Origin of the sequence: Actinophytocola sp. (genome assembly GCF_009379765.1) — a bacterium.
In the GTDB taxonomy this organism is placed as follows: domain Bacteria; phylum Actinomycetota; class Actinomycetes; order Mycobacteriales; family Pseudonocardiaceae; genus Actinophytocola.
The window spans coordinates 1-55,670 of the sequence record NZ_WHTD01000024.1 but is presented as its reverse complement, the minus strand read 5'-3'; the positions used below and the strand labels follow the sequence as shown (position 1 = coordinate 55,670).

Here is a 55,670-nt window from a genome sequence, read left to right as displayed (position 1 = left end):
CTCGTCGTCGGTCAGGACGTTCAGCGCGTTCGCCCCCGAAGTGCGCGGTCTTGCCATCTGTGCGGTTCCCCTAGTCGAAACGTGTTCCAGCCTGCCGATCGCTAGCTTACCTAACGGTTCACCCGAATATGCCCTGGACACGTCAATACCGTGTTGGTTCTGGATCACATCGCCGTCGTCACGAAAACTGGAACACGTTCTATACTGACCGTCGTGTCCATCGCGATCACCGAGGTGCAGCTCGCCATCCAGGACTCGGTTCGAGACGTGTCGAAGCGCGCGGGTGTGCTGGCCACGGTCCGCGCGTCGGAGCCAGGAGCGGCCGAGCCGGCCGGCTGGCGGACGCACTGGCCGGACCTCGCCACGCTCGGCCTGTTCGCAATCGCGCTGCCGGAACGGCTCGGCGGGGTCGGCGGCACCCTGGTCGACCAGGCCGCCGCGGTCGAGCAGGCCGCCGAGGACCTCGTGCCCGGCCCGGTCCTGCCGACCGTGCTCGCGGCGCTGCTCGTGGTCGGCTCGCCGGCCGAGCCCCTGGCCCGTCTCCTCGCCGAGGGCGAGGCAACCGCGGGCGTCGCGCTCACCCCGGGCACGCTGACCACCGAACCGGGCGGTGACGGCGGGTACGACGGCGGTGGCGGGATCGTCGTGTCCGGCACGACCGACGTGGTACTGGGCGGGCACGCCGGCGCGTACCTGCTGCTGCCCGCGCGGGCCGACGGTGGCCGCACGGTGTGGTTCGTGCTCGAGCCGTCGGCCTCCGGGGCCACGGTGTCCACCGTCGACCCGCTGGACTTCTCCCGGCCGCTGGGCCGGATCACGCTGGACCGGGCACCGGTGCCGGCCGACCGGGTGCTCACCGAGCTGGGCGCCGCCGCGCCCTCGAACACGGTCACCACGCTGGCCGCGACCCTGTTCGCGGCCGAGGCCGCCGGGGTCGCGCGCTGGTGCCTGCGCACGGCCGTCGACCACGCCAAGGTCCGCGAGCAGTTCGACCGGCCGATCGGCTCGTTCCAGGCTGTCAAGCACCTGTGCGCGGAGATGCTGTGCCGTGCCGAGCAGGCCGGCGCGCTCGCCTGGGACGCCGCGCGGGACCCGCGCTCGCTGTCCGCGCCGGCGGCCGCGGCGATCGCCCTGGACGCGGCGGTCGCCAACGCCAAGGACTGCATCCAGGTGCTCGGCGGGATCGGCTTCACCTGGGAGCACGACGCGCACCTCTACCTGCGCCGGGCGGTCGCCTCCCGGCAGCTCGCCGGGGGTGGCGCGCGGTGGCGGCGGCAAGTCGCCGACCTCGCGCTGGCCGGTGTCCGCCGCGCGCTGACCGTCGACACGGACGACGAGGCGACCCGCGGGGACGCGCGCGCGTTCGCCATGGCGCTGGCCTCCGCACCGGCCGAGGAACGCCGGGTGCGGCTCGCCGAGTCGGGCTACCTGATGCCGCACTGGCCGCGGCCGTACGGGCTGGCGGCGTCGCCGCGGGAGCAGGTGGTGATCGACGAGGAGCTGGACCGGGCCGGGATCGGCAGGCCGGACCTGGTGATCGGCGGCTGGGCGGTGCCGACGATCCTCGAGCACGGCACGCCTGACCAGCAGGAGCGCTTCGTGCCGCCGACCCTGCGCGGTGCGCTCCGGTGGTGCCAGCTGTTCTCCGAGCCCGGTGCCGGCTCGGACCTCGCGGCGTTGCGCACCAAGGCCGTCCGGGTCGATGGCGGCTGGCGGCTCGACGGGCAGAAAGTGTGGACGTCCGATGCGGTCGGCGCGGACTGGGCCATCTGCCTCGCCCGCACCGACCCCGACGCCCCGAAGCACGCCGGCATCACCTACTTCCTGGTCGACATGCGCACCGACGGCATCACCCTGCGGCCGCTGCGGGAGATCACCGGCGAGGCGCGGTTCAACGAGGTGTTCCTGGACGGCGTGTTCGTGCCGGACGACTGCGTGGTCGGCGAGGTCGACGGCGGCTGGCGGCTCGCCCGCACCACGCTCGCCAACGAGCGGGTCGCGATCGGCGCGGGTTCGTCGCTCGGCGAGGGCGTCGAGCGGCTGCTCGCGCTGGCCACGGATCGCGGGCTCGTCGAGGACGACGGCATCCGTGAGCGGCTGGGCGCCCTGGTGGCGCAGGGGCTCTCGGTGTCCCTTGTGGACCATCGGGAGACGTTGCGGCGGCTCGGTGGGCGTGATCCGGGCCCCGGCTCGAGCGTGTGCAAGCTCGTCGGCGTGCGCCAGCGGCAGGATGTCGCCGAGGCCGCCGTCGACCTGCTCGGCCCGGCCGGCGCCGCGGTGGACGCGACCTCCGGGCCGGTGCTGCACGAGTTCCTGCTGACCAGATGTCTGAGCATCGCCGGCGGCACGACCCAGGTGTTGCTGAACCTGGTCGGTGAGCGGATCCTCGGCCTGCCAAGGGAGAAGTGATGGACTTCGCGCTCGACGAGACCCAGCGGGCGATCGGCAGGCTGGCCAGGGACGCACTCGTCCGAGAGTCCGATGTGGACGCCGCATGGAAGGCGCTCGGTCAGGCAGGTCTGCTGTCGCTGGCGATCCCGGAGCGGCTCGACGGCGACGGGCTCGGAGTGTCCGAGGTCGCCGTGCTGCTCGCCGAGGTCGGCCGGGCCGCCGCCGCGTTGCCGGCGTTGAGCACGCTCGCGCTCGGCGTGCTGCCGGTGGTCCGTTGCGGCACGGCCGCGCAGCAGGACGAGCTGCTGGTCGGGGTCGCGACCGGGGACCGGCTGCTCACCGCCGCGCTGCGCGGCTCGGTGTCCTCCGTGTCCTCGGGGGATGGTCTGTCAGGAAAGGTGGTCGGGGTCGGGTATGCGGCGCAGGCGTACCGGATCCTCGTGCCGGCCGGGGATCGGGTGTTCCTTGTGGACCCGGCGTCCGACGGCGTCTCGCTGACCCGAACCGGGACCTCCGGCGGTGCGCCGGAGTTCACCGTCGTCCTGGACGGGGTCGCGGCCGAGGCACTGGGTGGCGCCGGTGCCGCGGTCGAGCTGCACCGGCTCGCGGTGGCCGGCGCGTGCGCGTACGGCGACGGGCTCGTGGCCGGCGCGCTCGACCTGACCGCCGCGCACGTGCGGACCCGCGAGCAGTTCGGCAAGCCGCTTGCGACGTTCCAAGCGGTGGCCCAGCAGATCGCCGACGTCTACATCCGCGCACGCACCCTGCATCTCGCCGCGTCGTCGGCGTGCTGGCGGCTCGGCGCGGGGCTCGACGCGGACGCCGATCTCGACGTCGCCGCGTACTGGCTCGCCGAGGAGTCGCTGCCGGCCCTGCACACCTGCCACCACCTGCACGGCGGGCTCGGCGTCGACGCCAGCTACGCCCTGCACCGGTACTACTCGGCCGTCAAGGACCTGGTCCGGCTCCTCGGCGGCGTCGAGCACCGGCTCGGCCGGCTCGGCGCGCGGATAGCGGGGTAGCGCATGGACATCGAGCTCACCGACGACCAGCTTGCGCTGCGCGACGAGCTGCGGTCCTACTTCGACGGTCTGCTGTCCACATCGGAACGCGAGGCGATGCTCACCGAGCGGCACGGCGAGGTGTACCGCGACGTGGTGGCGCGGATGGGCCGGGACCGCCGGCTCGGCGTCGGGTGGCCGACCGAGTACGGCGGGCACGGGTTCGGTCCGGTGGAGCAGCAGATCTTCGTCAACGAGGCGGCGCGGGCCGACGTGCCGCTGCCGTACGTGACGCTGCAGACCGTCGGGCCCACGCTGCAGGAGTTCGGCACCGACGCGCAGAAGTCGTTCTTCCTGCCCAAGATCCTGGCCGGCGAGATCCACTTCGCGATCGGCTACACCGAGCCGGAGGCCGGCACCGACCTGGCGTCGCTGCGCACGAGCGCGGTCCGCACCGACGAGGGCTACGTGGTCAACGGGCAGAAGATCTTCACGACCGGCGCGCACGACGCCGACTACGTGTGGCTCGCCTGCCGGACCGATCCGGACGCGCCACGGCACAAGGGGATCTCGATCCTCATCGTGGACACCCGCGACCCCGGGTTCTCCTGGACGCCGATCATCACCTGCGACGGCGCGCACCACGTCAACGCGACGTACTACACGGACGTCCGGGTGCCGCTGGACATGCTGGTGGGCAAGGAGAACGCGGGCTGGCGGCTGATCACCACGCAGCTCAACCACGAGCGCGTGATGCTCGGCCCGGCCGGCCGGGTGGCCGCGCTGTACGAGCGGGTCTTCTCGTGGGTGTCTGCCCACGGGCTGCTCGGCGAGCCGGCCGTGCGGCGCGCGCTGGCCCGGTGCTTCGCGTCCCTGCGGGTCAACGAGCTGCTGAACTGGCAGGTCGCGGCGGCCGGGTCGGAGGTGTCGATCGCGGACGCGTCGTCGACCAAGGTGTTCTCATCGGACCGTCTGCAGTGGATCGGCCGTGAGCTCGAGTCGGCGGTCGGGGCGCACGGTGACCCGGCCGACCCGGACACCGCGGCCTTGCTGCGCTGGCTGGACGTGCAGGCGAAACGCAACCTGGTGCTGACGTTCGGCGGCGGGGTCAACGAGATCCAGCGCGAGCTGATCGCCGTGGCCGGCCTGGACCTGCCGAGGGTGCCGCGATGACCTCCGTCGACGACGCCGCTCGCGAGGTGGCCGCGCGCGGGGAGTCCCCCCGGCGGGCCGGGCGGGACCCGGTGAACCTGCCGATGATCCGCAACTGGGTCGAGGCGATCGGTGACACCAACCCCGTCTACACCGACCCGTCCTTCCCGTCCATCCACAATGGACTGGTCGCGCCGCCAGCGATGGCGCAGGTGTGGACGATGTACGGTCTGCACGGCGCACGGTCGGCCGACGATCCGCTGTGGGCGATGGTGTCCGTGCTGGACGAGGCCGGGTACACGTCGGTGGTCGCGACCAACTGCGACCAGACCTACCATCGCTACCTCCGTCCGGATGAGACGGTCGAGGTGACCTCCAGGCTGGAGAGCGTGGTCGGTCCGAAGAGGACCGCGCTGGGTGCGGGCTGGTTCGTCACGACCAGGAGTGTCTGGTACGTCGGCGACGAGCCCGTGGTGGAGATGTTGTTCCGGATCCTGAAGTTCCGCCCCGTTGGAACTTCCTCGGCGCCTCCGCCGGCCCTGATCCGGCCGACGATCAACCGGGACACGCGGTTCTTCTGGGACGGCACCGCCCGGGGCGAGCTGCGGATCCAGCATTGTGGTGGCTGTGGTTCGTTGCGGCATCCGCCGGGGCCGATGTGCCCGTCCTGCGGGGAGACGAAGCCGGAGTTCGTGGTCGCGTCCGGGCGGGGCGAGGTGTACAGCTACGTGGTGCACCACCATCCGCCGGTGCCGGGGCGCTCGCTGCCGTTCGTGGTCGCGTTGGTGGAGCTGGCGGAAGGGGTGCGGATGCTCGCGGAGCTGGTGGACGTGCCGCCGGAGTCGGTGCGGGTCGGGCTGCCGGTGACCGCGGGGTTCGTGCCGGTGGACGACAAGCTGACGATGCCCGTGTGGCGGGCGCGATGATCGCCGTCGGTGACGCCTTGCCGGCGCTGGTGATCGACGTGACGCCGACGTTCGTGGTGTCGACGGCGCTCGCCACCCGTGACTTCCAGGACGTGCACCACGACCGGGACCTGGCGCAGGCGCGCGGGTCGAAGGACATCTTCGTCAACATCCTCACCGATACGGGTCTGGTGCAGCGGTTCGTCACCGACTGGGCCGGGCCGTCGGCGCTCGTGCGGCAGATCTCGGTCCGGCTCGGTGTGCCGTGCTACGCGTACGAGACGCTGACGTTCACCGGCCGTGTCGCGGACCGGGTGGTCGAGTCCGGAGAGACGCGGTGGGTGGTCGAGGTGGTCGGTCGCAACAGCCTGGGCGACCATCTCACCGGGACCGTCCGCCTGGCGATGGCGTCATGACGCTGTCGGGCGCGGCGGCGATCGCCGGCATAGGGGCGACGGAGTTCTCGAAGGACTCGGGCCGCAGCGAGCTCCAACTGGCCGCCGAGGCGTCGCGCGACGCCTTGACCGACGCAGGTCTTGCACCGTCCGATGTGGACGGGATGGTGACGTTCTCCATGGACGCCAACGCGGAGATCGCGGTGGCGCGCGAGCTGGGCGTCCCGTCGCTGTCGTTCTTCAGCCGGGTCCCGCACGGTGGTGGGGCGGCGTGCGCGATCGTGCAGCAGGCGGCGATGGCGGTCGCGACCGGGGTGGCGTCGGTGGTGCTGTGCTACCGGGCGTTCAACGAGCGGTCCGGCAGCCGCTTCGGCCGGGTCCAGGCGGCCGCGGCCGGGCAGCCGACGTCGGCGGGCATCGACAACAGCTGGCACTACCCGATGGGCCTGGGCACGCCGGCGGCGACGGTGGCGATGTTCGCCCGCCGTTACATGCACGAGTACGGCGCGACTTCGGAGGACTTCGGTCGGGTGGCGGTGGCCGACCGCCGGGCCGCGGCGACGAACCCGCGCGCGTGGTTCCACGGCCGGCCCATCACGCTGGCCGACCACCAGGCGTCGCGGTGGATCGTGGAACCGTTGCGCCTGCTGGACTGCTGCCAGGAAAGCGACGGCGGTGTGGCCGTGGTGGTGACCACTGTGGACCGCGCGCGGGACCTTGGGCACCCACCGGCGGTGATCACGGCGGCGGCGCAGGGGAGCGGGCCGGACCAGTTCTCGATGAACAGCTACTACCGCCCCGACCTGACGGGTCTTCCCGAGATGGGTCTGGTGGCGCGGCAGCTCTGGACGCAGGCGGGCATCGGCCCATCCGATGTGTCGGTGGCGGTGCTGTACGACCACTTCACCCCGTTCGTCCTGGTGCAGCTGGAGGAGCTGGGCTTCTGCGGGCGGGGCGAGGCGCGCCATCTCATCGCGGACGGCACCCTGGAGCTGGACGGCCGGCTGCCCCTGAACCCGCACGGCGGCCAGCTGGGCGAGGCCTACATCCACGGCATGAACGGGATAGCCGAAGGAGTCCGCCAGATCCGCGGCACGGCCGCGAACCAGCTCCCGACCGTGGAGAACGTCCTGGTCACAGCCGGCACCGGCGTCCCAACCAGCGCCCTGGTCCTAAGCCACTAACCCACCCCGTGTCGTCCCTCCACGTAGGCGTGTCGTCCTCTCACGTAGGTGAGCACGCATCGTGGCGATAGAGACGGGTGCATCCTGATGCGCTGTTCGCATCATCTGCTGCGGCGCGAACATCGCCACGGGGCGACGCGCCGACGCAGGATGTCGACACGGCGATGTGGGGGGACGACACGGCGACGTGGGAGGTCGACACGGCGACGTGGGGGGACGACACGGCGACGTGGGAGGTCGGCACGGGCGGGGTCAGGTGGGGAGGCCTAGGAGGGTTGCCAGGGTGGTGGGGCGGGTGCCGGCGGCGGTCAGGGTGCCGGGTAGGGGTGGGAGGCCCGTCGGGGACTGCGGGGCGGTTGCCGGGGCGGGGACCTCCACCGGCTTGCCGCCGAACGGGGCGTTCTGGGAGCCGCGGACGCCGATGGGGCTGCCTGGGGGCTCCGCGCAGTAGGCCTGCTGGTTCGGGGGGACGTCCGAGAGGTCGTTGGCCGGGCGTTGGTGGGTGCCCTCGTAGCCGCGGATGCAGGAGAACGGGTCGTTGAAGGTCAGGACCAGGCCCAGGTGCCCCGTGCCGTCCGGGTTCGCGCCGGGCGCCGTCGCGGTCACCATCGGGAAGGCGACCAGCAGCTGCTCCAACGCATCGGTGCGCATGCTCGTGATCTGCGTCGTCGTCAGCAGGTTGGCCACGATCAGCCCCAGGTCCTGTCCGGAGTCGCGCAGGATCGAGTTGACCTGCACCGCCACCGCGGGGACACCCGTGATCAGGCGGCGGATGTCCGGGTCGGACTTCTTCAGCTGACCGGCCAGCAGGCGCAGGTTCTCGGCGTACGACGTGATCTGGGACGACTGCAGCGCCTGCGTCTCCAGGACCACCCGCCCGTTCGACAGCAGCGACGCCGTCTGGGGCAGGTGGGCGGACGCGGCCGACGTCAGGTCGCCGGCGCTGTCCAGCAGCACCCGCAACGCGGGGCCCATGTCCCGGAACGCCTTGTCCAGCTCGTCGACCGTCGTGCGCAGCGAGTCCTGGGGGACGCTCGTCACCAGGTTGTCCAGGTTGGACAGCAACGTCTCCGGGGACGACGGCAGCTCGGTGCGGGACCGGGGCACCACCGAACCGTCCACAAGGAACGGGCCGCCGGCGCCGGAGGGCACCAGGTCGACGTACTGCTCACCGACCGCCGAGCGGTTGGCCACCACCGCCGAGGTGTCGGCCGGGATCCGCGTGTCGGAGTCAATGTCCAGCACCACGTCGATGCCGTCGTCGGACAGGCGCAGCTCGTCCACCCGGCCCACGGTCACGCCGCGGTAGGTCACCTCGGCGTTCGCGAAGATCCCGCCCGAGTCGGCGAACTGCACGGTCACCCGGTACCCGCGCGCCCCGAACAGCCGGTCCATCCCCGCGTAGGTCCCGCCGACGTACCCGATCCCCACCACGGCGATCAGCGCGAACAGGAACAGCCGGATCTTGGTGGCCCGCAACAACATCAGCGACCACCCCCGAGCAGCGACCCAAGCAACCCGGCAAGCCCGCCCGCGGGCGGCGCCGAGGGCGTCGGCAGCACCGGCACCGGCAACGGCGGCAGCGCCTCGGCGGGCGGGGCCGATCCGCCGGAGACACCCGGGATCGGCACGATCGGCGTGCTCGCGTTCCCCAGGTTCTCCAGCAGCACGCTCAGGTCCAGGTCGAACTTCACGTCGACGTTGACGTAGTCACCCTTGACCGCGTTGAGGAAGTAGTCGGTGAACGGGTAGGTCACCAGGAACTGCAACGAGTTCGGCAGGTCAGCGCCCGCGTCGGCGAGGTTGCGCAGGATCGGCTCCAGCAGCCGCAGGTCCGCCACGAGGTCGTCGCGGCTGCTGTTCAGCGTGTCGACGGCCACAGTGGACAGTCGCTCCAGCGCGCCGAGCATCGTCACCAGCGAGTTGCGCTGCTCGTTCACCACCCGCAGGCCGGGACCGAGCTGCTCGAGCGCCAGCGCGATGTCGTCGGTCTGCCGAGCCAGGTTCGTCGACAGCCGGTCCAACGCGTCGATCGCGCGGACGATGTTGCCCTTCTCCTCGTCCAGCACCCCGACCACGGTGTCGATGTTGGACAGCGCGGCGCGGATCTCCGGCTCGTTGCCGGACAGCGCCGCGTTGACCTCGGTCACGATGTTCCGCAGCTGCCCGACCCCACCGCCGTTGAGCAGCAACGACAGCGCACCGAGCACCTCCTCGATCTCCGGGTTGCGGCCCGTCCGGTCCAGCGGGATCACCGCGCCGTCGCGCAGCACGCCCGACGGCTCCCCGGACGACACCGCGCCGGCATGCAGCTCCACGAACTTCTCCCCCAACAGCGAGGACTGCCGCAGCTCCGCGCCAGAGTCGGCCGGCAGCCGCACGCTGCCGTTCACCAGCATCGTGACGACCGCGGTCTTGTTGTCCTTCGCCAGCTCGATCTTCTCGACCCGACCCACCGCGACGTCGTTGACCTTCACCCCGGCCTGCGGCACGAGGTCGAGCACGTCACCGAAGTGCGCCACCACCCGGTACGGATGGTCGCCGAGGTCCGCGCCACCGGGCAGCGGCAGCTGGTACACACCGGAGAACCCGCCGGAGCCGCACCCCGCCACCAGCAGGAACACCACCACGAGCAGAAGCCGCCTCATCCCGTGCCGCCGGTGGCCGGAACGGTGAGGTTCATCAGCAGCGGCGGCAACGGCGGCAGCTCGCCCCGGTTCGCCGCGGCCAGGATCTCCGCCACCGACGGCAGCTTCAGCGTCCCGTCGAGGTACGGCGCGAGCTGCTTGCACAGGTCCGACAAGGTCTTCGGCAGCTGCGTCGGCGTGCCCGCCTCGATCGTGCGGCACAGCATCAGCACCGGCGGGTAGGTCAGCTCGTTGAGGTTGCCGCGAATCGCGAACGACGCGGACGCGGCGTCGTAGGTGGACAGGAAGTTCGACATCGCGAGCGGCGCCACGTCGAGGATCTCCGCCACCGACGCCCGCTGGTCGACCAGCGCCTGGGTGACCCCGGTCAGGTTGTCCACATTGGAGCTGATCTTGTCCTTGTTCCGGCCGATGAACCCGTGCACGTCGGTGAGCGCGGTGCCGAGCGAGGACAGCGCGAGACCGAGCTCGTCGCGGTCCTCTGCCAGGTAGCCGCTCACGTCCGCCAGCTGGTCGTTGAACTGCCGGACCTGCGCGTCGCTGTCGGCCAGCGCCTTGGTGAACCGCTGGAGGTTGTCCACCGTGGCGAACAGGTCGCCGCGGGAGTCGGCCAGCGCCGCGGTCGCGTCGGAGAGCGAGCGGATCGTCTCGCCGAACAGCTCGCCGTTGCCGGACAGGTTCGCCGCCGCGGTGTCCAGCACGTCCGACAGCGCGCCGTCGGCGTTCGCGCCGTTCGGGCCCAGGGCCGTCGCCAGCTCGTTCACGCTCGCGGTCAGGTCGTCCAGCTCGACCGGGGTATCCGTTCGGTCCAGCGGGACCACCGTGCCGGTAGGCATCAACGGTCCGTCCGCGTAGGCCGGGGTGAGCTGCACGTACCGGTCGCTCACCAGCGACGGCGCCACCACCACCGCGCTCGCGTTCGCGGGGATCTCGATGCCGTCGTCGACGGTCATGTCCACCCGAACGCGGTCGCCCCGCGGCTCGACGGCGGTGATCCGGCCGACGCCGATGCCGAGCACCTTCACCTCGGAGCCGGCGTACACGCCGACCGCCTTGGCGAAGTACGCGGTGATCTTGGTGCCCGAGCTGGTCATGCCGGCCCACCACAGCGCACCGCTGACCGCGAGTGCCAGCACGCACCCGATGGCGAGGATCGTGGCGGCGTTGCGGCCCGCCCGGGTGCGGATGGTCACCGGCCACCTCCTTGGTAGGCAAGGGGAGTCGAGCAGCCCTCCGGGTTGATGTCGATGATCCCCACGTCGGTCGGCGGCGGCAGCAGGCCGCAGATGTAGCCCTCGAACCAGCGGCCGTTGCCGATGACGTTGTTGAACATCCGCACGTACGGCGCGAGCGACTGCAGACTCGCGCTCAGGTTGTCCTGGTTTCGCGCCAGGATCGTGGTCACCTGGTCCAGCTCGTCCAGTGCCGGCTCGAGCTGCGCCTGGTTGTCCGCGACCAGCCCCGACAGCTCGTTCGACAGTGCGGTGGTGCCGGTGAGCAGCGTCGACACCGCCTCCCGGCGCGCGCTCAGCTCGTCGAGCAGCAACGTGGCGTCGGCGAACAGCTTCTGCAGCTGGGCGTCCCGGTCGGCGACGGTCTTCGTGACGTCCGCGGTGTTCGACAGCAGCGTCCGCAGCTGTTCGTCGCGTGAGGACAGTGTGCTGGACAGCCGGGTCAGCCCGGTGAGCGCGTCCTTCATGTGCCGCGGGCTGTTGGCGAACGTGTCGGAGATGACCGCGAAGCTCTTCGCTAGCTGGTCGGTGTCGATCTTCTCGACGGTCTCGGACAGCTTGCCGACCGCCGGCACGATGTCGAACGGCGTGCGGGTGCGGGACACCGGGATCGGGTCGTTCGGATGCTGCGGCGAACGCCCGTCGGAGGTCAGCGCGAGGTACTTGTCGCCCAGCAGTGTCTTGATCTCGATGGACACGGTGCTCTCGTCGCCGAGGCTCACATCCCGCACCCGGAAGTCGACCACGACCTTGTTGCGGGCCAGCTCAACGCTCCGCACGTCGCCGACCTTCACCCCGGCGAGCCGCACCTCGTTGCCGGGCCGCAAGCCCGCCGACTCGCTGAACTCCGCGGTGTAGGTGGTGCCGCCGCCGATGATGGGCAGGTCGTCGGCGTTGAACGCCACCAGCAGCGCCAGCACGATCAGCACCAGCGTCACCGCGCCGACGCTCGCCTGGTCCCGCTCGCGTAGTGGTTTCACGGTCCGCACCTCTCGGCCATCGGCGTGCCGGGCACCGGCAGCGCGGGGATGTCGACGGTGATCCCGAGGTCCGACACGCCGATCCGGCCGGACGCGCTGCACAGGTAGTAGTTGAACCAGCCGCCGTAGCTGGACACCCGGTTGATCGTCTGGATCTTGTGCGGCAGCCCGGCCAGGAACTTGTCGACCGTGTCGCCGTGGTCGGCCAGGGTCGCCGACAGGGTGCCGAGCGCCGCGATGTCGTCCTTGAGCGCCGGCCGGGCCGCGCCGAGCAGGCCCGCGGTCGTGTCGGTCAGCTCGCCGAGCGCACCGATCGCGTCGCCGATCGGCTTGCGCTGCTCGGCGAGGCCGCTGGCGAGCAGCTGGAGTTGGTCGATGAGCCCGGACACCTCGGTGGTGCGGTCGTTGACCGTGGTCAGCACGGTGTTCAGGTTGTCGATCACCCGGCCGATCACCTGGTCCTTGCCGGCGATCGTGCTGGTGAGCGACGCGGTGTGGGCGAGGACGCTGTCGATCGTGCCGCCCTCACCCTGCAGCACCTGGATCAGCTCGGCCGCGAGCTTGTTGACCTCACTGGGGTCCAGCGCCTCGAACAGCGGCTTGAACCCGTTGAACAGCACGGTCAGGTTGAGCGCGGGCCGGGTGCGCTCGGGTGGGATCACGTCGTCCGGGCGCAGGATCGCGTTCGGGTCGCCGCCGGCACCGAGGCCGAGCGAGACGTACCGCTGGCCGATCAGGTTGCGGTACTTGATGGTCGCGGTCACCGAGCGGGGGAGCTCCCGGGACGCCTCGACGTCGAAGTGGACCTCGGCGAGCTTGTTGTCGTACACCTCGATCGCGCTCACCTGGCCGATGCGCACGCCGGACATCCGGATGTCGTCGCCGACGTTGAGTCCGGTGGCGTCGGTGAACCGGGCCGCGTACCCGGATGTCGGTCCGACCGTCGTGTTGGCGATCGTCAGGGCGAGCAGCGCGGTGAGCGTGACGGTCACCGCGGTGAACAGCAGCATCTTCGCCAACGGCGCGACGAAATTTCTCATGCCGCCCCCTCGCAGGCTCGGTGCCGCCGCTCGCGGTCGCCCTGTGGCATTGGTTCGCTCGCAAGCTCGCTCCCAACTCCCCCTCGCAGGCTCGGTCGAGCCGCTCGCGGTCGCCCTGTGACACTTGGTTCGCTCGCAAGCTCGCTCACTCGACGGTCACCTCCGCCCCGCGGTAGAGCGGGCCGACGAGCAGCGAGCTCCACGCCGGCACCTGGCTGGGCGGCACCCCGAGCTGGGGCGCCAGCAGCCCGGCGAGCAGGTCACGCTCGGCGCCCGAGTTCGCGACCTGCGGCACGGTCGGCTGGAAGTCATCCGGGCGGTCCGAGTGCGGCGGGGGTGGCTTCGACGAGCCGTCCTCGATCGGGCCCTCCGCGGGGTACTGCGGGAACCGGGCCGGCGGGTGGGCCACCGGGTAGCAGCGCGGGCCGCGCTTGTCCTCGTACCGCGGGGTGTCCACGCCTGGCTCGTACTTGCCGCGGCTGGACGTGATCTCGATGGTGACCCGGGTGACGTCCGGGTGCGCCGAGCCCTTGCCGAACGCCGCGTCCGCCGACGGGATCGCGTCGACGAGCTGCTCGAGCAGGCACGGGTACTCCGGCGCGTACTTCGCCAGCACGTCCAAAGTGGACCGCGAGGTGCTCACCAGGTTGATGAGGTTGTCCTTGTTGACCGTGAGGAAGTTCGTCAGGTCGACCGATGCCGTGGTGAGCGTCCCGAACAGGGCGTCCAGGTTTGCCCGCTGCTCGACCACGGTCCGGGTCGTCGTCGTGAGGTCGCTGAGCGCGTCGAGCAGGTCGGGGCCCGCCTCGGCGTAGGTGTCGGCCACGTCGGCGATCCGCTGGATGTCCGCACGCAGGTCCGGCAGCGACGGCTCCAGCTTCTCGAGGTAGGCGCCGAGCTCGACGAGCGTGTCGCCGAGCTGCTCGCCACGGCCGTCCAGGGCGGTGGACATCGCGTTCAGCGTGCTCGCGAGCTTCGCCGGCTGCACCGCCTGCAGCACCGGCATCAGGTCGTCCAGCACCTGCTCGATCTCGATCGCGGTCGAGCTGCGGTCCTGCCCGATCACCGCGTTCTCGGCGATAGGACCGTCCGGGTGCGGCGGAACCTGAAGCGCCACATAGCGTTCGCCGAACAACGTCTTCGGCAGCAGCCGGGCCGACACGTTGGCCGGGATGCGGTCCACGGTGTCCGGGTCGAGCGCGAGGTCGAGCACGGCGACATCGCCGTCGGGTCGCACCCCCCGAACCTCGCCCACGATCAGCCCGCGCAGCTTGACGTCCGCGCCGACCCGCAGCTGGTTGCCGACGTGGTCGGTCTCCAGTCGCACCGGCACCACGTCGACGAACGTCTTGCGGTAGAAGGCGACCGACAGCAGCACGAACAGCGCCGCGATCACGAGGAACACCAACCCGTAGAGCTGGTATCGCAGCCGGGCGTTCATCCGGCTATCCGCACCGTCGTCGTCGCGCCCCAGATCGCCAGGCTCAGGAAGAAGTCCAGCAACATCTGCAGCACGATCGCGGCCCGCACCGCGCGGCCGACCGCCACGCCGACGCCGGCCGGTCCGCCGGTCGCGGTGTAGCCGTAGTAGCAGTGCACCATGATCACGACCACGCTGAACACGATCACCTTGAGGAACGACCACAACACGTCCTCAGGGGGTAAGAACAGGTGGAAGTAGTGGTCGTAGGTGCCGGCCGACTGGCCGTAGAACCACACGGTGATCTGCCGGGAGGCCACATAGGAGCAGAGCAGGCCCACCAGGTACAGCGGGATCACCGCGGCCACCGCCGCCAGCACCCGGGTGGTCACCAGGTAGGGCAGGCTCGGCACGGCCATCACCTCGAGTGCGTCGATCTCCTCGGAGATCCGCATCGCGCCGAGCTGCGCGGTGAACCCGCAGCCGACCGTGGCCGAGAGCGCGAGCCCGGCCGCGAGCGGCGCCACCTCGCGGGTGTCGAAGTACGCGGCGATGAACCCGGTGAGCGCCGACGTGCCGAGCTGGTTGAGTGCCGAATACCCTTGCAGGCCAACGATCAGCCCGGTGAACACGGTCATCCCGATCATCACGCCGAGGGTGCCGCCGATGACCGCCAGCGCACCGCTGCCGAAGAACACGTCGGACAGGATCCGCAGTGTCTCCTTGGGATAGTGCGCGAGCGTCCGCGGCATCGACGCGACCACCCTGGCGTAGAAGGCGAGCTGCTCGCCGAGCGTGGCGAGACCGTCCGCCGGCTTGGTGGCCACCACCGCCGCCCGCGAGGCGGTGGTGCCGCGCGGGGGGACGTCGGTGGCTGGGGCCGACGGGGTGACGGTCATCGGCCTACATGCCCTTCGGTGGAACGATCTGCAGGTAGATGCCGGTGATCACCACGTTGATGAGGAACAGCAGCAGGAACGTGATCACCACGGTCTGGTTCACCGCGTCGCCGACACCCTTGGGGCCGCGACCGGGGTTGAGCCCGCGGTACGCGGCGACGATGCCGGCGACGAACCCGTAGATCACCGCCTTGATCTCGCTGACCCACAGGTCCGGCAGCTGCGCCAGCGCGTTGAACGAGGCCAGGTACGCGCCGGGCGTGCCGCCCTGCATGACCACGTTGAAGTAGTAGCCGCCCGCCACGCCGACCACGCTGACCAGCCCGTTCAGCAGCACGGCCACCACGATCACGGCGAGCACCCTCGGCACGATCAGGCGCTGGACGGGCGACACGCCGAGCACCTCGAGCGCGTCGATCTCCTCGCGGATCGTGCGCGAGCCGATGTCCGCGCACATCGCCGACCCACCCGCCCCGGCCACCAGCAGCGCCGTGATCAGGGGACTGGCCTGCTGGACGATCGCGAGCGCGCTGGCCGCGCCGGTGAACGACTGCGCGCCGATCTGCTGGGTGAGCGAGCCGAGCTGCAGCGCGATCACCGCGCCGAACGGGATCGACACGAGCGCGGTCGGCAGGATCGTGACGCTCGCGAAGAACCAGCACTGCTGGACGAGCTCACGCCACTGGAACGGCCGGCGCGGCGTGTGGCGCAGCACCTCCCAGCCGAGCGTGGCCATCCGGCCGACCTGGGCGAGCGCACGCACGGGCGCGGGTTGTGGCCCAGCACCAGTGCTCATGGCATCACCCAGGTTTCCTTGCCCTGCATGCACAACGACCCAGACGTCGCGGGGTTACCCGAAACTCGAGAGTGAATGACCGGCGGTCACGCCACCGTCCGCGACGAACTCCGCGCCCGTGCAGTACGAGCTGTCGTCGCTCGCCAGGAACAGGACGAGCTCGGCGATCTCGGGCGGCTGGCCGACCCGGCGCATCGGCACCCGCTTGGCCACGTACGACAGGTCCACCGGCTGCCCGCCCAGCGCGGTCGGCAGCAGCCCGGTCTCGACCACGCCCGGATGCACCGAGTTCACCCGGACGCCCTTGGTGGCCAGCTCCAGCGCGGCCACCTTGGTCATCCCGCGGATCGCGAACTTGCTCGCGGTGTAGGCGGTGAGCAGCGGTGCCGCGGCCAAACCCTCCACCGAGGACACGTTGACGATCGAGCCGGTGCCCGCCTCGATCATGCCGGGCACCACCGTGCGCATGCCGAGGAACGTGCCGACCTGGTTGACCCGGATCACCCGTTCGTAGTCGGCGAGCGTCGTCTCGTGCAGCAGCGCGAAGTGCAGCACGCCCGCGTTGTTCACCAGCACGGTGACCGGACCGTGGACCTCCGCCGCCGCGGCGACCGCGGTCGCCCACTGGTCCTCTTCGGACACGTCGAGGTGCTGGTAGTGCGCGCCGAGCTCGTCGGCCAGCGCCTTGCCCGCCTCGTCGTCGACGTCGCAGAGCACCACCCGGGCACCCTCGGCGACGAACCGCCTGGCCGCCGCGGCGCCCTGTCCGCGGGCCGCCCCGGTGATCAGTGCGACCTTTCCGGCCAACCGTCCCACGTCTCCCCCTACATCAGCTCGTCGGTCAGCGGCATCAACACGGTCTTCAGCTCGGTGTAGGCCTCGAAGGCGCTCTGCCCGCCCTCGCGGCCGAGGCCGGACTGCTTGAACCCGCCGAACGGCAGGTGTGGCTCGACCTGGAAGCCGTTGATCCCGACCGTGCCGGCGCGCAGCTGCCTGGCCAGCCGGAACGCCCGGCGAGCGTCCGTTGTGTACAGTCCGGCACCGAGGCCGTACTCGGTGTCGTTGGCCAGCCGCACGGCCTCGTCCTCGTCGGAGAACGGGACCACCGCCAGTACCGGACCGAAGATCTCCTCGCGGGCGATCTCCATCCCGTTGTCCACGTCGGCGAAGATCGTCGGCCGGACGAAGTTGCCCTCGGCCAGGTCGCCGTCGGCCCGCTCGCCGCCGCACACGAGCCGCGCGCCGGACTCGCGGCCGCGCTCGATGAAGCCGAGCACCCGGTCCAGCTGCCTGGTGTTGATCAGCGGGCTCGACATCGTCGCCGGCTCGAACGGGTCGCCGTAGGTCACCGCGCCGGCCATCATCTCGGCCGCGGTGAGGAACTGGTCGTAGACGTCCCGGTGCACGAGCGCGCGGGTGTGCGCGACACAGGCCTGACCGGACAGTCCCATGGTGACGGTGCCCATCGTGGTCATCGCGGCGAGGCCGACGTCCGGCGCGTCGGGGAACACGAGCGCCGGGCTCTTGCCGCCCAGCTCGAGCGAGACCCGCTTGAGCGTGTCCGCCGAGGCCTTGACGATCCGCTTGCCCACCGCGCGGCTGCCGGTGAAGCTCACCTTGTCGACCAGCGGGTGGGTGATCAGCGCCTCGCCGGTCGGCTCGCCCGGCCCGGTGACCACGTTGACCACACCGTCGGGCAGCCCAGCCTCGCCGAGCAGCTCCACCATCCGCAGCACCGTGAACGCCGCGAACTCCGACGGCTTGAGCACCACCGTGCAGCCGGCCGCGAGCGCGGGCCCGAGCTTCTGCGCGAACAGCAGGAACGGCGCGTTCCACGGCAGGATCGCGGCCACCACACCGATCGGCTCACGGAAGGTCATCGCCAGGTGGTCACCGCCCTGGTACGGCGGCAGTGTCTGGCCGCCGACCTTGTCGACCCAGCCGGCGTGGTGGTCGATCACGTCAGCGGCGGCCTCGACCCCGGTCGCGTAGATGTTGGCGCTGAACGACAGCGGCACGCCGTTGTCCAGCGCCTGCAGGCCACGCAGCTCCGGTGCGTGCTCGCGCAGCAGGTTCGCGAACCGGTGCAGCACCTGGATCCTGGTGGTGGCCCGGGACCGCGGCCAGCCACCCTCGTCGAACGCCCGGCGTGCCGCGCGGACCGCGTCGTCCACATCGGACGCGGCGGCGACCGGGAACTCGCCGATCGCCTCGCTGGTGGCCGGGTGCCGGTGGGTCCAGGTCGCGCCGTCGTTCGCCGGGCGCCACTTGCCGTCGACGAGCAGCTGCCCGTCCTTGAGGCCTACCTCGTCCCGGCGCGGGCGCAGGGTCAGCGTCATTGCTTCCTCCTAGAGCGACATCAGCTCGGTGGCGGCGAAGGTCCGGTCCGGATCGCGGCCGGCGAAGTAGCCGCCGACGACCGTGTCGAGCTCCTCGGGTGTCCAGGTGGGACGGTCGAACCGCTGCTCGACCGATGGGGGAGCGAGCAGCGCGACCATGCCGCCGTAGACGACGAACACCTGGCCGCTGACCTTGTCCGCGGCCGGCGACGCGAGGTAGGCGACCAGCGGCGCGACGTGTTCCGGCGACAGCGGGTCGGCGCCTGCCGGCGCGTCCCCGAACACATGCGCGGTCATCGCCGTGCGGGCGCGCGGGCAGATCGCGTTGGCGCGCACGCCGTAGCGGGCGAGCGCCCGCGCGGTGGAGACGGTGAGCGCGGCGATGCCGGCCTTGGCCGCCGCGTAGTTCGGCTGGCCCTCCGAGCCCAGCAGGAACGCCTCCGACGCGGTGTTCACCACCCGGCCGTAGGTGCTTCCGTCGCCCGCCTTCGCCCGGGCCCGCCAGTACGCGGCGGCGTTGCGGGACAACAGGAAGTGGCCACGCAGGTGCACGCGCAGGACCAGGTCCCACTCGTCGTCGGACATGTTGAACAGCATCCGGTCGCGCAGCACGCCGGCGTTGTTGACCACGACGTGCAGCCCGCCGAACCGCTCGGTGGCGACGGTCAGCAGCGCGGCCGCGGTGGAGGACTCGCCGACGTCGCCCTCGACCAGGACCGCCTTGCCACCCAGTGACTCGATCGCCTCGACCGTGGCTCCGCCGGTGCCGCCAGGGATGTCGTTGACCACCACGTCCGCGCCGGCCCTGGCGAGCGCCAGCGCCTCCGCGCGGCCGAGCCCCGCACCGGCGCCGGTGACGATCGCGACCTTCCCGTCGAGGCTCAGCCCGTCCATGCCGCTCAGCCGAACGTGACGATCTGCCGGATCAGGTTGCCGCCGGCGCGCAACGCCTGCAGCCCGTCGTTGATCTCGTCCAGGGTGATCCGCTTGCTGATCATGCCCTCGAGGTCCAGCCGCCCGGAGCGCCACAGCGACAGCAGCCGCGGGTAGTCCCGGTGCACGTCCGCACCGCCGTAGAACGAGCCGAGCAGCCGCTTGTCGTGCAGGAACAGCTCCTGCGCGGAGAAGGAGACCATCGCGTCGCCACGCCCGGCGCCGACCACGACGACCGTGCCGCCGCGGCGGGCGTTGTCCCACGCCGATCGGATCGTGGCCGGCGCGCCGACCACGTCGAACGTGTAGTCCCAGCCCTGGTTCTCGGTGAGCGTCGCGTTCGTCTCGGCGAGCTGTTCGGGTGTGACGGCGTGGGTGGCGCCGAAGTGCTTGGCCGTCTCGTGCTTGCCCACCACCGGGTCCACCGCGACGATCGTCGCCGCGCCGGCCAGCCGGGCGCCCTGGATCACCGAGATGCCGACCCCGCCGCAGCCGATCACCAGCACCGACGCGCCGGGCGAGACCTTGGCCGTGTTGATCGCCGCGCCGACCCCGGTCATCACGCCGCAGGCGACCAGCGCCGCGATCTCGAACGGCACGTCGTCGGCGACCTTCACCGCGCCGTCGGCCGGTACGACCAGCTCCTCGGCGAACGTGCCGGTGCCGGCGTAGCCGAACACGGGGGTGTCGCCGATGAGGAACCGCGGGTTCATGAACGCGGCGATCGAGTGGATCGCGCACAGGTGCGGGCGGCCGCCCCGGCAGTTGACGCACGTCCCGCACGGCGGCACGAACGTGAGCGCCACGTGGTCGCCCACGGCGAGATGGTCGACCTGCGGGCCGGCCTCGACGACCTCACCCGCGCCCTCGTGGCCGATGATGCCCGGCGCGAGCGCGGGGAGCGTCCCGTCCATCGCGGACAGGTCGCTGTGGCACACGCCGGTGGCCCTCACCCGGACCCGGATCTCGCGTGGCCCGACGTCGGTGGTGCGCACATCGTCGCGCAGCTCCAGCTTGGTGTCCCCGATCTGGTTCAGTACCGCGGCCTTCATCCGGGACCTCCTCGTTTTGCTCGGACTCTAGTACATTCTTAGAACGTGTTCTAGTGGACACCAGTCGGGAGAGCGGATGTATATCGCGTACACGGCGGAGCAGGAGCGGCTGCGGCTCGAGCTCAGGGAGTACTTCGCCGACCTGATGACGGCGGAGCGCAGGGAGGCTCTCGCGGCCGGCGGGGACTACGGCTCGGGCGAGGTCTACAAGGAGACGGTCAGGCAGATGGGTGCTGATGGCCGGCTCGCGCTGGGCTGGCCGAAGGAGCACGGCGGCCAGGCCAGGTCGATGCTCGACCAGCTGATCTTCACCGACGAGGCGGCCGCCGCGGGCGCCCCGGTGCCGTTCCTGACGATCAACACCGTCGGCCCGACGATCATGAAGTTCGGCACCCCGGACCAGAAGGCGTTCTACCTGCCGCGGATCGCCGCCGGGGAGATCCACTTCTCGATCGGCTACTCCGAGCCCGAGGCCGGCACCGACCTCGCCTCGCTGCGTACCCGCGCGGTCCGCGACGGGGACGACTACGTGGTCAACGGCCACAAGATGTGGACGAGCCTCATCTCCTACGCCGACTACGTCTGGCTCGCCTGCCGCACCGACCCGGACGCCGCCAAGCACAAGGGTCTGTCGATCATCATCGTGCCGACGTCCGCGCCCGGCTTCTCGTGGACGCCGGTGCACACGGTCGCCGGGGTCAGCACGAGCGCGACGTACTACGAGGACGTCCGGGTGCCGGCGACGAACGTGGTCGGCGAGCTCAACCGGGGCTGGCCGCTGATCACCAACCAGCTCAACCACGAGCGCGTCGCGCTGACCTCGGCGGCGCCGGTCCGCCAGGCGCTGCGCGAGGTGCGCGAGTGGGCACAGGCGACCAAGCTGCCGGACGGCAGGCGGGTGATCGACCAGGAGTGGGTGCAGGTCCACCTGGCGCGGGTGCACGCGAAGGTCGAGTTCCTGAAGCTGGTCAACTGGAAGATCGCCTGGGGGGTCGACGGCGGCACCGAGCGCGGGCTCAACCCGGCGGACGCGTCGGCCACCAAGGTGTTCGGCACCGAGTTCGCCACCGAGGCCTACCGGCTGCTGATGGAGGTGCTCGGCCCGCAGGCCCACGTGCGGGCCGGGTCGCCGGGCGCGCTGCTGCGCGGCCGGGTCGAGCGGATGCACCGGTCGGCGCTGATCCTCACCTTCGGCGGCGGCACCAACGAGGTACAGCGCGACATCGTGGCGGCCGTCGGACTCGGCCTCCCCGTCTCGAAGAGGTGAGTCGAATGGACCTGTTACCCGACGAGGACGACCGCGACCGCGACCTCGGCCTGCTGAAGGGATGACCGTGGACTTCTCGCACGACGAGGCGGACCTCGAGCTGGCGAAGCTCGCCGCGACCATCCTCGCCGACCACACCGCACCGCGGCGGCTCGCCGAGGTCGAGGCCACCGGCGACCGGTTCGACCGTGCACTGTGGACAGACCTGGCCGGGGCGGGGGTGCTCTCCGCGGCGCTGCCCGGGTCGGTCGGCGGGAGTGGTCTGGGCCTGCTCGCGCAGTGCGGCGTGCTCGTCGAGATCGGCCGGACGGTCGCACCGGTGCCGTACCTGCCCTCGATCGTGGTCGCCGCGGGCGCGGTCGCCGAGTTCGGCACGGACGCCCAGCGCGAGACGTGGGCGGCGCCGGCGGCCGCGGGTGAGCTAGTGCTGACCGCCGCGCTCGTCGAGGAGGTCGGCGACGACCCGGGCGCGCCGGCGACGGTTGCCGAACATGCCACGGAAAACGCCACGGAAAATGCAAGTGCATCTGCACGGTGGTATTTGCACGGAACAAAAGTCGTCGTACATTCGGGTCCCGTCGCTGACTTGTTTCTGGTGCCGGCCGAGACCCCTGACGGACTCACTGTGTTCCTTGTCACTCCGCGGGACTCCGGGGTGACGGTGCGCCGCCAGGAGGTCGTCGACGGTGACGCGGAGGCGGTGCTGGAGCTTGACCACGTCGAGCTCGCCGCGGACCGCGTGCTCGGTACGCCGGGCGTCGGCGCGCATGTCGTCGAGTGGCTCGCGGCGCGGTACACCGTCGGTCTCTGCGCCCTCCAACTGGGCGTTTCCGAGGCGGCACTGCAGATGACGGCCACATATGCAAGTGGCAGAGTGCAATTTGATCGTCCTATTGCGACGTTCCAGGCGGTGGGACAGCGGCTCGCGGACTGCTACATCGACGTCGAGGCGATCCGATTGACGCTGTGGCAAGCAGCGTGGCTACTGTCTGAAAATTTGGCTTCCCACACCGAGATCGCGACGGCGAAGTTCTGGGCGGCGGACGGCGGACACCGGGTCGCGCATGCCGCGGTGCATGTTCACGGCGGTTTGGGTATTGACGTGGACTACCCGCTGCATCGATATTTTGTGGCCGCGAAACGTAATGAGTTCAGCCTGGGCGGCGCCACCTCACAGCTGCGCCGCATCGGTGTCGCCTTGGCCGCGGAGCCCGCGTGATGTACGGAGGTTCGGATGGTCGCGCCAGGGGAGACGCTCCCCACAGTCACTGACTTGTTGCTGGCGCGCGCGAGCGATCCGAACCCCGGCCTGGTGTTCGAGGACAACCGATGGTCCTGGGCGGACCATGTGCAGGAGTGCGCGGACCGTGCCGCGCTGCTGCGGTCGTTGCGCCGTCCGGGTCCGTTCCACGTCGGGGTGCTGCTCGACAACGTGCCCGAGTTCTCGTTCCTTCTCGGTGGCGCGGCGCTGGCCGGTGCGGTGCTCGTCGGGCTGAACACGAGCCGACGCGGCGAGGCGCTGGTGCGCGACATCACGCTCGCCGACTGCCAGGTCGTGCTGACCGACAGCCGGTACGTGGAGCTGTTGCAGGGTTTGGATGTCGGCGCGCGGGTGCTGGACATCGACTCCGCCGCGTGGCACGTCACCGCGTTCCGCCACCAGCACAGCCGGCTCGACCCGGTGCCGGTGACGCCCGACGACCTGCTCATGCTGATCTTCACCTCCGGCACCAGCGGTGAGCCGAAGGCCGTGCGGTGCACGCACGGCAAGATCGCCGAGCCGGGCCGGATGCTCGCCGAGCGGTTCCGGCTCGGGTCCGCGGACACCGCGTACCTGTCGATGCCGATGTTCCACTCGAACGCGATCATGGCCGGTTGGTCGGTGGGCCTCGCCGCAGGGGCGCGGCTGGCGCTGCGCCGCCGGTTCTCCGCGTCCGGCTTCCTCGACGACGTCAGGAAGTTCGAGGTCACCTACGCCAACTACGTCGGCAAGCCGCTCTCCTACGTCCTGAGCACCACCCGGCACGAGGACGACGCGGACAACCCGCTGCGGCTGATGTTCGGCAACGAGGGCGCGGCGCCGGACGTGGCCGCGTTCGCCGAGCGGTTCGGCTGCCAGGTCGTCGACGCGTACGGCTCGACCGAGGGCGGCATCGTCGTGCCGCGCCCGCCGGACATGCCCGCCGGTGCGCTGGGCACGCTCGAGGGTGGGCTCGCGGTGCTCGACCCGGTCACCGGCAGGCCGTGCCCGCCGGCCGAGTTCGACGCGGGCGGCCGGTTCGTGAACGCCGACGAGGCGGTCGGCGAATTGGTCAATACCACTGGTGGCGGCATGTTCGCCGGCTACTACGACGACCCCGACTCGGACGCGGACCGGTTGCGGGACGGCATGTTCTGGAGCGGCGACCTCGTCTACCGCGACGCCGACGACTTCGTGTTCTTCGTCGGCCGCTCGTGCGAGTGGCTGCGGGTCGACGGGGAGAACCTCGGCGCCGGGCCGATCGAGCGGATCCTGCTGCGGCACCCGGACGTGGTCGAGGTCGCGGTGTACGGGGTGCCCGACCAGGAGGTCGGCGACCAGGTGATGGCCGCGCTGGTGCTCCGGGGCGAGGCCGTGTTCGACCCGGAGGGGTTCGCCTTGTTCCTGGCGTCCCAGGCGGACCTCGGGCCGAAGCAGGTCCCGCGCTTCGTCCGGCTGACCCCGCGCCTGCCGCGGACGGCGACGTACAAGGTGCTGAAGCGCACACTCAACGCGCAGCGGTGGCGCACGCCCGAACCGGTGTGGTGGCGGGAGGGTGCGGAGCTGCGGTTCGAGCCACTGACTCCATCCAGCGATCCAATCCGGCTCGACTGGGGAGCCCGGTCCGTGCGACGCTGACCGTATGCCTGACACACCGGAACCCGCCGCGAGCGACACAGAGACCGAGCCTGAGTCACAGGACGACGTGAAAGAGCGATTCCGCGAGGCGCTGGAGCGCAAGCAGGCCCGAACCCGCAGTGGCGAGGAGCACGCCGACGCGAGGTCGAAGGTGCACGACGCCCACGGCCCGGCCGCGGGCAAGCGCACGTTCCGCCGCAAGAGCGGCTGACCGGCACCGGCTCGGTCTCGGCCCAGACGCAGCCGCACCACCTCCAGCTCACGCACGGTGAGCTGGAGGTGGTCGGGGTGCGAAGCCCGAGTGACGCTGAGTGAGGCGTGCGCACCGGAGTGTGTGTGGCTACCGCATCGTCAGCAGCAGGTACGCGGCCAGCGTCGAGCCGTCGGTGATCACGCCCGCACGCAGCATCCGCTCGAGCTCCGCGCGCGGGAACCACTGCTGGCGCATGTCCTGCTCCTCGACCTCACGCCGCGCGGGTCCCGGGGTCAGGCCGGTGGCGAGCCACACGTGGTAGCCCTGGCTGGTGATGCCGTGCGCGGCGTTGAGGTAGCCGAGCCGCTCGAGCCGGCCGGCGGTGAACCCGGTCTCCTCGGCCAGCTCGGCCGCCGCCAGCTCCGCCGGCGTACCCGTCACGCCCTGCGGGAAGGTGCCTGCGGGAACTCCCAGTACCGGGCGCTCAGCGGGTAGCGGTACTGCTCCACGAGGTGGAAGCCGTCGTTCTCGAACGGGATGACGACCGCGAAGTCCGGTTTCTCGATGACCGAGTAGATCCCGCGCGACCCGTCGCCACGCTCGATCTGGTCCTCGCGCAGGGTCAGCCACGGGTTCTCGTACACGACCCGGGACGACAGGGTCTTGATCGCTGGCTCGTCGCTCACCGGACCAGTGTCCCTACCCGAGCTTGTCCAATCCGGACCGGGCCTCGTCGACCTCCGCGAGGAGCCCGGCCATCACCTCGGCGACCGGGCGGATCTCGTTCATCCGCCCCACGATCTGGCCGACCGGCATCGCGACGACATCCGGGTCGCCCGCCTGCATCATCCGCTGGTGCGCCTCGCCGACGAGCAGGTTCTGCAGCGGCATCGGCAGCGGCTCCGGCGCGTCTGGCTCCGCCCACGCATCGGTCCACTTGTTCCGGAGCAGCCGGGCGGGTTTCCCGGTGTAGACGCGGGACCGCACGGTGTCGGTCGACCCGGCCTTGACCAGCGCGCGTTGCAGCGTGTTCGGACCGGTGCCCAGCCGGTACTCGGCGGTGGTGAGCCAGTAGGACCCCATCCACACGCCGGACGCACCCAGGGCGAGCGCCGCGAGCATCTGCCGGCCGCTGCCGATGCCGCCCGCGGCGAGCACGGGGACCCGCGCACCGACGGCGTCCACGACCTCGGGCACGAGCACCATCGACGCGATCTCGCCGGTGTGCCCGCCCGCCTCGTATCCCTGCGCCACAACGATGTCCACGCCGCCGTCGACGTGCCGCACGGCGTGCTCGGCCTTGCCGGCGAGTGCCGCCACCGGCACGTCGCGGGAGTGTGCCCGCTCGATCACGTCCGCAGGCGGCGAGCCCAGCGCGTTGGCGATCAGGCTGATCCGGTGCGACAGCGCGACGTCCACATGGGACCGTGCCACGGAGTGCAGCCAGCCGAGCACGCCCGCGTCGGTGGCCGGGTCGCCGGACAGCGGTGGCACGCCGAGCTTGAGCAGCGTCCGCTCGACGAAGTCCTTGTGCCCGGCGGGGATCAGCGCGGACAGGTCGGTCGGCGTGCCCTCCTTGGGAATGGTCGCCGGCATGACGATGTCCACGCCGTAGGGCTTGCCGTCGGTGTTGTCGTCCATCCAGGACAGTGCGGCTTCGAGCTCGGCCGGGTCGTTGTACCGCACGCAGCCGAGCACGCCCATACCGCCGGCCCGGCTGATCGCGGCGGCCACGTGCTCGGACGGCGTGAAGCCGAAGATCGGGTGCTCGATGCCGAACCGGTCACACAGTGGCGTTCGCATGCGCTCCTCCTGCGGTCGCCTGCCAGGTCGGCTCGTGCTGCTCGGTGTACTCCTTCGCCCAGCGGTAGTCCGGTTTCGCGCTCGGCGCGCGGCCGACCTTCTCGACGATCCAGAGGCTTCTCGGCGTCTTGTACCCCGCGATGCGCCGGCGGACGTGCGCGTCGAGCGCGGCGAAGTCGATCGTCCTTTCCGGACGTGGCTGGACGAGAGCGGCGACCCGCTGGCCGAGCAGCTCGTCCGGGACACCGACCACGAGGGCGTCGAACACGTCCGGATGGGACTTCAACGCCTCCTCGACCTCCTCGGGGAAGACCTTCTCGCCGCCGGTGTTGACACTCATGTTTCCTCGGCCCAGCAACGTGATCGTGCCGTCGTCCTCGAGCCGGGCGAAGTCGCCGGGCACGACGTAGCGAGCCCCGTCGACCTCCACGAAGATCGTCGCGCTCTTCTCCGGGTCCTTGTAGTAGCCGAGCGGGACGTGGCCGCCACGCGCGATCCGGCCGATCTGGCCCGGCTCGACCGGCCGGTCGTCCTCGTCGATGACGATCGTGCTCGGCCCGGCGGTCACCCGCGGGCCGCCGCTCGACTGCTGGGTTCCTTTGACCACCATGCCGATCCCGGTGAAGCCGGACTCCGACGAGCCGATCGCGTCCGTGATGACCACGTTGGGCAGTGCCTCGACGTACTGCTCCTTGACCGTCGCGGAGAACAGCGCCGCGTGGCTGGAGATCGCGAGCAGGCTGGAGGGGTCGTAGCTGCCCTGCTGGAACGCCTCGATGAGCGGACGGGCCATCGCGTCGCCGACGATCGTCATCACCTTGACCTGATGCCGTTCGACCGCGCGCCACACCTCGTGCGGGTCGAACTGCGGCACCAGCACCACGGTGTCGCCGCCGAAGAGCGCAGGCAGCGCGGCCCATTGGGCGGCGCCGTGGATCAGCGGCGCGCAGGCCAGCCGGGTCAGGCCGCCCGAGTCCTTGCCGCGGGCGGACTGGGCCCACTCGTCGGCGAGTGGCTCGCCGGTGACGAAGTCGATGCCGCCGCCGAGCACCCGCCAGACGTCCTCGTGGCGCCACATGACGCCCTTGGGGTGGCCGGTGGTGCCGCCGGTGAAGAGGATGTAGAGGTCGTCCGGGCTGCGTTCGCCGAAGTCGCGCTCGGCCGGCTGGTTCGCGATCGCGTCCTCGTACCCGACGCTCGCGGTCCGGGCGTCGGTGCCGTCCTCGACGACGAGCGCGTGCCGGACGTTGGGCGTGTCCGGCAGGACCGCGTCGACGAGCGGGCCGTAGCGGCGCTCGTGGACGAGGCCTTTGAGGTCGGCGTTGTCGAACAGATATCGCAACTCGTTCTCGACGTAGCGATAGTTGACGTTGACCACCACCGCACGCAGCTTGTACGCCGCGAGCATGGTCTCGATGGCCTCGATGGAGTTCCGCGAGTAGAGCCCGATGTGGTCGCCCTGGCCGAATCCCTGCTCGGCCAGGTGGTGCGCTAGTTGGTTGGCTCGCCGCTCCAGCTCGGCGAACGTCGCCGTCCGGTCGGCGCACGCGATGGCGATCCGGTCCGGGAAGGCGTCGGCGGCATGCTCGAATAGATCCGCGATGTTGAGTGCCACTCGACTAAACTAGAACGTGTTATCGTTCCTGGCAATCCCTCGGCCATGGAGAGGTGCATGCCTGACTGCCTGGTCCACCAGGACGGCCACGTCCTGGTCGTGACGATGAACCGTCCGGAGGCGCGCAACGCCCTGTCCGGCGAGATGATGTCGATCATGCGCGCGGCCTGGGACCGGGTCGACGAGGATGCCTCGATCCGGGTTTGCGTGCTCACCGGCGCGGGCGGCGCGTTCTGCGCGGGCGCCGACCTGAAGGCGATGACCCGCACGCACCCCGGCGAGAGCTTCGCGTCGGGTGACTGGGACCTGTCGGTGATCGAGCCGCTGCTGAAGGGCCGGCGGCTGACCAAGCCGCTCATCGCCGCGGTCGAGGGCGCCGCGATCGCGGGCGGCACGGAGATCCTGCAGGCCACCGACATCCGGGTGGCCGGCGAGAGCGCCCGCTTCGGCGTGGCCGAGGCCAGGTGGGGCCTGTTCCCGCTGGGTGGTTCCGCGGTTCGGCTGCCGCGGCAGATCCCGTACACGCTCGCCGCCGACCTCCTGCTGACCGGCCGGCACATCACGGCGGCCGAGGCGCTGTCCCTGGGCCTGATCGGGCACGTTGTACCGGACGGCCGGGCACTCACCCGCGCGCTGGAGATCGCCGAGGTGATCGCGGCCAACGGCCCGTTGGCGGTCCAGGCGATCTTGCGGACGATGCGGGAGACCGAGGGCATGCCGGAGGACGAGGCCTTCAAGGTGGACGCCCGCCTGGGGATGGCGGTCTTCGCCAGCCAGGACGCCCGAGAGGGCCCGAAGGCCTTCACCGAGAAACGCCCCCCGAACTTCCAGGCCCACTAACCCCGCGAGTCCAACGCCCAGAACCCGCGAGTCCAACGCTCGGGACCCGCGAGTCCCCGGTCGCATGTCGCGAATGTTGGACTCGCCCGACCGGAGCGTTGGACTCGCGAGGCTGGTGGGAGCGGGGTGGGCGCGAGGCGGTCAGATGGCGCGGTCGCGGCCCGCCCAGTAGGGGTCGCGCAGCTTTCGCTTGTACAGCTTGCCGTTCGGGTCCCTCGGGAGCTCCGACACGTAGTCGATGGTGCGCGGCATCTTGAACTTCGCCAGCCGGTCGGCGGCGAACGCCAGCAGCTCGTCGGTCAGCGCGTCGCCCGGCGCGACCCCGGCCGTGAGCTGCACCACGGCCTTGATCTCCTCGCCCCAGTGCGGGTTCGGCACACCGAACACCGCGACGTCCGCCACCTTCGGGTGGCACGCGAGCTCGTTCTCGATCTCCGCCGGGTACACGTTCACGCCACCGGAGATGATCAGGTCCGACTTCCGGTCGCACAGGTAGAGGTAGCCGTCGTCGTCGAGATACCCGATGTCCCCCAACGTGAACAGGTCGCCCACCCGCGCGGCCCGGGTCTTCGCCTCATCCTTGTGGTACTCGAAGTTCGACACGCCCATCCGCATGTAGACCAGGCCGGGCGTGCCCGTGGGCACCGGCGCGCCGGACTCGTCGAGCACCGTCACCACCGAGCCCGGCCAGGGCTTGCCCACCGAGCCGGGCTTCGCGAGCCACTCGGTCGCGCTGATCGCCGTGCCGCCGCCCTCGGTCGCCGCGTAGTACTCGGTCACGACCGGCCCCCACCAGTCGAGCATCCGGCGCTTGACCTGCGGCGGGCACGGTGCCGCACCGTGGATCATCACCCGCAGCGACGACAGGTCGTACGTCGAACGCGTCTCGGCGGGCAGTTCGAGCAACCGGTGGAACTGCGTCGGCACCATGTGGCTGTGGGTCACCCGGTGCCGCTCGATCAGCGCGAGCATCTCCTCCGGTCGCCACCGGTCCATCAGCACCGCCGTGTGTCCCAACTGGACGGAGTTGGCGACGAAGTTGAGCACCGCCGTGTGGTACATCGGCGAGCCGCAGATGTGCACGTGACCGTCGAACGGGTGGAGGTCGAAGATGCCGAAGAACCACGTCGCCGCGGGTGGCACCGCGTCCGGGTCGGTGCCGGTCAGCGGGCGCCGCACGCCCTTGGGGCGCCCGGTCGTGCCGGAGGTGTACAGCATCGGCGAGCCCGCGGTCCGCACGTCCGGCCGGCCGGACTCGCCCTCGCCGAGCCGTTCGAGCGGCGCGAAGCCGGGCACGTCGCCGACCGCGAAGGTGGCCGGCACCCCGCTGCGCGCGGCGGCGTCCGCGGCGACCTCGGCGAACCGCTCGTGCGCGACGAACGCCTTGGCGCCGCTGTCCTCGATGAGGTAGGCGACCTCGGCGCCGACCAGGTGCCAGTTCACCATCACGACGTACAGGCCGGTCTGGAACGCTCCGAAGTAGACGGACGTGAGGTCCGTGCCGTTGGGCAGCATCACGACGATCGCGTCACCCGGCGCGAGGCCCATGGCCTGGAAGCCGCGGCCGTACCGGTCGGCCGCGGCGGCCAGCTCCTGGTAGGTCAGCTGCCGTTCGTCCGGGCCGACCACGGCGACGAGGTCCGGTTGCTCCCGAGCGATGTTCCACAGTCCGATCGAGGCCACCGGGCTAATCTAGAACGTGTTTCAGTTGTCGGCAAGGACCGCTGCCACCGCGCGGACCTGGGCGGCGTCCGCGCAGCCGACCATCAGCATGGTGACGCCGTTGTCCGCCCACCTCCTGGCGTGCGCGCGGACCTGTTCGGCGGTGCCGATCATCGCGGTCTCGGCGACGAGCTCGTCGGGCACCGCGGCGGCGGCCGCGGCCTTGCGACCCTCGCGGAACAGCCGGGTGACCTCGTCGACCACGTCCGCGTAGCCCATGCGCCGGAACAGGTCGGCGTGGAAGTTCTTCTGCTCGGCGCCCATCCCGCCGGCGTAGAGCGCGATCACCGGCCGGTGCTTGTCGTACTCGGCGGCCGGGTCGTCGGTGACCGTCACCGAGACGCTGGCGGCGACCTCGAAGTCCGCGCGCGAACGTCGCGCGCCGGGGCGGGCGAAGCCCTCGTCGAGCCAGGAGTTGTACTGGTCGGCGAGCTTGTCGGTGAAGTAGACGGCGAGCCAGCCGTCGGCGATCTCGGCGGCGAGCGCGACGTTCTTCGGGCCTTCGGCGCCGAGCCAGACGGGCAGGTCCGCGCGCAGCGGGTGGGTGATCGGGCGCAGTGGCTTGCCGAGCCCGTCGGCGCCGCCGCCGGTGTAAGGCAGCGGGTAGTGCGGCCCGGCGCTGGTGACCGGGGCCTCGCGCGCGAGGACCTGCCGGATGATCGACACGTACTCGCGGGTGCGGGCGAGCGGCTTGCCGAACGGCGCGCCGTACCACCCTTCGACGACCTGCGGCCCCGAGACGCCGAGCCCGAGGACCGCCCGCCCGCCGGAGAGGTGGTCGAGGGTGAGCGCGGCCATCGCGGTGGCGGTGGGCGCGCGGGCCGACAGCTGCGCCACCGCCGTGCCGAGCCGGACCCTGGTGGTGGCCGACCCCCACCAGGCGAGCGGCGTGAAGACGTCCGAGCCCCACGACTCGGCGGCGAACACGGCGTCGAACCCGGCCTCGTCGGCGGCGGCGACCATCTCGGCCGCGTTCGCCGGCATGCCGGCGCCCCAGTACCCGAGCTGCAGTCCAAGCTTCATGCCGGCATGGTAGATCGTGTTCCGGTCCGCGATGGGTCACCCGTTCGATACGAGGAGATTCCCGGCCCGGTCGGCTATCGTGTGGATATGTCAGCGGAATCCGTCGAGTCTCCGCGGCGGCGAGACTTCAAGGACGCCTCGCCGCGCGAGATCCGTGCTGCGCTGGTGCCGGAGGAGCGGCCTGACTTCGACCGCCAGTGGCAAAGAATCATGGCCGAGGCCATCGAGTCACTCGACCTCACCAGCGTGTTCACGATTCTGGACAGCTGGCGACGCCGGGCCACGCTCACGACGTCGCTCGGCCACGGTGGCTACCGGCGAATGCTCGCGCGGGCCGAGCAAACGTTGCGCACAGGTGAACCTGCTACTGGCTCAGTGCCCCTGGACCAGGTCAAGGCGTACATCGAGGAGCGGTTGGGCCGATAAACCCAAAGGGGGCCTTGCGGCACCTCGTGTTCGGTGCGAGCGGGCAGGGGCTCGTCGTCTACTTGATCCTTGAGGACCAGCGCTACGTGGACGTGGTGCAGGTGATCTGGGTCGGGTGAGCCGGGGGTTCTTGCCCGGCAAAGTAGAACGTGTTTCACTCAGGGTATGTGTGTCGATACTGCGTGACGCGTGCGCGGACCTGGTCGGCGGTGCCGATCATCGCGATCTCGGCGGCGAGCGCGACGTTCTTCGGGCCTTCGGCACCGAGCCAGACGGGCAGGTCCGCGCGCAGCGGGTGGGTGATCGGGCGCAGTGGCTTGCCGAGCCGGTCGGCGCCGCCGCCGGTGTAGGGCAGCGGGTAGTGCGGGCCGGCTCGGTCGCGTTCGCCGGCATGCCGGCGCCCCAGTACCCGAGCTGCAGTCCAAGCTTCATGCCGGCATGGTAGATCGTGTTCCGGTCCGCGATGGGTCACCCGTTCGATACGAGGAGATTCCCGGTCCGGTCGGCTATCGTGTGGATATGTCAGGGGAACCCGTCGAGTCTCCGCGGCGGCGGGACTTCAAGGACGCCTCGCCGCGCGAGATCCGTGCTGCGCTGGTGCCGGAGGAGCGGCCTGACTTCGATCGCCAGTGGCGGGCGGCAATGGATAAGGCCACCGAAACGCTGGACCTCGGTGAGGTGGTCAAGACACTGGACAACTGGCGGACTCACGCCATGATCACCGACGAGCTCGGCAAGGACGGCTATCGCCGGTGGCTGGCGAAGGTGGAGCACAGGTCGCGTACTGGCGACCGCCCCCCAGGCAGCGTTCCGTGGAGCCAGCTCAAGGTGGAGCTCGGGCTGTAGCGTGACCTACAAGATCGAAGTTGATCCCGAGGCGAGGGATCAGATTCGGGGGTTGCCTCCTGCGCTGCTGAATGCGCTGGGTGAGGTCATGTCGATGCTCGAGCTGACGCCCTGGCATGGCGCGCCGTTCGTAGCGGCCAACCCTGATGGCAGCGTGAGGCAGATCGTGTTCGGGCATGGTGGGACCACGGTCGTTGTCTACATGATCTTGGAGCACCAGCTGCGGGTGGACGTGCTCAAGGTGATGTGGGTCGGGTGAGCGGGGGCTCTTGCCCGGCAAAGTAGAACGTGTTTCACTCAGGGTGTGAGTGTCGATCAGGTGCCGCTGTCGGCTCCGCTGGACATCGGGTTCGACTACACCCGGTCGCTCGGCCCCACGCTGAGCCGGTTCGTCACCGGGCTCGCGCAGCGGCGGATCCTCGGGGCCCGTGGCTCGGACGGGCGGGTGCACGTGCCGCCGCCCGAGTACGACCCGACCACGGGCGAGCCGCTGACCGAGCTCGTCGAGGTGGCGCACACCGGCACCGTCACCACCTGGTGCGCGCAGCCCGAACCCCTTGCGGGCCAACCGCTCCAGCACCCGTTCTGCTGGGCGATGATCACCCTCGACGGCGCCGACACGCCCATGCTGCACGCCGTGGACGCCGAGCGCGCCGGTACCGGGATGCGGGTCCGCGCGCGGTGGGCCGACACCCAGGGCGACGGGATTCGGGACATCGCATGCTTCGCGCCCATCGAGGACGAGCCGGCCACGGAGCCCCGGGACGCCGAACCCGTCACGATGATCACCACCCCGGTGCGGCTGAGCTACACGCACTCGGCCTCCCCCGAGGAGAGCCGCTACCTGCGTGGCCTCGCGGAGGGCCGGCTCCTCGGCCAGCGCTGCCCGGAATGCCGCAAGGTCTACATCCCGCCCCGCGGCGCGTGCCCCACCGACGGGGTGCCCACCGAGGACGAGGTCGAACTGCCCGACCGCGGCATCGTCACCACGTTCTGCATCGTCAACGTGCCCTTCCTCGGCCAGCGCATCAAACCCCCTTACGTGGCCGCCTACATCCTCCTCGACGGCGCCGACATCGCGTTCCTCCACCTCGTCCTCGGGTGCGCCGCCGAGGAGGTCCGGATGGGCATGCGCGTCGAGGCCGCCTGGAAGCCCCCCGACGAGTGGGGCACCACGCTCGAGAACATCGACCACTTCGAACCGACCGGCGAACCCGACGCCCCCTACGACACCTACGCGCGGCACCTATGACCACCGACGGCCCGAACGACGTCGCGATCGTCTCCTTCGCCCAGGCACCCAACGTGCGCGCCACCCACGGCACCACCAACGGGGTCGAGATGCTCGTCCCGATCATCGGCGCGGCGTTGCGGAATACCGGTCTCACCAAGCGGGACATCGGGTTCTGGTGCTCCGGCTCCTCGGACTACCTCGCCGGCCGCGCCTTCTCGTTCATCGCCGCGGTCGACGCCATCGGCGCGTTCCCGCCCATCCACGAGTCCCATGTGGAGGCCGACGCCGCCTGGGCGCTCTACGAGGCATGGGTGAAGATCCGCACCGGTGAGGTCGACACCGCGCTCGTCTACGGCTTCGGCAAGTCGTCGGCCGGTCAGCTGCGCCGCGTCCTCGCCCTGCAGCTCGACCCGTACACCGTCGGTCCACTGTGGCCGGACGCGGTGAGCATCGCCGGGCTCCAGGCCCGCCTCGGCATCGACGCCGGGCTCTGGACCGAGCGGGACATGGCCGAGGTCGCCGCGCGGAGCCGGGCCGCCAACCCGGAAGCCCAGATCCACGAGCAGGTCAGTGCCGAGGCGCTCCTCCACCAGCCGTACGTCGCGGACCCACTCAGGAAGCACGACTGCGCCCCGGTCACCGACGGCGCCGCGGTCGTCGTGCTCGCATCCGCCGAACGAGCCGGGGACCTCTGCGAGCGGCCGGCGCGGATCGTGAGCATCCAGCACCGGGTCGAGTCCGCGCACCTCGGCGCGCGGGACCTCACCACCTCACCGTCCACTGTGGCGGCCGCGAAGGCGGCGAACGTGGACGGGGTGACTCTGGCCGAGCTGCACGCGCCGTTCACCCACCAGGAGATCCTGCTGCGCCAGGCACTCGGGCTCGGCGACGAGGTCACGATCAACCCGTCCGGCGGCCCGCTCGTGGGCAACCCGATGTTCGCCGCCGGCCTCGCCCGCATCGGCGAGGCGGCCACTCGCATCGGCAAGGGCGAGCGGGCCGTCGCGCACGCCACCAGCGGCCCGGCCCTGCAGCAGAACCTCGTGTGCGTACTGGAGGCCGGCTGATGGCCAAGCAGCGAGCCGCCGTCCTCGGGGTGGGCCAGACCCACCACCGCAGCAAGCGCACCGACGTGACGATGGCCGGCCTGTGCCGCGAGGCCGTCGACCGCGCCCTCGCCGACGCCGAGCTGACCTTCGCCGACATCGACGCGGTCGTGCTCGGCAAGGCGCCCGACCTGTTCGAGGGCGTCATGATGCCCGAGCTCTTCCTCGCCGACGCCATCGGCGCGACCGGGAAACCGTTGCTGCGCGTGCACACCGCGGGCTCGGTCGGCGGGTCGACCGCCAACGTCGCGGCGAGCCTCGTGCACGGCGGCGTGCACCGGCGGGTCCTCGCCGTGGCGTTCGAGAAGCAGTCCGAGTCCAACGCCATGTGGGCGCTGTCGATCATGCCGCCGTTCCAGATGCCGGTCGGCGCCGGCGCGGGCGGCTACTTCGCGCCGCACGTCCGCTCCTACATCCGCCGCTCCGGCGCACCGGACCACATCGGCGCGCTCGTCGCGGTCAAGGACCGGCGCAACGGCGCCAAGAACCCCTTCGCGCACCTGCGGCAGGCCGACATCACGGTCGAGTCGGTCCGCGCGTCGGCGATGCTGTGGGACCCGATCCGCTACGACGAGACCTGCCCGTCCTCCGACGGCGCGTGCGCGGTCGTCCTGGGCGACGAGCAGGCGGCGACCGGGCGTCCGGCGGCCTGGATCCACGCCACGGCCATGCGTACCGAGCCGACCACGTTCGCCGGCCGGGACCAGGTCAACCCGCAGGCCGGCCGGGACGCCGCCGCCGCGCTGTGGCGGGAGGCCGGCATCACCGACCCGCTCGCGCAGATCGACACCGCCGAGATCTACGTGCCGTTCTCCTGGTTCGAGCCGATGTGGCTGGAGAACCTGGGCTTCACCGACGAGGGCCAGGGCTGGAAGCTCACCGAGGCCGGCGAGACCGAGCTCGGCGGGCGGCTGCCGGTCAACCCGTCCGGCGGCGTGCTGTCATCGAACCCCATCGGCGCGTCGGGGATGTTGCGCTTCGGCGAGGCCGCGATGCAGGTGATGGGCCGGGCAGGCGCGCACCAGGTCGACGGGGCGCGCCGCGCGCTCGGCCACGCCTACGGCGGCGGCTCGCAGTACTTCTCGATGTGGGTGGTCGGATCGGAGAAGCCATGAAGTTCACCGTCGGGGTCGCGCTCAGCCCGCTGGACCAGCTCGGCGAGCTGGCGAGAACCGCCGAGGAGTGCGGGTACGCCTCCATCGCGCTGCCGGACTCGCTGTTCTTCTCCGAGGAGGTGTCCGCGAAGTATCCGTACACTCCGGACGGTTCCCGGTTCTGGGACGCGGACACGCCGTGGGTCGACCCGTTCGTCGCCGCCGCCGCGATGGGCGCGGTGACGAGCTCGATCCGCTTCTACACCCAGGTGGTCAAGCTCAACCCGCGCAACCCGGTGCTGCTCGCCCGGCAGATCGGCTCGGTCGCCGCGCTCACCGGCAACCGGTTCGGGCTCGGCATCGGCCTTGGCTGGTCGCCGGAGGAGACCCGCTGGTGCGGCGGCCGGTTCGACCACCGCGGGGCGCGGGCCGACGAGGCGGTGGAGATCATCCGGCTGATCCTCGGCGGCGGGATGGTCGAGTACCACGGCACGTTCCACGACTTCGACAAGCTGCGGATGAGCCCCACACCCACCGAGCCGGTGCCGGTCTACGTCGGCGGGCACACCGACGCGGCACTGCGCCGGGCCGCCCGCACCGGCGACGGCTGGACCTCCGCGATGATCACGTTCGACGCCCTGCGGGACGTGATCGACCGGCTCGGGACGCTGCGCGCGGACCACGACCGGGTCGGTCCGTTCGAGATCCAGGCCGTCTGCGTCGACCGGTTCGGCCTGGACGGCTACCGCCAGCAGGCCGACATCGGCGTCACGGACGTGATCGTGATGCCGTGGGTGTTCTACGGCGTCGGGTTCGACGGTTCGCTCGAGGCCAAGAAGGACGGGATGAAGCGGTTCGCCGACGAGATCATGGGGAAGCTATGACTGCCATCACCTGGAGCGGCCCGGAGACCACGCACCCGGCGCGCACCGCGTCCCGCGCCTCGATGGACGCGGTGTGCCGCGGTGCCAAGGAGGAGTGGGTCGCCCTGTTCGCGGAGGACGGGGTGGTCGAGGACCCGGTCGGCGTGTCCATGTTCGACCCGACCGGCGACGGCCACCGCGGCCGCGCGGCGATCGGCGCGTTCTGGGACATGACGATCGCCAACGTGGAGCGCTTCGAGTTCACCATGCGCGACTCGTTCGCCGCGGGCGACGAGGTCGCCAACGTCGGCACGATCAGCGCGTTCCTGCCCGGCGGGTCCAGAGTGGACACCGAGGGCGTGTTCGTCTACCGGGTGGACGCGGAGGGACTCATCCTGTCGATGCGCGCGTTCTGGGAGACCGAGCGCGCGATGGCTACCCTGCGGCGGGCGTGAGCGGGAGTGACGGAGCGTTCGCTGTCTGGACGGAGGAGAAGCGCAGGCGCGTCAGCGCCGAGCATCGCACGGAGGAAGACGGCGAGTAGCGGAGGAACGAAGCGAACCAATAGGCACAGCACGGAGGAAGACGGCGAGTAGCGGAGGAACGAAGCGAACCATCAGACAATGCTGAGGTCTATGCCGTACTCGGCGCAGGCCAGGACCAGGGCGTTGTCGGAGAAGTCCGCTCTGGTCAGGAAGTCCGCTCTGACCCGGTCCTCGCTGAACACGGTGAAGGTGAACGACGCGGTGTCGAACGCCTTTCGCAGCCGCTCGTCCGGCGCACCCGCGCGCAGCCGGTTCAGGTCGTCCATCGTGGCGCCGTATACGGTGGCGAACTCGGCGGGCGCGTCCGCGTAGTTCCTGGCGGCGACCACCAGCTCGTGCATGGCGTCGCCGTAGTCGGTGCAGAACGAGACCGTCTGGTCCGACGCCCCTCCGCACGCGGTGGTGCCGGCCATCACCAGGAGGATGACGGCCGGCGCGACACACCACGAACCCGACACCCTGTCAGCCTCCTGCAGCCCGGCCCGGCGGGCGCGCCCGCGCGGACCGACCGCCGGGCCGCCGCCGCTTCCCTAAAGGGCAACCCCCACCGGCTGGTCCACCGAGGCCGGGTTGTCGAGGAGGGCGAGCATCGCGTGGGCGACGTCCGCGCGGGACACGAAGTTCCCGTTCGGGACGTTCGCGCCGATGGCCAGGCGGTACGTGCCGGACACCGGCTTGTCGGTGAGCCGTGGCGGGCGCATGACCGTCCACTCGGTACCGCTGCGCCGGATGTCGGCCTCCATCTCGGCGAGGTCGTCGTAGACCTTGCGCAGGAACCGGCGCACCAGCGGGTAGGCGACCCGGCGGCCGAGGAAGCCCTCCCCGTCCGGGATCGGGCCGACCGGCATCGCGCTCACCGCCACGAACCGGCGCACCCCGGTTGCCTCCAGTGCGCCGAGGATCCCCCGGGTGGCGGTGGCCGCCACGCCGACGTCCTTCAACGACCGTGCGCCGACACCCGAGAGCGCGGCGTCGCTGCCGAGCAACAACGGCTCCAGTGGCTCGGAGTCGGTCAACCCCGACACGGTGACCACGGTCAGCGCCGGGTGGTCGGCGATGTCGAGCCGAGAACGGTCCCGCACGACCGCGGTCACCGTGTGGCCCGCATCGAGCGCCTGCCGCACGATATGCCCGCCGATTCCGCCGGTCGCGCCGAATACTGTCAGCTTCATCCCCACCACGCCCTTCCCCACCGGGTACATTGAGACCGGATCACATACAATACGGAAGTCGTACTATATGAACAACGTACCAGAGGATCGCCGGCAGTGGCGGCGCGCCGCGAACGAGGTGCAGAGCGCCCTTCGCGACCTGAACGGGCACCTGGTCGTGCTCAACCACCGGGTCGGCACGCGGGTCGCGCTCCGCGACGTGGATCTGGCCTGCCTGGACCTGATCGCACGGTACGGCTCGATCAGCCCCAGCGTGCTCGCCAAGCGCGCGGGCATGCACCCGGCCACGATGACCGGCGTGCTCGACCGGCTCGAGCGCAACGGCTGGGTCGTCCGCGAGCGTGACCCGGAGGACCGGCGGGCCGTCGTGGTGCGGGTACTGCCGGACCGCGGTGGCGAGCTGTTCCGCCTGTACAGCGGGATGCGCGCGTCGATGAACGACATCTGCGCGGGCTACGACACCGATCAGCTGACGCTGATCCGGGATTTCCTGAACCGGGTCGCCGGCGCGGGCGAGCGCTCCGCCGACGGGCTCGCCGACGAGGCCGCGGCGGGGTCGCGCGCCGATCAGGTGTAGCTGACCCGCAGCTCCTTGATGCCGTTGAGCCAGCCCGACCGCAGCCGCCGCGGGTCGGCGACGCCGCGGATGTTCGGCATCTGGTCGGCGATCGCGTTGAAGATCAGGTCGATCTCCACCTTGGCCAGGTTCGCGCCGACGCAGTAGTGCGCGCCGGTGCCGCCGAAGCCCAGGTGCGGGTTGGGGTCGCGGGTCACGTCGAACCGCTCCGGCTCGGTGAACACGCCGGTGTCGAAGTTGGCCGAGCTGTAGAACATGCCGACCCGGTCACCCTGCTTGATCTCCGTCCCGCCGAGCACCGTGTCCTGGGTCGCGGTGCGCTGGAAGGACATCACCGGCGTCGAGAAGCGGACGATCTCGTCGGCCGCGGTCGCCGGGCGCCGGTCCTTGTACAGCTCCCACTGCTCGGGGTGGGTGAGGAACGCGTGCATGCCGTGGGTGATCGCGTTGCGCGTGGTCTCGTTGCCCGCCACGGCGAGGAGCAGCACGAAGAAGCCGAACTCGTCGGAGCCCAGGTTGCCGCCGTCGATGTCGGCGTTGACCAGCGTGGTGACGATGTCGTGCGCCGGGCACTGCTTGCGTTCCTCGGCCATGTGCCACGCGTAGCCGAGCAGCTCCGCCGACGCGGCCTCCGGGTTGATCGAGTACTCCGGGTCGTCGTAGGCGACCATCTGGTTGGACCAGTCGAACACCTTGTGCCGGTCGTCCTGCGGGATGCCGAGCAGCTCCGCGATCGCCTGCAGCGGCAGCTCGCACGCGACCTGGGTGACGAAGTCGCCGCCGCCCTGGGCCTTGGCGGTGGCGACGATCCGCTCGGCCCGCTCGGCGAGCTTGTCGCGCAGCCTGTTGATCGCCTTCGGGGTGAAGCCGCGGGAGACGATGCCACGCACCTTGGAGTGGTGCGGCGGGTCGATGTTGAGCATGATCAGCCGCTGCGCCTCGATCTTCTCCCGGGTCATGTCCGGGTTGAACCGGATGATCGCGGTGTTCTCGGCGCTGGAGTAGACCTCGCTGTTGCGGGAGACCTCCTTGACCTCGGCGTGCCGGCTCACCACCCAGTAGCCGTCGTCGCCGAACCCCGCGATGCCGTGCGGTTGGGCGTTCCACCACACCGGCGCGGTCCGGCGCAGCTCCGCGAACTCTTCGACCGGGATGCGCTCCGCGTACAGGTCGGGGTCGGTGAAGTCGAAGCCGGCGGGAATGCGAGGAGTGGCCACCTGGTACCTCCAGCAATGGTGGAACACGTTCTACTCGATTCAAACATACGGGTACCGGTCAAGTGAAGCGCTGACCTGGCGCTGCTTGCCGAGATCAGGAACACGTTCTATTTTATGGTTCAGTGACGCGAGGGAGCTGGTGATGGGCGATCCGGTGATCGTTTCGGCGGTGCGCACGCCGATCGGCAAGCGGGGCGGCGTGTTGTCCGGCCTGCACGCGGCGGAGATCCTGGGCGCGGCGCAGCGGGCGCTGCTGGACCGGTCCGGGGTGGAACCTGATCTCGTCGAGCAGGTGATCGGTGGCTGCGTCACTCAGGCCGGCGAGCAGTCGAACAACATCACCCGCACCGCGTGGCTGCACGCGGGCCTGCCGTACCGGGCGGGCTGCATGACCGTCGACTCCCAGTGCGGGTCCGCGCAGCAGGCCACCCACCTGGTCGCCGGGCTGATCGCGGCCGGCGCGATCGACGTGGGTGTGGCGTGCGGGGTCGAGGCGATGAGCCGGGTCCCGCTGCGGTCCAACCTGGGCAAGGACGTCGGCGTGCCGCGGCCGGACTCGTGGTCGATCGACCTGCCCAACCAGTTCGTCGCGGCCGAGCGGATCGCGGTCCGGCGTGGGCTGTCGCGGTCGGATCTCGACCGCTTCGGCGTGTTGTCGCAGGCGCGGGCGAAGGCGGCGTGGCACGCGGGCCACTTCTCCCGCGAGGTCGCGCCGGTCGGCGCGGTCATCCAGGACCAGGGACCGCGGCCCACCTCGCTGGCGGCGCTCGCCGGGCTGCCACCGGTCGTGGCGGACGGCCTGCACACGGCGGGGACGTCCTCGCAGATCTCCGACGGCGCGTCGGCCGTGCTGCTGATGTCCGCCGACCGGGCCCGGTCGCTGGGCGTGGCGCCGCGGGCCCGGATCGTCGCGCAGTGCCTGGTCGGGGCGGAGCCGTACTTCCACCTGGACGGGCCGGTGCAGGCGACCGACACCCTGCTCGCGCGGACCGGGATGAAGATCGGCGACCTGGACCTGTTCGAGGTCAACGAGGCCTTCGCGGCGGTGGTGCTGTCGTGGATGTCCGTGCACGAGCCGGATCTCGACCTGGTCAACGTCAACGGCGGCGCCATCGCGCTCGGCCACCCGGTCGGCGGCACGGGCACCCGGCTGATCACGACCGCGCTGCACGAGCTCGAGCGGCGGGACGCGTCGACCGCGCTGATCGCGATGTGCGCGGGTGGCGCGCTGTCCACCGGGACGATCCTCGAGAGGTGCTAGGCTGACCAAGCACTTGCTAGGTTAGGCGGTCTCATGGGTGTGTCGACGAGCCGGCCCGAGCCGGGCGTCGCCGTGGTCACTATCGACTTTCCGCCGGTCAACGCGCTGCCGGTGCGGGGTTGGTTCGACTTGGCGGACGCGGTGACCGCGGCCGGGCGCGATCCGTCGACCCATGTCGTCGTGATGCGAGCGGCCGGTCGCGGGTTCTGCGCCGGGGTGGACATCAAGGAGATCCAGCGCTCGGCCGGGCACGAGGCGCTGCTCGGCGCCAACCACGGCTGTCACGCGGCGTTCGGGGCCGTGTACGAGTGCGCGGTGCCCGTTGTCGCTGCCGTGCAAGGGTTCTGCCTCGGCGGTGGGATCGGGCTGGTCGGCAACGCGGACGTGGTGCTCGCCGCCGAGGACGCGACCTTCGGTCTGCCCGAAGTGGACAGAGGCGCGCTCGGCGCCGCGACACATCTGGCGCGGTTGGTGCCGCAGCACCTGATGCGGGCGCTGTACTACACGGCGTCGACCGTCACGGCGGCCGAGCTGCACCAGCACGGGTCGGTGTACCGGGTGGTGCCGGTGTCCGAACTGGACGCCGCGGCGGTGAAGCTGGCCGCGGAGATCGCGGCGAAGGACACCCGGGTGATCCGTGCCGCGAAGGCCGCGCTCAACGGGATCGACCCGCAGGACGTGCACCGCAGCTACCGCTACGAGCAGGGCTTCACGTTCGAGCTCAACCTGACCGGCGCGGCCGACGAGGCGCGCGAGCGGTTCCTGGAGGGCGACCGGTGAGGGACAAGCGGATGACGGCCGACGAGGTGGTCGGCACGCTGTCCGACGGGATGACCATCGGGATCGGCGGGTGGGGGTCGCGGCGCAAGCCGATGGCGCTGGTGCGCGCGATCCTGCGCTCGCGGGTGCGCAACCTCACCGTCGTGTCCTACGGCGGGCCGGACGTCGGCGTGCTGTGCGCCGCGGGCAAGGTGCGCGAGGTCGTGTTCGGCTTCGTGTCGCTGGACTCGATCGCCTACGACCCGTTCTTCCGCCGGGCCCGCGAGTCCGGTGCCATCGCCGTACGTGAGCTCGACGAGGGCATGCTCCAGTGTGGACTTCGCGCGGCCGCGCACCGGCTGCCGTTCCTGCCGATCCGCGCCGGCATCGCGTCGGACGTGCTGACCCTCGACACGTCCTTGCGGACCGTCCGCTCGCCCTACGACGGCGAGGTGGTGGTGGCGATGCCGCCGCTGAAGCTGGACGTCGCGCTGGTGCACCTGAACCGGGCGGACCGGCACGGCAACGCACAGTACCTCGGGCCGGACCCGTACTTCGACGACCTGTTCTGCATGGCGGCCGAGCGGCGGTACGTGTCGTGTGAGTCCATCGTGGACACAGCCGGCCTCGCCTCCTCGGGGCCGCCCCAGTCGATGCTGCTCAACAGGATGATGGTCGACGGGGTCGTGGAGACGCCCGGCGGCGCGCACTTCACGAGCTGCGTGCCGGACTACGGCCGGGACGAGGAGTTCCAGCGCAGGTACGCCTCGGCGGACTGGTCGTCCTTTGTGGACCAGTACCTGTCCGGGGACGAGGCTTCCTACCAGACGGCGGTGCGGTCATGACACCCCTTGTGTCAACCTCAGCTAGTCGAGCAGCGGGGAACCTGCACGAACCGCGTGCCGGCCAACCGCACCCAAGGGGAACGGGACGCGACCCGGCCACCGGTACGTACCGAACTGGACGGCACCAACGCACGGTGACCACAAGGGTTAATTCCGGGGAGGCGGCGCAGCCATGACGGTGTCGCGGGCCGACGTGTGTGCCGTCGCGTGTGCCGACCTGTTCCGCGACGACGGTGAGATTCTCGCCAGTCCGATGGGGGTGCTGCCGTCGCTGGGCGCGCGGCTGGCCCGGCTGACGTTCGCGCCGGAGCTGCTGCTGTCCGACGGTGAGGCGACCCTCCTCGATGCCGACGGCGTTGCCGAGGGGTGGCTGCCGTACCGCGCGGTGTTCGACGTGGTCGCGCACGGCAGGCGGCACGTGGTGATGGGCGCGAACCAGCTTGACCGGCACGGGAACCAGAACATCTCGTGCATCGGCCCGCACGCGCGGCCGACCCGGCAGCTGCTCGGTTTCCGCGGCGCGCCGGGCAACACGGTGAACCACCGGACGAGCTACTGGGTGCCCCGGCACTCCCCGCGGGTGTTCGTGTCCGAAGTGGACGTCGTGTCCGGGGTGGGGTACGACCGGTCCGCCGGCCCCTACCACGACCTGCACCGGGTCGTGACGAACCTGGCCGTGCTGGACTTCGGCGGCCCGTGGCGCACGATGCGGCTGGTGTCGGCGCATCCCGGGGTGGCGGTGGACGACGTGGTCGAGGAGACGGGCTTTCCGTTGGAGGTCAACGGGGTCTCGGTGACCCGCACGCCGACCGACGCGGAGCTGGAGTTGTTGCGGTCGCTGGATCCGTCCGGGCGGCGTGCGGCCGAGGTGCGCTCGTGACGTTGTCGACGGCGTTGACCCGGCTGGTCGGCGTGCGCCACCCGGTGGTGCAGACCGGTATGGGCTGGGTGGCCGGTCCCCGCCTGGTGTCCGCGGTGGCGTCGGCGGGTGGGCTGGGCATCCTGGCGTCGGCGACGATGTCGTTGCCGGAGCTGCGTTCCGCGGTCCGGGAGGTGCGGTCCCGGACGCCCGAGCCGTTCGGGGTGAACCTGCGGGCCGACGCGGCGGATGCCGGCGAGCGGGTCCGGCTGCTGATCGAGGAGGGCGTGCGGGTGGCGTCGTTCGCGCTGGCCCCGACCCCCGACCTGATCGCGACGTTGAAGGACGCCGGCGTGGTGGTGATCCCGTCGGTGGGCGCGGTGCGGCACGCGTCGAAAGTCGCGGCGTGGGGTGCCGACGCGGTCATCGTGCAGGGCGGCGAGGGCGGCGGCCACACCGGCGCCGTGGCGACGACGCTGCTGCTTCCGTCCGTTGTGGACGCCGTGGACATCCCGGTGATCGCCGCGGGCGGCTTCTACGACGGCCGAGGCCTGGTGGCGGCGCTCGCCTACGGCGCGGCGGGCGTGGCGATGGGCACCCGCTTCCTGCTGACCGAGGAGAGCACCGTGCCGGCCGCGGTGAAGGCGGCCTACCTGGCGCGCGACCTGACCGGCACGGTGGTGACGACGAGCGTGGACGGCATCCCGCACCGGGTCCTGCGCACCGATCTCGTGGAGACCCTGGAGTCGTCGGGCCGCGCCCGGTCGCTGCTGCGCGCCGTGCGGAACGCGACCCACTTCCGCCGCCTGACCGGCCTGACATGGCGGACGATGCTGCGAGACGGCGTGGCGATGCGCCGCGCCCGCAAGCTGTCCTGGTCCCAGGTGATCATGGCGGCCAACACCCCGATGCTCCTGCGCGCCGGCCTCGTCGAGGGCCGCACCGACACCGGCGTGCTGGCCGCGGGCCAGGTCGTCGGCGCGATCGACGACCTCCCGACGTGCGCCACCCTGATCGACGCCATCGTCAAGGACGCGACCGACATCATCGCCGGGCTCCCGAGGATCACACGGCCCGGTAGCTGAACCCCTCACGCGGAGCGAGCGCGACCAGCTTGTCGAGCGTCGGAACCGTCTGGCGGCCCCACATCTTCGACAACACCCACGTCCGGTCGGCGTCGCGGATGGGGTGGTCCAGGAACCATTTGCCGATGTTTCGTCGCATCATCGGGTAGCCGTCGCAGTACGCCTCGATGAGCTCCTCGCCCTCGGGCGTGCCGGCCACGCTGAGGAACTTGGCGTTCGGCAGCGCTTGGGCCAACGCCGAGCCCGGCACTCCTGCCTCGTTGAGGACCTTCACCATTTCGAGGACCGCCCACCGCTTGCGGAACGGCTCGGTCGTGCCGGACGGGCTGGTGATCACGTACTGCGTCCAGTCCCGCCCGCTGGCCGCCGCTCGGACGGCCTGGTCCCGACGGCGGAGCTTGATCATGAACTCCTCTGCCTCCGGGAGCGGGATGAGCTGGGTGATGTCCAGCAGCAGCCGGCCGTCGACCCGATGCGGGATCAGCCGGACACCTGATACCAAGGTTGTACGCCGCGTTGAGCCACAGCACCGTCGTCGTGATCTCGGTGCCGAACCCGGCGGAGATCAGGACGATCCGGACCTCGGTCGAGATGACCGGCTCGTCGTCGTCCGTGTCTTCGAACCAGTCCGTGAGCGTCGTGCGGGCATCGTCGGCCGTCGCCGGATCGACCCGGCGGAGGTGGCGTTCGAAGATCTCGACCAGCTTGTCGAACGTCATGGAGTGCACCATCGCGGCATAGCGCAGCGCCTGGAGCTCCATGTGTCCGCCGTCGTGCGTTCGTTTGAGCTCGATGACGACGAGACGAGCCGCGTGGTCGACGCACAGGAGATCGATGCGCCGGTCGCTGCCCTCGAAGTCGCCGAACTCCTCGGCCACCACCAGCAGTGAGTCGTCGATGGCCCCGAGGTTGTGCAGGAGCACGCGTTGCAGATCCCGCCGCTCCAGCACGCCCTCCGCCGCGAACGTGGTTGTCGGCACGGCTTTCAGGGAGTCACCGGTCAGCTCGAACAGGCCCATCGGCTCTCTCCCAACTCAGGCGGTGGCTTTCTCCAGGTCCTGCAAGGACTCCTCCAGGAAGGTGAGCAGGCGTTGCAGGTGGGGGACGGTGCGGCGGCAGCCGGTGAGGCCGAACTCCAAGCTGCCCGCGTAGCTCGTCACCGTGATGTTCAGTGCCTGGCCCTCGTACGGGATGGACAGCGGGTACACGCCCTGCATGCGGGCGCCGTTCCAGTACAGGGGCTCGCGCGGGCCCGGGACGTTCGAGATCAGGACGTTGAAGCCCGGCGGCGTGAGCGTCGTCATGCCGGGGACCGTGCCGACCGCCAGCGGGATCAGCGGGATCGCGCTCAGCGCCAGGATCTGCAGGCGGCTCATGCCGTGGTAGACCTGCTTGCCCTTCAGCATCGAGTCGTGGATCGTGGCGAGCCGGACGGCCGCGTCGGGCTCGTCGGTCGCCATGTTGCACAGGATCAGGCCGATCGCGTTGCCGCCCAGGGACGACTCCGACGAGGACGAGGACGAGGACCCACCCGAGCGGGCGCGCAACGACATCGGGATCGCCGCCACCAGCGGGCGGTCCGGCAGCGCACCCAGGTCCAGCATGTAGCTGCGCAGCGCCCCCGAGCACATCGCCAGCATGACGTCGTTCATCGTGGCGCTCGCGGCCCGGCCGACGGCCTTGATGCGCTCCAGCGGCCAGCCCTGCGCGGCGAACCGGCGCGCGCCGGTGATCGGCACGTTGAACATCGACTTCGGGGCCTGGAACGCCAGCGTCGCCGACTGCTCGCGGAACGCCTCGTTCACCACCTTTGCCGCCGCACCACCGAGACCGGCCACGTCCTTCACGAGACGACCGACCGCAGTGAACGGGTCGGGCGCGTCGGACCTCCGCGGCTTGTCGAACACGTTCGTGCGCACCCGGGGCGACCACGGCGGCCGCACGCCCATGTCCGACGGGTCCTCGGACAGCGAGCTCTGGATCAGGCGCAGCGCCGACACGCCGTCCAGCAGCGAGTGGTGGATCTTGCTGTAGGTCGCGAACCGGTTGCCCTGCACGCCGTCGATGACCGTGAACTCCCACAGCGGCCGGTGCCGGTCGAGCAGGTACCCGTGCAGCCGCGAGGTCAGCTCCAGCAGCTCCCGCACCCGGCCCGGCCGCGGCAGCCCGGACAGCCGCACGTGGTACTCGAGATCGAGGTTGTCGTCGTTGGACCACGCGAACTGGCCGAGCGTGCCCACCGGCCCGCGCGGCCTGCGGCGGAACAGCGGCCGCACGTCCGCCAGCGACAGCAGCTCCCGGTGGAACTCGCTCACGTAGTCCGGCCCGGCACCCTCCGGCAGCTCGAACAGCTGCAGCCCACCGACGTGCATCGGATGCTCGCGCGCCTCGGCGAGCAGGAACATCGAGTCCGTTACCGGCATCAGCGCCATGTCCGTACCTCCCTGCAAGAGGGTAAGCCTACGGGTGCTGGCTGCTCACCGAGATGATCTCGCCGGTCAGGTACGACGCGTAGTCGCTCGCCAGGAACGCCATCACGGTCGCCACCTCCCACGGGTCCGCGGCCCGGCCGAACGCCTCGCGCGCGGCGAGCGAGGACAGCAGCTCCTCGCTCGTCACCTTCGCGAGGAACGGGTGCGCGGCGATGCTCGGCGCCACCGCGTTGACCCGGATCCCGTGCGCGGCCACGTCCATCGCCGCGCAGCGGGTCAGCGCCATCACTCCCGCCTTCGCCGCCGCGTAGTGCGCCTGGCCCTCCTGCGCCCGCCAGCCCACCACCGACGCGTTGTTCACCACCGCGCCGCCGCCACCCTGCTCGACCAGCTGCCGCAGCGCCGCCCGGGTGCACCGGAACGTCCCGGTCAGCGTCACGTCCAAGACCCGCGCCCACTCGTCGTCGGTCATCTCCAGCACCGACGCCGTCCCGCCGAGGCCGGCGTTGTTGATCATCACGTCGAGCCGGCCGAAGTGCTCCACCGCGCCCGCGACCAGCGCCTGGACCTGGTCCTCGTCGGTCACGTCGCAAACCTGCGCGTGCACGGAGGAACCGAAGGAGGAGGCAAGGTCGGCGGCGGTCGAGGCGAGTCGGCGCTCGTGCCAGTCGCTCACCACGACCCGCGCGCCCTCCGCCAGGCACCGGCGGGCCGCGGCCGACCCGATGCCGGTGCCGGCCGCCGCGGTGACCACTACGACCTTGCCGGCCAGCAGGTCCCGGCCGGCAGGGTAGGTGGGCGTGATCAAGGGCGGGCCTCCCGGGGCAGGCCGAGCACCCGCTCGGCGATGATGTTGCGCTGGATCTCGTTGGACCCGCCGTAGATCGTGTCCGCCCGGCTGAACAGGTACAACCGCTGCCACTCGGACAGCTCGTCGTTCGGCGCCGCCAGGCCGGCCGCGCCCAGCACGTCCATCGCCAGCTCGCCGAGCGACCGGTGCCAGGTGGCCCAGACGAGCTTGGTCACCGACGCCTCGTGCCCGGTGCCGCCGATCGTGCGCAGCGCGTGCGCCCGCATCACCTCCAGGCCCAGCCGGGCCCTGGCGAGCCGCTCGCGCAGCAGCGGGTCCTCGAGCACGCCCGTGTCCCCGGCCAGGGCGACCAGCGCGTCCAGCTCGCGGCGGAAGCCGACCTGCTGGCCCAGCGTCGCCGCGCCGCGCTCGAACGCGAGCGTCCGCATCGCCACCGTCCAACCGCCGCCGACCTCGCCGACCACCAGGTCACGCGCGGTGCGGGCGCCGTCGAAGAACACCTCGTTGAACTCCGACCCGCCGGTCAGCTGCTCGATGGGCCGGACCTCGACGCCGGGCTGGTCCATCGGCACGAGCAGGTAGGACAGCCCGGCATGCCGTCGCGAGCCGGCCGAGGTGCGGACCAGCACGAAGCACCACTGCGCCACGTGCGCGAGCGAGGTCCACACCTTCTGCCCGGTGACCACCCACTCCACGCCGTCGAGCGTTGCCGACGTCGACACCGAGGCCAGGTCCGAGCCCGCGCCCGGCTCGGAGTAGCCCTGGCACCACAGCTCGTCGACCGCCTTGATGCGCGGCAGGAACCGCCGCTGCTGCTCGGGCGTGCCCAGCGCGATCAGCGTCGGGCCGAGCAGCTCCTCGCCGACGTGGCTCACCCGCGCCGGCGCGCCCGCCGCCGCGTACTCCTCGTGGAAAGCCACCCGGTGCTCGAGATCCAGGCCGGCGCCGCCGTGCTCGACCGGCCAGCCAAGGCACGTCCAGCCGGCCGCGGCCAGGTGCCGGTCCCAGGCGATCCGCTCGTCGTGGGCCTCGTGCTCGCGGCCCGGCCCGCCGAGGCCGCGCAACGCGGCGAACCCGCCGGTCAGGTTGTCGGCCAACCAGTCGCGCACCGATGCGCGAAAGCCGTTCAGGTCCGCCATGGGGTGTTAGCCTACCAAGCAATTGCTTTGGAGGTGGTCGGCGTGACCGACGAGGTCGTCCGCTACGAGGTCGACGGGCCCGTGGCGACGGTGACGATGAACCGCCCGGAGTACCGCAACGCGCAGAACTCGGCGATGACCTACGCCCTCGACGCCGCGTTCACCCTGGCCGTGGACGACGACGCGGTCAAGGTCGTCGTGCTGGCCGGCGCGGGCAAGCACTTCTCCGCCGGGCACGACATCGGCACCCCGGGCCGCGACGTCGACACGACGTTCGAGCGCAAGGCCGTCATGTGGTGGGACCACGTCGGCAAGCCGGGCGGGGACCAGCGCTACGCCCGCGAGATGGAGGTCTACCTCGGCATGTGCCGGCGGTGGCGGGAGATCCCCAAACCCACCATCGCGATGGTGCACGGCGCGTGCATCGCCGGCGGGCTGATGCTCGCCTGGGTGTGCGACCTGATCGTCGCCTCCGAGGACGCGTTCTTCGCCGATCCCGTGGTGCGCATGGGCATCCCGGGGGTGGAGTACTTCGCGCACCCGTGGGTGCTCGGCCCGCGGGCGGCCAAGGAGTTCCTGTTCACCGGCGACCGGTTCGACGCCCGCAGGGCACTCGAGCTCGGCATGGTCAACCGGGTCGTGCCGCGCGACGAGCTCGCCGCGGAGACCACGAGGCTCGCCGCCAGGATCGCCGAGATGCCCCGGTTCGGGCTCGCGCTCGCCAAGCGCGCGGTGAACCAGGCGGAGGACCAGATGGGGCTGCGCTCGGGCATGGACTCGGTGTTCGGGCTGCACCACTTCGCGCACGCGCACAACGCCGAGACCTCGACCGACGCGCTCGGCGGGATGGACGCCCGATCGATGAGGGGCACTAGTGGATCTTGACCTGCCCGCGGACGTCCGCGCGTTCCGCGACGAGGTGCGGGAGTGGCTGGCGGCCAACGTGCCCGGCCGGCTCCAGTCGATGGACACGCCCGACGGGTTCGCGCTCCATCGCGAGTGGGAGCACCGGCTGGCCGGCGCGCGGCTCTCGGCGGTGACCTGGCCGCGCGAGTACGGCGGGCGGGACGCGTCGCTGCTGGAGTGGGTGGTCTTCGAGGAGGAGTACTACGCGTCCGGCGCGCCCGGCCGGGTCAGCCAGAACGGCATCGCGCTGCTCGGCTCGACGCTGCTCGCGCTCGGCACCCCGGAGCAGCGGGAGCGGGTCCTGCCCCGGATGGTGCGGGCCGACGACATCTGGGCGCAGGCCTGGTCGGAGCCCGAAGCGGGCTCGGACCTGGCCGCGGTGCGCAGCCGCGCGGTGCGGACCGGCGGCGGCTGGGTCCTCAGTGGACAGAAGACGTGGAGCTCGCGGGCGAGCTTCGCCGACCGCGCGTTCGGCCTGTTCCGCAGCGACCCGGCGGCCGAGCGGCACCGCGGGCTCACCTATCTGATGTTCGACCTGAAGGCCGACGGCGTCACGGTGCGGCCCATCCCGCAGCTGGACGGCACGCCCGGGTTCGCCGAGATCTTCCTCGACGAGGTGTTCGTGCCCGACGCCGACGTGCTCGGCGCGCCCGGCGACGGCTGGCGGGTCGCGATGAGCACGGCCAGCAACGAGCGCGGGCTGACGCTGCGCAGCCCCGGCCGGTTCGGCGCGGCCGCGGACCGGCTCGTCGACCTGTGGCACGAGCGGCCGGATCCCGCGGCGCGCGACCGGGTGGTGGACGCGTGGATCGGCGCGCAGGCCTACCGGCTGTACACGCTCGGCACGGTCAGCAGGCTCGCCGAGGGTGGGCGCCTGGGCGCGGAGTCGAGCGTGAACAAGATCTTCTGGTCCGAGCTGGACATCGCCCTGCACGAGACCGCGCTGGACCTGCTCGGCGCGGACGCCGAGTCCGCCGGGGACTGGCTCGGCGGCTACCTGTTCTCGCTCGCCGGCCCGATCTACGCCGGTACCAACGAGATCCAGCGCGACGTCGTCGCCGAGCGGCTGCTCGGCCTGCCGCGGGGGGACCGATGAGGTTCGTGCGCAGCGAGGAGCAGCGGCAGCTCGCCGCGAGCGTGCACGACCTGCTGGCCGCCGGCGACGTGCCGGCCGCGATCCGGGCCTGGGGGCGCGGCGAGCCGGAGCCGGGGCTGGAGCTGGTGCGGCGGTTGGCGAAGATCGGCGTGACCGGGCTCGCGGTGCCGGAGCGGTTCGACGGGCTCGGCGCCGGCCCGGTGGACCTCGTCGTGGTGTTCGAGGAGCTCGGCCGGCACGCCGTGCCCGGCCCGCTGGTCGAGTCGTTCGCCGCCGTGCCGACGCTGCTCGCGGGCGTCGCCGACGCCGGTCGCTGGCTGCCCGGCCTGGCCGCGGGCGACATCCTGGCCACGCTCGCGCTGCCGCCGCACGTGCCGTACGCCTTGGACGCGGACGTCGCGGTCGCGGTGTTCCTGGTCGACGGCGACACCGTGCACACCGGGTCGGCGGGCGCCCCGGTGTCCTCGGTGGACGCCACCCGCAAGCTCTTCCCGGTCGACGCGGCGGAGCGGATCGGGCCCGGCGATGTGGCCCGGGCGTTCGAGGTCGGCGTGCTGTGCGGTGCGGCCCAGCTGCTCGGGCTCGGCCGCGGCCTCCTGGCGCAGGCGAGCGCGTATGTCAAGCAGCGCAAGCAGTTCGGCCGCGCCGTCGGCGAGTTCCAGGCGGTCAAGCACCACCTGGCCGACGTGCTGGTGGCGCTGGAGTTCGCCCGCCCGCTCGTGCACGCCGCCGCGGTGACCGGCTTTGCGCGGGACGTCTCCGCGGCCAGGGTCGCCGCCGCGGACGCCGCCTACCGCGCGGCACGGGCGGCGTTGCAGGTGCACGGCGCGGTCGGCTACACGCTCGAGTACGACCTCGGCCTGTGGCTCACCAAGGTGCGCGCGCTGCGGTCCGCCTGGGGAACCCAGTCGTGGCACCGGGAGCGGGTGCTGGCCGCGCTCAGCGCGCGTCGACGTCGATGACCAGCTGGCCGTTCTCCCGGGTGACCCGCACCGTGCGGTGCTGCTTGCTGTTGCCGTCGCCCTTGGTGTAGGTGACGTCGACCGGCACGTTCACCGAGCCGTCCGCGTTCGGCGTGACGCCGTTCGCGCAGCACGAGCTGACGTCGGTGAACTGGGCCCAGTACTGCTCGAACGCGGCCTGGTCGCCGAACAGCGCCTTGGCGTTGCTGGACAGCATGGCCCACCGCTTGGCCGTCTGCTGGACGTCGCCGTAGTAGTCGATCACCTTCTGCCCGGCCTGGCTGTAGTCGATGGGCTCGTTCGCCGGGATCGGGTTGGCGCTCGTCCGCGGCGGCGCCTCGGACGACTGCTCCTGGCTCGGCCGCGACGGCTCGCTGGTCTGGTTGCCGACGCCCCGCTGCGTGGTGTCCGGGTCCTTTCCGTTGTCGAGCAGGAGGATCGCGGCGACCACCCCGGCCACGACGAGCAGCGCGGCCACCGCGACGATCGTCATGTTGCGCCGGGACGGGTCGCCGCCGGTCCGCGCGGGCACGGGCGCCGCGGGCGTGGTGGGCAGCGCGGTGGTCGGCGGGCCCGGTGGCGGGAGCACCGCCACCGGGCGGAATGGCGTGGCCGGGCCGGCGGCGGCCTTCTTGGCCGGGCCCGTCAGCGTGGTGGGTGCCGCGGCGGGGCTGCCGAGCGCGGTGGCCGCATCGAGCATCGTCGGCCGGGTCACCGGGTCGGGACGCATCAGGTTGGACAGCGTGTCCGCGAGCGGGCCCGCGTTGCGGGCCGGCGGCGCGTTGCCCGAGGCGACCGCGTGCAGCAGCGCGAGCGGGTTGGAGCTCGTGCCGAACGGCGGCCTGCCCTCGACGGCGTGGTAGAGCGTCGAGCCGAGGGAGAACACGTCGGAGGCGCGGCTCGGGTCCTCGCCGCGGGCGATCTCCGGGGCGAGGTAGGCGGGCGTGCCGGCCATCCCGGTCTGGGTGGTGACCGTGCCCTCGTCCACCGCCTTGGAGATGCCGAAGTCGGTGATCTTCACCGTGCCGTTGTCGGCGAGCAGGATGTTGCCCGGCTTGACGTCGCGGTGCACGATCCCGACCGCGTGCGCGGCGGCGAGTGCGGCGGCGACCTGGGCGCCGATCTCGGCGACCTCGCCCGGTGGGAGCGCGCCGCGTTCGGCGAGCACCGCGGAGAGGCTGCGGGACGGCAGGAACTCCATCACCAGGCAGGGGTCGCCTTCGTGCTCGGCGACATCGAACATGGCGATCGCGTTGCGGTGTTGCAGACGTGCCGCGATCCGCGCCTCCCGCATGGCGCGGCGGCGGGTCTCTTCGGACTCGGCCTCCGACAGCGCGTAGCGGACCAGCAGGCGTTTGATGGCCACGGTGCGACCGAGGCGCTCGTCCTGCGCCTTCCACACCACGCCCATCGCGCCGCTGCCGACCTGCTCGAGCAATCGATAACGGCCAGCGACCAGTGCACCCTTCTCGATGACCAGGTCTCCTCGCGTGCGTTGTCTCCAGGCCCCGACCCGTCACTGAGAATATCGAACGTGCTCGATCGGGGGGGTTCCTAGGCAACCAAGCAACTGTTTGGTTAGGTTATCGGCATGCGGTTGACCGAGGACCAGCTCGCGTTGCGGGACACGGTGCGCCGGCTGGTGGCCAAGGAGCAGGACTGCTGGGCGCCGTTGACCGAGCTCGGGGCACCCGCCCTGCTGGTGCCGTCCGACCGCGACGGGCTGGGCGCGGGGCTGGTCGAGGTGTTCGTCGTGCAGTACGAGCTGGGCCGGACGCTGACGCCGGCCCCGCTGCTCGGCTCGGTGCTCGCCACGGCAGCGCTCGTCTCCGCGGGGGACACGGACCTGCTGCCGCGGGTCGCGTCCGGCGCGGTGGCCGCGCTCGCGTGGGCCGGCGCGGGCGGGTGGTCGTCGGTGGCGTGCGCGGCGCGGCGCTCGGCCGGCGGCTGGCTGGTGTCGGGGTCGGCGGCGTACGTGCTGGACGGCGACACCGCGGACCTCCTGCTGGTGGTAGCCCGGACGGATGATGGCCCGTCGCTCTTCGAGGTCGACCCGGCCGACGCGCGGCGCACGCACACGCCGACGATGGACCTCACCCGGCGGCTCGCCGACGTGTCCTTCGCCGACGCGCCCGCCCGGCTGATCGGCCCGGTCGATGTCGCGCACGCGCGCGACGTGGCCTGCGTGGCGCTGGCCGCGGAGCAGGCGGGGACGGCGGCGAGGTGCCTGGAGCTGACCGTGTCCTACACCGGCCGGCGAACCCAGTTCGGCCGCCCGATCGCGTCCTTCCAGGCGCTGAAGCACCGGATGGCGGACATGCATGTGCTGGTGGAGACGGCCGAGTCGGCCGCGCTGTCCGCGGCGTGCGCCGCACCCGACGAGCTGCCGCTGCGGGCCGCGGTGGCGAAGGCGCACTGCGCGGAGGCCCTGCACGAGGTGGCCGGCGAGATGATCCAGCTGCACGGCGGCATAGCGATCACCTGGGAACACGACGCGCACCGCTACTTCAAACGCGCCCACGGCGGCCTGCACCTGTTCGGCGGTCCCGCCGAACACGTCGCCCGGCTCGCCCAGCTCACCGGTATCTAGTGTCGTGAGTCCGAGGAACGTTTGCGTTTGCCGGGGCCCAGATCGCCCCTGGCCGCGTTGTCGGGAAACCCGAATACGACCCGGTATGAGGGATTCCCTCCGCCTCGCCAGGAACGATCTGGATCCCCGGCAAACGT

At 71.3% G+C, this 55,670-nt stretch carries 55 protein-coding genes and 2 pseudogenes (1 of these 57 running past the window's edge); 30 read left to right on the top strand and 27 right to left on the bottom strand.

The genetic code is table 11. The features are described from left to right. Positions 1–57, bottom strand: the start of a protein-coding gene (gene kstR / locus GEV28_RS10280) for a cholesterol catabolism transcriptional regulator KstR (protein WP_291411033.1). The gene continues 582 nt to the left of window position 1, outside the view; 57 of the gene's 639 nt are visible here — the first part of the coding sequence; it begins with the start codon at positions 55–57; its stop codon lies off the left edge, out of view. A gap of 156 nt (positions 58–213) precedes the next feature. Here kstR and GEV28_RS10275 point away from each other — a divergent pair, with 156 nt between their 5' ends. From GEV28_RS10275 to GEV28_RS10250, 6 genes are read left to right on the top strand one after another with little or no spacing between them, the layout of a single operon-like run. Further along, positions 214–2,409 carry an acyl-CoA dehydrogenase gene (locus tag GEV28_RS10275; RefSeq protein ID WP_291411031.1) on the top strand — a complete coding sequence of 732 codons (2,196 nt, stop codon included), beginning with the start codon at positions 214–216 and terminating at the stop codon, positions 2,407–2,409. After that, the gene (locus tag GEV28_RS10270; protein WP_291411029.1) at positions 2,409–3,413 is read left to right on the top strand and encodes an acyl-CoA dehydrogenase family protein; all 1,005 of its coding nucleotides are present in this window, start codon (positions 2,409–2,411) and stop codon (positions 3,411–3,413) included. Before GEV28_RS10275 ends, GEV28_RS10270 begins: the two co-directional genes overlap by 1 nt. A gap of 3 nt (positions 3,414–3,416) precedes the next feature. Next, on the top strand, positions 3,417–4,565 hold the full coding sequence (locus GEV28_RS10265) for an acyl-CoA dehydrogenase family protein (RefSeq protein WP_291411028.1): 1,149 nt from the start codon (positions 3,417–3,419) through the stop codon (positions 4,563–4,565). Continuing rightward, on the top strand, positions 4,562–5,470 hold the full coding sequence (locus GEV28_RS10260) for a bifunctional MaoC family dehydratase N-terminal/OB-fold nucleic acid binding domain-containing protein (RefSeq protein WP_291411027.1): 909 nt from the start codon (positions 4,562–4,564) through the stop codon (positions 5,468–5,470). Before GEV28_RS10265 ends, GEV28_RS10260 begins: the two co-directional genes overlap by 4 nt. Next, positions 5,467–5,865: a MaoC family dehydratase gene (locus tag GEV28_RS10255; protein ID WP_291411061.1), complete on the top strand. Its 399-nt coding sequence runs from the start codon at positions 5,467–5,469 to the stop codon at positions 5,863–5,865. The genes GEV28_RS10260 and GEV28_RS10255 overlap by 4 nt, the downstream gene beginning before the upstream one ends. Continuing rightward, positions 5,862–7,028: a lipid-transfer protein gene (locus GEV28_RS10250; RefSeq protein ID WP_291411026.1), complete on the top strand. Its 1,167-nt coding sequence runs from the start codon at positions 5,862–5,864 to the stop codon at positions 7,026–7,028. Before GEV28_RS10255 ends, GEV28_RS10250 begins: the two co-directional genes overlap by 4 nt. A gap of 252 nt (positions 7,029–7,280) precedes the next feature. Here GEV28_RS10250 and GEV28_RS10245 read toward each other — a convergent pair whose 3' ends face one another. From GEV28_RS10245 to GEV28_RS10190, 12 genes are all read right to left on the bottom strand, one after another. Continuing rightward, positions 7,281–8,513 (bottom strand): MlaD family protein, encoded by a 1,233-nt coding sequence (locus GEV28_RS10245; protein ID WP_291411025.1) that lies wholly within the window; start codon positions 8,511–8,513, stop codon positions 7,281–7,283. Beyond that, positions 8,513–9,676: an MCE family protein gene (locus GEV28_RS10240; RefSeq protein ID WP_291411024.1), complete on the bottom strand. Its 1,164-nt coding sequence runs from the start codon at positions 9,674–9,676 to the stop codon at positions 8,513–8,515. Before GEV28_RS10240 ends, GEV28_RS10245 begins: the two co-directional genes overlap by 1 nt. Continuing rightward, positions 9,673–10,869: an MCE family protein gene (locus tag GEV28_RS10235; protein ID WP_291411023.1), complete on the bottom strand. Its 1,197-nt coding sequence runs from the start codon at positions 10,867–10,869 to the stop codon at positions 9,673–9,675. Before GEV28_RS10235 ends, GEV28_RS10240 begins: the two co-directional genes overlap by 4 nt. Next, positions 10,866–11,888: an MCE family protein gene (locus GEV28_RS10230; RefSeq protein ID WP_291411022.1), complete on the bottom strand. Its 1,023-nt coding sequence runs from the start codon at positions 11,886–11,888 to the stop codon at positions 10,866–10,868. Before GEV28_RS10230 ends, GEV28_RS10235 begins: the two co-directional genes overlap by 4 nt. After that, entirely contained in the window at positions 11,885–12,928 is a 1,044-nt protein-coding gene (locus GEV28_RS10225; RefSeq protein WP_291411021.1) for an MlaD family protein, read from the bottom strand. Before GEV28_RS10225 ends, GEV28_RS10230 begins: the two co-directional genes overlap by 4 nt. A 145-nt stretch (positions 12,929–13,073) precedes the next feature. Further along, positions 13,074–14,369 (bottom strand): MCE family protein, encoded by a 1,296-nt coding sequence (locus GEV28_RS10220; protein ID WP_291411020.1) that lies wholly within the window; start codon positions 14,367–14,369, stop codon positions 13,074–13,076. Next, positions 14,366–15,247 (bottom strand): ABC transporter permease, encoded by an 882-nt coding sequence (locus GEV28_RS10215; RefSeq protein WP_291411019.1) that lies wholly within the window; start codon positions 15,245–15,247, stop codon positions 14,366–14,368. Before GEV28_RS10215 ends, GEV28_RS10220 begins: the two co-directional genes overlap by 4 nt. 4 nt (positions 15,248–15,251) lie before the next feature. After that, entirely contained in the window at positions 15,252–16,043 is a 792-nt protein-coding gene (locus tag GEV28_RS10210) for an ABC transporter permease (RefSeq protein WP_291411018.1), read from the bottom strand. Positions 16,044–16,097: 54 nt separating this feature from the next. Further along, positions 16,098–16,859: a glucose 1-dehydrogenase gene (locus GEV28_RS10205; protein WP_291411017.1), complete on the bottom strand. Its 762-nt coding sequence runs from the start codon at positions 16,857–16,859 to the stop codon at positions 16,098–16,100. A gap of 8 nt (positions 16,860–16,867) precedes the next feature. Beyond that, entirely contained in the window at positions 16,868–18,382 is a 1,515-nt protein-coding gene (locus GEV28_RS10200) for an aldehyde dehydrogenase family protein (protein WP_291411016.1), read from the bottom strand. A gap of 9 nt (positions 18,383–18,391) precedes the next feature. After that, on the bottom strand, positions 18,392–19,267 hold the full coding sequence (locus GEV28_RS10195; RefSeq protein ID WP_291411059.1) for a 3-oxoacyl-ACP reductase: 876 nt from the start codon (positions 19,265–19,267) through the stop codon (positions 18,392–18,394). Positions 19,268–19,281: 14 nt separating this feature from the next. After that, entirely contained in the window at positions 19,282–20,367 is a 1,086-nt protein-coding gene (locus GEV28_RS10190; protein WP_291411015.1) for a Zn-dependent alcohol dehydrogenase, read from the bottom strand. A 76-nt stretch (positions 20,368–20,443) separates the two neighbouring features. Here GEV28_RS10190 and GEV28_RS10185 point away from each other — a divergent pair, with 76 nt between their 5' ends. From GEV28_RS10185 to GEV28_RS10170, 4 genes are all read left to right on the top strand, one after another. Next, entirely contained in the window at positions 20,444–21,634 is a 1,191-nt protein-coding gene (locus GEV28_RS10185) for an acyl-CoA dehydrogenase family protein (protein ID WP_291411014.1), read from the top strand. Between the two features lie 67 nt (positions 21,635–21,701). Beyond that, positions 21,702–22,853: an acyl-CoA dehydrogenase family protein gene (locus tag GEV28_RS10180; protein ID WP_291411057.1), complete on the top strand. Its 1,152-nt coding sequence runs from the start codon at positions 21,702–21,704 to the stop codon at positions 22,851–22,853. 15 nt (positions 22,854–22,868) lie between these two features. Next, positions 22,869–24,512, top strand: coding sequence for a long-chain-fatty-acid--CoA ligase (locus GEV28_RS10175; RefSeq protein WP_291411013.1), 1,644 nt, complete (start codon positions 22,869–22,871; stop codon positions 24,510–24,512). A gap of 4 nt (positions 24,513–24,516) precedes the next feature. Further along, entirely contained in the window at positions 24,517–24,723 is a 207-nt protein-coding gene (locus GEV28_RS10170; RefSeq protein ID WP_291411012.1) for a DUF5302 domain-containing protein, read from the top strand. 129 nt (positions 24,724–24,852) lie between these two features. On the opposite strand, the pseudogene GEV28_RS10165 reads toward GEV28_RS10170, so the two are convergent. From GEV28_RS10165 to GEV28_RS10155, 3 genes and pseudogenes are all read right to left on the bottom strand, one after another. Further along, positions 24,853–25,373, bottom strand: a pseudogene (locus tag GEV28_RS10165) (NUDIX domain-containing protein). A gap of 31 nt (positions 25,374–25,404) precedes the next feature. Further along, a complete protein-coding gene (locus GEV28_RS10160) occupies positions 25,405–26,508 on the bottom strand; it encodes a nitronate monooxygenase family protein (protein ID WP_291411011.1) in 1,104 nt (367 codons plus the stop codon). Beyond that, positions 26,489–28,123, bottom strand: a complete 1,635-nt coding sequence (locus GEV28_RS10155) for an acyl-CoA synthetase (RefSeq protein ID WP_291411010.1) — start codon at positions 28,121–28,123, stop codon at positions 26,489–26,491. The genes GEV28_RS10160 and GEV28_RS10155 overlap by 20 nt, the downstream gene beginning before the upstream one ends. Positions 28,124–28,168: 45 nt before the next feature. Between GEV28_RS10155 and GEV28_RS10150 the strand changes: the two genes are divergently transcribed. Then, a complete protein-coding gene (locus GEV28_RS10150) occupies positions 28,169–28,963 on the top strand; it encodes a crotonase/enoyl-CoA hydratase family protein (protein WP_291411009.1) in 795 nt (264 codons plus the stop codon). Positions 28,964–29,104: 141 nt separating this feature from the next. On the opposite strand, the gene GEV28_RS10145 is transcribed toward GEV28_RS10150, so the two are convergent. Both GEV28_RS10145 and GEV28_RS10140 read right to left on the bottom strand, forming a co-directional pair. Continuing rightward, on the bottom strand, positions 29,105–30,646 hold the full coding sequence (locus GEV28_RS10145; protein WP_291411008.1) for an acyl-CoA synthetase: 1,542 nt from the start codon (positions 30,644–30,646) through the stop codon (positions 29,105–29,107). 21 nt (positions 30,647–30,667) lie between these two features. Next, positions 30,668–31,708 carry an LLM class F420-dependent oxidoreductase gene (locus tag GEV28_RS10140; RefSeq protein ID WP_291411007.1) on the bottom strand — a complete coding sequence of 347 codons (1,041 nt, stop codon included), beginning with the start codon at positions 31,706–31,708 and terminating at the stop codon, positions 30,668–30,670. Between the two features lie 87 nt (positions 31,709–31,795). Between GEV28_RS10140 and GEV28_RS10135 the strand changes: the two genes are divergently transcribed. After that, on the top strand, positions 31,796–32,134 hold the full coding sequence (locus GEV28_RS10135) for a DUF6247 family protein (protein ID WP_291411006.1): 339 nt from the start codon (positions 31,796–31,798) through the stop codon (positions 32,132–32,134). A gap of 223 nt (positions 32,135–32,357) precedes the next feature. Here GEV28_RS10135 and GEV28_RS10130 read toward each other — a convergent pair. Continuing rightward, positions 32,358–32,459, bottom strand: a pseudogene (locus tag GEV28_RS10130) (LLM class F420-dependent oxidoreductase); the annotation flags it as partial. Positions 32,460–32,653: 194 nt separating this feature from the next. On the opposite strand from GEV28_RS10130, the gene GEV28_RS10125 reads away from it, so the two are divergent. The 7 genes from GEV28_RS10125 to GEV28_RS10095 are packed head-to-tail and all read left to right on the top strand — an operon-like array spanning position 32,654 to position 37,732. Beyond that, positions 32,654–32,980 carry a DUF6247 family protein gene (locus GEV28_RS10125; protein ID WP_291411004.1) on the top strand — a complete coding sequence of 109 codons (327 nt, stop codon included), beginning with the start codon at positions 32,654–32,656 and terminating at the stop codon, positions 32,978–32,980. 1 nt (position 32,981) lies between these two features. Beyond that, positions 32,982–33,239 carry a hypothetical protein gene (locus tag GEV28_RS10120; RefSeq protein WP_291411003.1) on the top strand — a complete coding sequence of 86 codons (258 nt, stop codon included), beginning with the start codon at positions 32,982–32,984 and terminating at the stop codon, positions 33,237–33,239. Positions 33,240–33,284: 45 nt separating this feature from the next. Next, the gene (locus GEV28_RS10115) at positions 33,285–34,232 is read left to right on the top strand and encodes a Zn-ribbon domain-containing OB-fold protein (protein ID WP_291411002.1); all 948 of its coding nucleotides are present in this window, start codon (positions 33,285–33,287) and stop codon (positions 34,230–34,232) included. Beyond that, positions 34,229–35,281 carry a thiolase domain-containing protein gene (locus GEV28_RS10110; protein ID WP_291411001.1) on the top strand — a complete coding sequence of 351 codons (1,053 nt, stop codon included), beginning with the start codon at positions 34,229–34,231 and terminating at the stop codon, positions 35,279–35,281. The genes GEV28_RS10115 and GEV28_RS10110 overlap by 4 nt, the downstream gene beginning before the upstream one ends. After that, positions 35,281–36,435 (top strand): thiolase domain-containing protein, encoded by a 1,155-nt coding sequence (locus GEV28_RS10105; RefSeq protein ID WP_291411000.1) that lies wholly within the window; start codon positions 35,281–35,283, stop codon positions 36,433–36,435. Before GEV28_RS10110 ends, GEV28_RS10105 begins: the two co-directional genes overlap by 1 nt. Further along, entirely contained in the window at positions 36,432–37,298 is an 867-nt protein-coding gene (locus GEV28_RS10100) for a TIGR03619 family F420-dependent LLM class oxidoreductase (protein WP_291410997.1), read from the top strand. Before GEV28_RS10105 ends, GEV28_RS10100 begins: the two co-directional genes overlap by 4 nt. Beyond that, positions 37,295–37,732, top strand: coding sequence for a nuclear transport factor 2 family protein (locus GEV28_RS10095; protein ID WP_291410995.1), 438 nt, complete (start codon positions 37,295–37,297; stop codon positions 37,730–37,732). Before GEV28_RS10100 ends, GEV28_RS10095 begins: the two co-directional genes overlap by 4 nt. Positions 37,733–37,893: 161 nt before the next feature. Here the strand turns inward: GEV28_RS10095 and GEV28_RS10090 are convergent, their stop codons facing one another. After that, positions 37,894–38,235 (bottom strand): hypothetical protein, encoded by a 342-nt coding sequence (locus tag GEV28_RS10090; RefSeq protein WP_291410993.1) that lies wholly within the window; start codon positions 38,233–38,235, stop codon positions 37,894–37,896. A gap of 117 nt (positions 38,236–38,352) precedes the next feature. After that, entirely contained in the window at positions 38,353–38,994 is a 642-nt protein-coding gene (locus GEV28_RS10085) for an NAD(P)-dependent oxidoreductase (protein ID WP_291410991.1), read from the bottom strand. A gap of 67 nt (positions 38,995–39,061) precedes the next feature. Here GEV28_RS10085 and GEV28_RS10080 point away from each other — a divergent pair, with 67 nt between their 5' ends. Then, positions 39,062–39,571: a MarR family transcriptional regulator gene (locus GEV28_RS10080; protein ID WP_291410989.1), complete on the top strand. Its 510-nt coding sequence runs from the start codon at positions 39,062–39,064 to the stop codon at positions 39,569–39,571. Here the strand turns inward: GEV28_RS10080 and GEV28_RS10075 are convergent. After that, positions 39,562–40,788: a cytochrome P450 gene (locus GEV28_RS10075; protein ID WP_291410986.1), complete on the bottom strand. Its 1,227-nt coding sequence runs from the start codon at positions 40,786–40,788 to the stop codon at positions 39,562–39,564. The two genes, GEV28_RS10080 and GEV28_RS10075, sit on opposite strands and share 10 nt — an antisense overlap. Before the next feature lie 142 nt (positions 40,789–40,930). Here GEV28_RS10075 and GEV28_RS10070 point away from each other — a divergent pair, with 142 nt between their 5' ends. From GEV28_RS10070 to GEV28_RS10050, 5 genes are all read left to right on the top strand, one after another. After that, positions 40,931–42,049 carry a steroid 3-ketoacyl-CoA thiolase gene (locus GEV28_RS10070; protein WP_291410984.1) on the top strand — a complete coding sequence of 373 codons (1,119 nt, stop codon included), beginning with the start codon at positions 40,931–40,933 and terminating at the stop codon, positions 42,047–42,049. 33 nt (positions 42,050–42,082) lie between these two features. Then, positions 42,083–42,829 carry an enoyl-CoA hydratase family protein gene (locus GEV28_RS10065; protein ID WP_291410982.1) on the top strand — a complete coding sequence of 249 codons (747 nt, stop codon included), beginning with the start codon at positions 42,083–42,085 and terminating at the stop codon, positions 42,827–42,829. Continuing rightward, positions 42,826–43,653, top strand: a complete 828-nt coding sequence (locus GEV28_RS10060; RefSeq protein WP_291410980.1) for a CoA transferase subunit A — start codon at positions 42,826–42,828, stop codon at positions 43,651–43,653. Before GEV28_RS10065 ends, GEV28_RS10060 begins: the two co-directional genes overlap by 4 nt. A gap of 172 nt (positions 43,654–43,825) precedes the next feature. Next, positions 43,826–44,533 carry a CoA-transferase gene (locus tag GEV28_RS10055; protein ID WP_291410978.1) on the top strand — a complete coding sequence of 236 codons (708 nt, stop codon included), beginning with the start codon at positions 43,826–43,828 and terminating at the stop codon, positions 44,531–44,533. A gap of 2 nt (positions 44,534–44,535) precedes the next feature. Next, positions 44,536–45,597, top strand: coding sequence for a nitronate monooxygenase (locus tag GEV28_RS10050; RefSeq protein ID WP_291411055.1), 1,062 nt, complete (start codon positions 44,536–44,538; stop codon positions 45,595–45,597). Here the strand turns inward: GEV28_RS10050 and GEV28_RS10045 are convergent. Then, a complete protein-coding gene (locus GEV28_RS10045; RefSeq protein WP_291410976.1) occupies positions 45,578–46,003 on the bottom strand; it encodes a hypothetical protein in 426 nt (141 codons plus the stop codon). The two genes, GEV28_RS10050 and GEV28_RS10045, sit on opposite strands and share 20 nt — an antisense overlap. 37 nt (positions 46,004–46,040) lie before the next feature. On the opposite strand from GEV28_RS10045, the gene GEV28_RS10040 reads away from it, so the two are divergent. Then, positions 46,041–46,487: a hypothetical protein gene (locus tag GEV28_RS10040; protein ID WP_291410975.1), complete on the top strand. Its 447-nt coding sequence runs from the start codon at positions 46,041–46,043 to the stop codon at positions 46,485–46,487. A gap of 144 nt (positions 46,488–46,631) precedes the next feature. On the opposite strand, the gene GEV28_RS10035 is transcribed toward GEV28_RS10040, so the two are convergent. The 3 genes from GEV28_RS10035 to GEV28_RS10025 are packed head-to-tail and all read right to left on the bottom strand — an operon-like array spanning position 46,632 to position 49,979. Next, positions 46,632–48,029, bottom strand: coding sequence for a wax ester/triacylglycerol synthase family O-acyltransferase (locus GEV28_RS10035; protein WP_291410973.1), 1,398 nt, complete (start codon positions 48,027–48,029; stop codon positions 46,632–46,634). Positions 48,030–48,057: 28 nt separating this feature from the next. Then, positions 48,058–48,834: an SDR family oxidoreductase gene (locus GEV28_RS10030; protein ID WP_291411053.1), complete on the bottom strand. Its 777-nt coding sequence runs from the start codon at positions 48,832–48,834 to the stop codon at positions 48,058–48,060. Continuing rightward, positions 48,834–49,979, bottom strand: coding sequence for an acyl-CoA dehydrogenase family protein (locus GEV28_RS10025; RefSeq protein WP_291410971.1), 1,146 nt, complete (start codon positions 49,977–49,979; stop codon positions 48,834–48,836). The genes GEV28_RS10030 and GEV28_RS10025 overlap by 1 nt, the downstream gene beginning before the upstream one ends. 42 nt (positions 49,980–50,021) lie before the next feature. On the opposite strand from GEV28_RS10025, the gene GEV28_RS10020 reads away from it, so the two are divergent. The 3 genes from GEV28_RS10020 to GEV28_RS10010 are packed head-to-tail and all read left to right on the top strand — an operon-like array spanning position 50,022 to position 52,943. Then, entirely contained in the window at positions 50,022–50,864 is an 843-nt protein-coding gene (locus tag GEV28_RS10020; protein WP_291410969.1) for an enoyl-CoA hydratase, read from the top strand. After that, a complete protein-coding gene (locus tag GEV28_RS10015) occupies positions 50,854–51,981 on the top strand; it encodes an acyl-CoA dehydrogenase family protein (protein ID WP_291410967.1) in 1,128 nt (375 codons plus the stop codon). Before GEV28_RS10020 ends, GEV28_RS10015 begins: the two co-directional genes overlap by 11 nt. Next, complete coding sequence (locus tag GEV28_RS10010; RefSeq protein WP_291410965.1) at positions 51,978–52,943, top strand: acyl-CoA dehydrogenase family protein; 966 nt, start codon at positions 51,978–51,980, stop codon at positions 52,941–52,943. The genes GEV28_RS10015 and GEV28_RS10010 overlap by 4 nt, the downstream gene beginning before the upstream one ends. Here GEV28_RS10010 and GEV28_RS10005 read toward each other — a convergent pair. Continuing rightward, a complete protein-coding gene (locus GEV28_RS10005) occupies positions 52,921–54,381 on the bottom strand; it encodes a serine/threonine-protein kinase (RefSeq protein ID WP_291410963.1) in 1,461 nt (486 codons plus the stop codon). The two genes, GEV28_RS10010 and GEV28_RS10005, sit on opposite strands and share 23 nt — an antisense overlap. A 153-nt stretch (positions 54,382–54,534) precedes the next feature. Here GEV28_RS10005 and GEV28_RS10000 point away from each other — a divergent pair, with 153 nt between their 5' ends. Then, entirely contained in the window at positions 54,535–55,533 is a 999-nt protein-coding gene (locus tag GEV28_RS10000; protein WP_291410961.1) for an acyl-CoA dehydrogenase family protein, read from the top strand. Positions 55,534–55,670: the final 137 nt, after the last annotated feature.

Bases quoted from the DNA above. Each gene is read 5' to 3' on its own strand.
- GEV28_RS10270 (WP_291411029.1), top strand. From the start codon at position 2,409: ATGGACTTCGCGCTCGACGAGACCCAGCGGGCGATCGGCAGGCTGGCC.
- GEV28_RS10265 (WP_291411028.1), top strand. From the start codon at position 3,417: ATGGACATCGAGCTCACCGACGACCAGCTTGCGCTGCGCGACGAGCTG.
- GEV28_RS10260 (WP_291411027.1), top strand. From the start codon at position 4,562: ATGACCTCCGTCGACGACGCCGCTCGCGAGGTGGCCGCGCGCGGGGAG.
- GEV28_RS10255 (WP_291411061.1), top strand. From the start codon at position 5,467: ATGATCGCCGTCGGTGACGCCTTGCCGGCGCTGGTGATCGACGTGACG.
- GEV28_RS10250 (WP_291411026.1), top strand. From the start codon at position 5,862: ATGACGCTGTCGGGCGCGGCGGCGATCGCCGGCATAGGGGCGACGGAG.
- GEV28_RS10245 (WP_291411025.1), bottom strand. From the start codon at position 8,513: ATGTTGTTGCGGGCCACCAAGATCCGGCTGTTCCTGTTCGCGCTGATC.
- GEV28_RS10240 (WP_291411024.1), bottom strand. From the start codon at position 9,676: ATGAGGCGGCTTCTGCTCGTGGTGGTGTTCCTGCTGGTGGCGGGGTGC.
- GEV28_RS10225 (WP_291411021.1), bottom strand. From the start codon at position 12,928: ATGAGAAATTTCGTCGCGCCGTTGGCGAAGATGCTGCTGTTCACCGCG.
- GEV28_RS10220 (WP_291411020.1), bottom strand. From the start codon at position 14,369: ATGAACGCCCGGCTGCGATACCAGCTCTACGGGTTGGTGTTCCTCGTG.
- GEV28_RS10215 (WP_291411019.1), bottom strand. From the start codon at position 15,247: ATGACCGTCACCCCGTCGGCCCCAGCCACCGACGTCCCCCCGCGCGGC.
- GEV28_RS10210 (WP_291411018.1), bottom strand. From the start codon at position 16,043: ATGAGCACTGGTGCTGGGCCACAACCCGCGCCCGTGCGTGCGCTCGCC.
- GEV28_RS10200 (WP_291411016.1), bottom strand. From the start codon at position 18,382: ATGACGCTGACCCTGCGCCCGCGCCGGGACGAGGTAGGCCTCAAGGAC.
- GEV28_RS10190 (WP_291411015.1), bottom strand. From the start codon at position 20,367: ATGAAGGCCGCGGTACTGAACCAGATCGGGGACACCAAGCTGGAGCTG.
- GEV28_RS10185 (WP_291411014.1), top strand. From the start codon at position 20,444: ATGTATATCGCGTACACGGCGGAGCAGGAGCGGCTGCGGCTCGAGCTC.
- GEV28_RS10175 (WP_291411013.1), top strand. From the start codon at position 22,869: ATGGTCGCGCCAGGGGAGACGCTCCCCACAGTCACTGACTTGTTGCTG.
- GEV28_RS10170 (WP_291411012.1), top strand. From the start codon at position 24,517: ATGCCTGACACACCGGAACCCGCCGCGAGCGACACAGAGACCGAGCCT.
- GEV28_RS10160 (WP_291411011.1), bottom strand. From the start codon at position 26,508: ATGCGAACGCCACTGTGTGACCGGTTCGGCATCGAGCACCCGATCTTC.
- GEV28_RS10150 (WP_291411009.1), top strand. From the start codon at position 28,169: ATGGAGAGGTGCATGCCTGACTGCCTGGTCCACCAGGACGGCCACGTC.
- GEV28_RS10140 (WP_291411007.1), bottom strand. From the start codon at position 31,708: ATGAAGCTTGGACTGCAGCTCGGGTACTGGGGCGCCGGCATGCCGGCG.
- GEV28_RS10135 (WP_291411006.1), top strand. From the start codon at position 31,796: ATGTCAGCGGAATCCGTCGAGTCTCCGCGGCGGCGAGACTTCAAGGAC.
- GEV28_RS10125 (WP_291411004.1), top strand. From the start codon at position 32,654: ATGTCAGGGGAACCCGTCGAGTCTCCGCGGCGGCGGGACTTCAAGGAC.
- GEV28_RS10110 (WP_291411001.1), top strand. From the start codon at position 34,229: ATGACCACCGACGGCCCGAACGACGTCGCGATCGTCTCCTTCGCCCAG.
- GEV28_RS10105 (WP_291411000.1), top strand. From the start codon at position 35,281: ATGGCCAAGCAGCGAGCCGCCGTCCTCGGGGTGGGCCAGACCCACCAC.
- GEV28_RS10100 (WP_291410997.1), top strand. From the start codon at position 36,432: ATGAAGTTCACCGTCGGGGTCGCGCTCAGCCCGCTGGACCAGCTCGGC.
- GEV28_RS10095 (WP_291410995.1), top strand. From the start codon at position 37,295: ATGACTGCCATCACCTGGAGCGGCCCGGAGACCACGCACCCGGCGCGC.
- GEV28_RS10090 (WP_291410993.1), bottom strand. From the start codon at position 38,235: ATGGCCGGCACCACCGCGTGCGGAGGGGCGTCGGACCAGACGGTCTCG.
- GEV28_RS10085 (WP_291410991.1), bottom strand. From the start codon at position 38,994: ATGAAGCTGACAGTATTCGGCGCGACCGGCGGAATCGGCGGGCATATC.
- GEV28_RS10080 (WP_291410989.1), top strand. From the start codon at position 39,062: ATGAACAACGTACCAGAGGATCGCCGGCAGTGGCGGCGCGCCGCGAAC.
- GEV28_RS10070 (WP_291410984.1), top strand. From the start codon at position 40,931: ATGGGCGATCCGGTGATCGTTTCGGCGGTGCGCACGCCGATCGGCAAG.
- GEV28_RS10065 (WP_291410982.1), top strand. From the start codon at position 42,083: ATGGGTGTGTCGACGAGCCGGCCCGAGCCGGGCGTCGCCGTGGTCACT.
- GEV28_RS10055 (WP_291410978.1), top strand. From the start codon at position 43,826: ATGACGGTGTCGCGGGCCGACGTGTGTGCCGTCGCGTGTGCCGACCTG.
- GEV28_RS10045 (WP_291410976.1), bottom strand. From the start codon at position 46,003: ATGATCAAGCTCCGCCGTCGGGACCAGGCCGTCCGAGCGGCGGCCAGC.
- GEV28_RS10040 (WP_291410975.1), top strand. From the start codon at position 46,041: ATGTCCAGCAGCAGCCGGCCGTCGACCCGATGCGGGATCAGCCGGACA.
- GEV28_RS10035 (WP_291410973.1), bottom strand. From the start codon at position 48,029: ATGGCGCTGATGCCGGTAACGGACTCGATGTTCCTGCTCGCCGAGGCG.
- GEV28_RS10025 (WP_291410971.1), bottom strand. From the start codon at position 49,979: ATGGCGGACCTGAACGGCTTTCGCGCATCGGTGCGCGACTGGTTGGCC.
- GEV28_RS10010 (WP_291410965.1), top strand. From the start codon at position 51,978: ATGAGGTTCGTGCGCAGCGAGGAGCAGCGGCAGCTCGCCGCGAGCGTG.
- GEV28_RS10000 (WP_291410961.1), top strand. From the start codon at position 54,535: ATGCGGTTGACCGAGGACCAGCTCGCGTTGCGGGACACGGTGCGCCGG.